Here is a 57,671-nt window from a genome sequence, read left to right on the forward strand (position 1 = left end):
CAGACATAAAGTCGCCCGCAATCGCCAGCCCGTTCTGGAAACCGGTAATATTACCACCCGCAGTGTAGTAATCATTACGGGAACGGACGCGTTTCGACGCCCAATAGGTGATATACAGCGTCAGCACCACGAAAATCAGGAACATGATAATCGCCTGCCAGTTGGTTGGCTGGCGCTGAACCTCGCCGGTAATGGCATCTGCGGCGTGTGCCGCAAAGGGAAATGTGGCGGCAAGCGCCGTCAGGACTCTCTTCATGATGCTTTTACCTCACGCAGTACCGCTTTATTAAGACGATCGAATTCGCCGTTCGCGCGCCAGACGTAGACGCCGGTTAGCACAAACGAAATCACAATCACGCCAATGCCAATCGGGATGCCCCGTGTGACGCTGGTGCCCTCATGCAACGGCGTACCCAGCCAGTGCGGGGCAAAGGCGATAAGCAGAATAAAGCCGACGTAGATAATCAGCATGATGATGGAAAGTAAGAAGGCAAACCGTTGCCGTTTATCAACGAGCTCCCTGTAGTGCGCACTATTCTCTATCTGCTGACAAATATCGTTATTCATCACAGAAATCTCCAGAAGTAAGGTTGGTTTGTTTTATCCCCTCTCCCCTATGGGGAGAGGGTTAGGGTGAGGGGAGGAAGGTGCGGTCTGATGCCCTCACCCCGCCTCTCTCCCACAGGGAGAGGGAGAAAAGATTACGAAGGCATTGCGATGGACTGCTTCTCTTCGAGCAGTTTTTCCACCACGCCCGGATCGGCGAGCGTTGAGGTATCACCAAGGTTGCTGGTGTCTCCTGCCGCAATTTTGCGCAAGATACGGCGCATAATTTTGCCGGAACGAGTTTTCGGCAGCGAGTCAGTCCAGTGCAGTACATCCGGCGTGGCAAGCGGGCCAATCTCTTTGCGGACCCAGTTGCGCACTTCGGCATACAGTTCTGGCGATGGCTCTTCACCGTGGTTCAGCGTCACGTAGGCGTAAATCGCCTGGCCTTTAATGTTATGCGGGATCCCCACAACGGCGGCTTCGGCAATCTTCGGATGCGATACCAGCGCGGATTCAATCTCCGCGGTGCCCAGACGGTGGCCGGAGACGTTCAGCACATCGTCCACACGTCCGGTGATCCAGTAATAGCCATCCTCGTCGCGACGCGCGCCGTCACCGCTGAAGTACATGTTTTTAAAGGTTGAGAAGTAGGTCTGCTCGAAGCGTTCGTGGTCGCCAAAGAGCGTACGTGCCTGGCCCGGCCAGGAATCGACGATCACCAGGTTGCCTTCGGTGGCACCATCCAGCGGATTGCCTTCGTTATCCACCAGCGCAGGCTGGACGCCGAAGAACGGTTGGGTCGCTGAACCGGCTTTTAAGCGGGTCGCACCTGGCATTGGGGTGATCATGAACCCACCGGTTTCGGTCTGCCACCAGGTGTCCATTACCGGGCATTTTTCGTTGCCGATCTTCTTCCAGTACCACTCCCAGGCTTCCGGGTTGATAGGCTCGCCGACGGAGCCGAGGATGCGCAGGGAAGAGCGGTCAGTACCTTCTATCGCTTTATCCCCTTCCGCCATCAGCGCACGGATCGCCGTTGGCGCGGTGTACAGAATGTTGACCTGGTGCTTATCGACCACCTGGCACATCCGCGCCGGGGTTGGCCAGTTTGGTACACCTTCAAACATCAGCGTTGTTGCACCGCAGGCCAGCGGGCCGTACAGCAGATAGCTGTGACCGGTGACCCAGCCCACGTCGGCGGTGCACCAGTAGATATCGCCCGGATGGTAGTCGAAAACGTATTTAAAGGTGGTGGCCGCATAGACCAGATAGCCACCGGTGGTGTGCAATACGCCTTTCGGTTTGCCGGTGGAGCCGGAGGTATAGAGGATAAACAGCGGATCTTCCGCGTTCATCTCTTGCGGTTGATGCTGGTCGCTTGCTTTTTCAATCAGGTCACTCCACCACAGGTCGCGCCCTTCATTCCAGTCGATCTTGCCACCGGTACGCTTAAGGACGATAACGTTGCTGACGGTTTTGACGTTCGGGTTTTTCAGCGCTTCGTCGACATTTTTCTTCAGAGGAATACCGCGCCCGGCGCGCACGCCTTCATCAGCGGTGATCACCAGTTTCGAACTCGAGTCGACAATACGCCCGGCAACCGCTTCCGGCGAGAACCCGCCAAAGATAACGGAATGGATCGCGCCGATGCGCGCGCAGGCCAGCATCGCCACCGCCGCTTCCGGCACCATCGGCATATAGATGGCGACCACATCGCCTTTTTTAATGCCCTGGTCCAGCAGCACGTTAGCGAAGCGGCACACGTCGCGGTGCAGCTCTTTATAAGAGATATGTTTGCTCTGAGAGGCGTCGTCGCCTTCCCAGATAATGGCCGTTTCGTTACCGCGTTCGGCAAGGTGGCGATCGAGGCAGTTCGCCGCAAGGTTTAGCGTGCCGTCTTCATACCATTTAATAGAAACGTTACCCGGCGCAAAGGAGGTGTTCTTCACCTTCTGGTAAGGTTTGATCCAGTCAAGAATATGGCCCTGCTCGCCCCAGAAAGCGTCAGGATCAGAGACAGATTGCTGATACTTCTCGTGGTACTGCTCCGGGTTGATCAGGCAACGGTCCGCAATGTTAGCGGGAATGTCGTGTTTGTGTATTTGGCTCATGGCTTTTTTTCTCCTTGTAAGATGTTAATAATATGTCGCAAAAACGTTAATAGTAGGGGCTTTACAAGCTTTGTTTATTATTTGGGCGGCAGATCACGCATTGTTTGAAGCGTATGAAAAATGAGCGAATGAAACTTTGAAGAAAAATAATTTACCGGACGGATTATTCACATTTGCGCATAAAAAATCGTTTTTATAACAAATGGTTATTTATAAGAATTATCGTAAACTCGCGTCATAACGGCTTTTCGTAGTGAAATGCGTTGTTCTTTAAGGCTTGCGCAACACACCGCGCAGATGATACTCATACGCCGCGTTAAAAAATCCCATAAACCAACGCAACACAATTCATACCCTTTCAGTATGTCTCCATATTCATGCAGTCTGCATGAATAGGGCGCTTCATTGAGGAAGTCAGTTTCTATGAAAAACGTTAAAGTCAGCCTGGCCTGGCAAATCCTGCTGGCCCTTGTGCTGGGTATCCTGCTGGGTAGCTATCTCCATTATCACAGCGACAGCCGCGAGTGGCTGATTGCGAACTTGCTCTCCCCGGCGGGCGATATCTTTATTCATTTGATCAAAATGATCGTGGTGCCAATTGTCATCTCGACGCTGGTGGTCGGTATTGCCGGAGTCGGTGATGCAAAACAGCTGGGCCGCATCGGTGCAAAAACCATTCTCTATTTCGAAGTGATCACGACGATTGCCATCATCCTTGGCATTACCCTGGCGAATGTCTTCCAGCCAGGTTCCGGGATCGATATGTCGCAACTTGCGACGGTGGATATTTCGAAATACCAAAGTACGACCGCTGAAGTGCAGAGCCATGCGCACGGCCTGATGGGCACCATCCTGTCGCTGGTGCCGACTAACATTGTGGCGTCGATGGCGAAGGGCGAGATGCTGCCAATCATCTTCTTCTCGGTGCTTTTTGGTCTGGGTCTTTCCTCTCTGCCTGCCACGCACCGTGAACCGCTGGTCACCGTGTTCCGCTCCATCTCTGAAACCATGTTTAAAGTGACCCACATGGTGATGCGTTACGCGCCGGTCGGGGTGTTTGCGCTTATCGCGGTAACCGTGGCGAACTTCGGTTTTGCCTCCCTGTGGCCGCTGGCGAAGCTGGTAATTCTGGTGCATTTCGCCATCCTGTTCTTCGCGCTGGTGGTACTGGGCATTGTGGCGCGCCTGTGTGGGCTGAGCATCTGGATCCTGATCCGCATTCTGAAAGATGAGCTGATTCTGGCGTACTCCACGGCCAGCTCTGAAAGCGTGCTGCCGCGTATTATTGAGAAGATGGAGGCCTATGGTGCCCCGGCTTCTATCACCAGCTTCGTGGTGCCAACCGGCTACTCCTTTAACCTGGACGGCTCGACGCTGTACCAGAGCATCGCAGCCATCTTTATTGCCCAGCTGTACGGCATTGATCTGTCGCTGTGGCAGGAAATTGTGCTGGTGCTGACGCTGATGGTGACCTCAAAAGGGATCGCGGGCGTGCCGGGTGTCTCCTTCGTGGTGCTGCTGGCGACGCTTGGCAGTGTCGGTATTCCGCTGGAAGGCCTGGCGTTTATCGCCGGTGTTGACCGTATCCTCGATATGGCGCGTACGGCGCTGAACGTGGTTGGAAACGCGCTGGCGGTGCTGGTTATTGCCAAGTGGGAACATAAGTTCGACCGTAAAAAAGCGCTGGCGTATGAACGCGAGGTGCTGGGTCGTTTTGATAAGACGGCTGACCAGTAACATCCTAAGCCCGGTGGCGCTGCGCTTACCGGGCCTACGGGTTTTGTAGGCCGGGTAAGGCGAAGCCGCCACCCGGCACGTTATTCTCCGCTCAACGCATCAAACTCTTCACATCCCGTATCAAACCCTTCCGTACAGCTCAGGTTCAACCAGTAGAGCGCCTTCTGTTTATTGGGCGTGATAAAGCCTTTCTCGCCCTGCTGGAACAGCATCCCTGCCCAGTATTCGGCATAGCCGGTGCGTGAAAGAGATGAGCTGCGCTTAAACCACGATGCCGCCAGAGCATCGTCCTGGGCCACTTCTACACCGTTGGCATAAATCAGACCCAGCAGCATTTGCGCATCTACCGCAGAGTCGTTGTCGATATCTTCGGTGGCCGTCTGCAGCAGTTTGATGGCCTGCGGGTAGTCTGTTTTGCCACCCTGGGTATTCACCAGAACGCGTGCCAGCATAATGGCGCCACGCTTGCTGCCCGCAATCGTGGCCTGCTCTGCCAGCGCTTTAGCCTGAGCGTAATCGCCCTGAGTAAAGTGGATCTGAGACAACAGGGCCATGGCATCGATGTCGCCCCCTTTTGCCGCTTTCTCTGCCCACATTGCCGCCTGCTTGCTGTCGCCGGAGCTGAACCAGGTGTCGGCGAGATAATACTGAGCGCGTGCATCGCCCGCCTCCGCCTGCGCTTTGTACTGGCTGCCAATCTCATCGGCATGGACGAACGACGTAAAAATTAATAACAACAGTAAAAATGGTTTCATGGATTCTTATCATCTGGGTACACGCCGCGCAGTATAATCGCGGCCATAGAATAAAAAAACGGGTGCGTTAAGACCTCAGCATCCTGCAAGCCGGGCGGAACTGTCATTCCGCCCGCAGAGGTTAGCCTGCAACGCAGGCTAATTTCGCCGCCACCTCCTGATGTTCACTCTTTATTGTCAGTTCGCATAACTTTCCGCGAGTAATAAAGGTAAAGATCACTATCGTCAGGCAGATAATAAAGACAATGCCTAACGCAGTTTTTAATGGCGTCATGCCTTTTACTCCTTGTCAAAAAAAGAATAAGAGGCTACTCTCAACCTGTAGGTTGTTGGGGGTAGCCTCGGGTAAATGAATATTTCCCGGGGCTTTCCACTTTCTGTCCCTCAACAATGCTCAAGACAGAAAGTCTTAAGCACCCGCCGCACATCTTATCCATCTGAATCAAAATGCAAAGATGTAATTCTTTTTCGTGCAATTTACATTATTTCTGCGAGCAGTTTTCCAGATTAATAATTGATATTTTTAATGAGTTAAGCGGAAATAAAAAGGGAGTGAATATTTCACTCCCTTTATTCATCAATTAAATAATATCATTATCCCATCGCACTTTCGCGCAAGCGGGCTTTCAGCTTGTTATATTCGTCGATCACATACTGTTCCGCAGCGTGCTGATCCGCAATCGGCTCCACGCGTACGGCGCAGTACTTATACTCCGGCGTTTTGGTTATCGGGCTTAAGTTCTCCGTCACCAGTTCGTTACAGGCGCCAATCCACCACTGGTAGGTCATGTACACCGCCCCTTTGTTGGGACGATCGCTGACCTGCGCACGGGTAATGATCCTGCCTTTACGCGAGTTCACCCATACCAGCGCTTCGTCTTCAATGCCAAGACGTTCAGCGTCGGCGGTGTTGATCTGCGCATAACCAGGTTCGTCCGCCAGCGCTGCCAGCGCCGCGCAGTTGCCGGTCATCGAACGGCAAGAGTAGTGGCCCACTTCACGCACGGTGGAGAGCACCATTGGATACTCATCGGTGAGTTTATCAATGGGGGCAACCCAGTCGCAGGTGAAGAACTGTGCCAGCCCATTTGGGGTGTCGAATTTCTCTTTAAAGAGATACGACGTGCCCTGGTCGGCCTCAGACTCATCCCGGCACGGCCACTGGATATACCCCAGTTCACCCATTTTTTCATAAGTTGCACCGTAGAAGTCCGGACACAGATGCCGCAACTCGTCCCAAATCTCCTGGGTGTTGTTGTAGTGCATCGGATAACCCATGCGGGTGGCAATTTCGCTGATGATCTGCCAGTCGGTTTTCAGATCCCACTTCGGCTCCACCGCTTTAAAGAAGCGCTGGAAGCCACGGTCTGCCGCCGTGTAAACTCCTTCATGCTCGCCCCAGGACGTTGACGGTAAAATCACATCCGCCGCTGCCGCGGTTTTGGTCATAAAGATGTCCTGAACAATCACCAGCTCCAGATCCTCAAACCCTTTACGCACTGCAGAGAGCTCGGCGTCGGTCTGGAGAGGATCTTCGCCCATGATGTAAGCCGCCCGCACTTCACCATGTGCCGCCCGGTGCGGCAGCTCGCTGATGCGATACCCGGTGTGCTCCGGCAAACTTTCCACGCCCCACGCTTTGGCAAACTTCGCGCGGTTTTCCGGGAACTTCACGTACTGATAGCCCGGATAGGTGTCCGGTAGCGCGCCCATATCGCAGGCACCCTGCACGTTGTTCTGACCGCGTACCGGGTTCACGCCGACGTGTGCCTTCCCAAGGTTGCCGGTCAGCATGGCGAGGCTGGTCAGGGAACGCACGGTTTCCACGCCCTGATAGAATTGGGTCACGCCCATGCCCCACAGAATGGCGGCGGTTTTCGCTCCGGCGTACATCCTTGCTGCCTGACGGATCTCCTGCGCGCTGACGCCGGTGATCGCTTCGACAGATTCTGGCGTATAGCCTTCGACAATTTTCCGATACTCTTCAAAACCTTCCGTACGGGTGGCGACAAACGCCTGGTCGTAGAGGTTCTCCTCAATAATGACGTGCCCCATGGCGTTCAACAGCGCGATGTTCGAGCCGTTTTTCAACGCGATGTGCATATCTGCAATACGAGCCGTTTCGATTTTGCGCGGATCGCAGACGATGATTTTCGCCCCGTTCTGTTTGGCGCGAATAACGTGGTTCGCGACAATCGGGTGAGAATCCGCCGGGTTATAGCCGAAGATAAAGACGAGATCGGTGTTGTCTATCTCGTTAATTGCATTACTCATTGCGCCGTTTCCGACCGACTGGTGCAGACCTGCAACCGATGGGCCGTGTCAGACGCGAGCGCAGCAGTCGACGTTATTGGTTCCAATAACGGCGCGCGCGAATTTTTGCATTACATAGTTGGTTTCGTTACCCGTCCCGCGTGATGACCCGGTGGTCTGGATCGCATCCGGGCCATATTTAGCCTTAATGGCGCTCAGGCGGGTGGCGACGTAGTCCAGCGCCTCGTTCCACGAGACGGCTTCCAGCTTGCCACCGCGTTCACGGCGGATCATGGGGGTTTTCAGGCGCGGGGTGAGGATTTGGGTATCGTTAATAAAATCCCAGCCGTAGTACCCTTTCAGGCACAGCGTGCCCTGGTTGGTTTTCCCCTGTGCGGCCTCCGCCCTGACGATTTTGCCGTTATCGACCACCAGGTGGATCTTGCAACCTGAGGCACAATAAGGGCAAACCGTGACGACTTTTTTCATCAGTCTGCTCCAGTTAATCATTTCGCAGCCATAATGCAGATTTTATGCCATGTTTTTAGTGTGGTTATCACTCGACTTTACGGGCGTTCTCCTGGCAAAACCCTGACGAAAAGCAGGCAATCGTCAAAATTGACGTGTCGAAAAGGCAGCGGATGTGACATGGGTTGTAATTCCGTCACGTAAAAATCCATTTGGCTGGAGCCGACGGCAGAATAGTTCAGACTTAACATAATCCCCTGACGGAAGCATGCGATGAAACCGGCGATTCTGGTGGTTGATGACGATACGGCAGTGTGCGAGCTGCTGCAGGATGTGCTCAGCGAGCACGTCTTTACGGTGCTCGTCTGCCATAACGGACAGGACGCACTGAACCGGGTTCATCAGGAACCGGGAATTGCCCTGGTCCTGCTGGACATGATGCTGCCGGATATCAACGGCCTGCAGGTCCTGCTGCAGTTGCAAAAGCAACGCCCGGATCTGCCGGTAGTGATGCTTACCGGGCTGGGGAGTGAGTCTGACGTGGTGGTAGGGCTGGAGATGGGTGCCGACGATTACATTGGCAAACCGTTTAATCCGCGTGTGGTGGTCGCCCGGGTTAAAGCCGTGCTCAGGCGTACCGGAGCGCTGGCGGCCGACACGCCCGCGCCACGAGTGGCGGGCATTGCTTTTAATGGCTGGACGCTGGATACCACCCGCTGCGAACTGATCGATCCGCAGCGTAACCCCGTACCGTTGACCCAGGGTGAATACGGCCTGCTGCTGGCGCTTACCCAGAACGCCCGCCGGGTACTGAGCCGCGAGCAGCTGCTTGAGCTGACCCACAGCGAAAGTGCCGATGTGTTTGACCGCACCATCGACGTGTTGATCATGCGCCTGCGCCGGAAAATCGAAGCCAATCCGCACCAGCCCGCATTAATCAAAACGATCCGCGGGCTGGGCTACGTCTTTGCCGCCGATGTCTGTCATCCCGATAGGGCGGCGTAAGTGCTTACGTTATGGCAGCGACAATAAGCGCGGCGAAAATCGCCGTGATGACCAGGTACTTCAGTGCGTAATAGAGCTTCCTATTGCGCTTCTTCAGACGCTGACCGCGTTCTCGCCCGGCGTGCACATATTTGAAGATACGGTTGATTCCCCCGGTGCGGTCGTTATCGTCATTGGGGGAGCTGGCCGCTGACATCAGCGTTGTCCCGACCCAGTGGTTAACCGCCTGCGCCCAGCGCCATTTCATCGGACGTTCGATATCGCAGAAGAGAATAATCCGCGTGTGATCCGATTTATTCTCCGCCCAGTGCACGTAAGTTTCATCAAAGATGACAGCCTCACCGTCACGCCAGCTGTGGCGCTGCTGGTCAACCTCTATAAAGCAGCGATCGTCATTTGGCGTGACCAGGCCTAAATGGTAACGAACCGAGCCGGCGTAGGGATCGCGATGCTTGCCGAGCTTCGCGCCCGCCGGGAGTTCGGCAAACATTGCCGCTTTCACGGACGGGATCTCACTCACCAGTTGTGTCGTAACGGGGCACAGGGTCTGAGCCGAGGGATGCGCATCGGCATACCATTTGAGGTAAAACCGTTTCCAGCCGCGTTTAAAGAAAGTGTTAAAACCGGCATCGTTATGATTTTGTGCCGCCTTAATATGATCCTGCAAACGCAGCGCCTCTTCGCGAATGACCTCCCAGTTTTCCGTCAGTTTATTTAATTCCGGAAAGCGCTCGGTTTCAAAAAAGGCCTGTCTGGCGGGCAGCGAAGAGAACGCCGTCATAAACATATTGATAGGCGCCATAAAGGTGGAGTGGTCGAAAAGTTGACGGGAAAGCGTCTGTTTTTCTTTGCCGCGCGAATGCGCATAAATAACACTGATAATAAATATAGCGATGATAATTGCTGCGAACATTTTTCCTTGTCCTCTGTATCTCTCATTTCGGAAAAGCGTGTGGGCAATATGTTGCCCACGCCGAATGTGCCAGACGCAGAGAGTGTAGTTCGGCTATGCAAAATTCATAGAACTGTAATCAAAAATCGCAATTTTTGTTAATTTAGGCGTTGCTCTCCTGAATAAAGCGCGTCAATTCCTCCAGCGTTTTTGCTCCATCAATGGCATTCGCGGCCAGCAGGCTTGCCCGGGCGCAGGCATGCGCCAGGTAAATACTCTCTGCCAGCGGCAGCGATTCATGACAGCCATATAAGAAACCGGCACAAAAGGCGTCGCCCGCGCCGACGCTGCCAATAATCTCCTCCTGAGTCAGCCTCCATGAGGGGATCCAGCGTCCTTCTTCGTTTGCGGCTTCTCCCCAGGCACCTTCCGGGCAGTGGATCACCACCCGCTGCCGGACGCCTGCCGCCCGCAGCTGCGCGGCGGCTTCAGCGATGTGGGCAACGTGTGGTGCGTCGTTGCCGTCGCGCATCTCAAGGCCGCTAAATTCTCCGGCTTCCAGTTCGTTAATGACCAGATAATCGAGATGACGCAGGGCAGGGAGGACCAGCGGCTGATAGCGCGGATCGCCCTTGCGGGAGACCAGATCAAGCGAGGTTTCATACCCCTGTTCGCGCATCTGCGCCAGCAGCCGTGCGCTGCGGGTGCCGTATTCGTCATCTGGCATATCCAGACTGTCGAGCAGCAGCAGGTAGCCGAGGTGGAAGATTTTCATTGTGCCGTCGAGACGGTCAAACGCGGGGAGATCCAGCAGGCGGTTGGCCCCGGGTGAGTGGAAAAAGGTGCGCTGTCCGCTGGGGTCGGTCATCACCTGCGACATGGAGGTTGGCGCAAAGGTGGTGCGCTGTACGCGCTGTCGATTGACGTGATACTGGTCGAGCATTGCCAGAATGTAGTCCCCGTCGCTGTCTTCGCCAATCAGCCCCACCGCCTGCAGCGGCAGGCCGACGTGCATTTTCGCCAGCGTCAGCAGGACGTTAAGCGGCGCGCCGCCGGTGGAACGCTCGCTGTGGGTAATTTCTGCCAGCCAGCCGCGTTCCGGCCATTGCACGATCTGGTGAACGTGATCCACCAGCATATTGCCCGCGGCGATGATCCCTTTGCGTTCCATTATGCCTGCCCCGCGCTGCCAAAGATGCGCATCTGTTCGGCAACCGTATCGGTAATCGCCTCTTCTATGCCCAGCAGCAGCTCGGCAAACTCATCGTACAGCGGCTGGCGGTTGGCCATACGCTGCTCAACGGCGGAAAGGGCGGCCTGGGACATGCCGGTATAGAAATTGATTTTATGAATACCAAGTTCAATGGCGCGACGAAAATCAGCATCGCTGATCCCGGAGCCGCCGTGCAGCACCAGTGGCAGCCCGGTCTGCTGGCGAATGGCGTCCAGACGGGGGAAATCGAGCTTTGGCTCGCCTTTATACTTGCCGTGCGCGTTGCCAATGGCGACGGCCAGCGCGTCAATGCCGGTTGAATCGACAAATTCCCGTGCCAGCTGCGGGTCGGTAAAGTACGCTTCATCCGCATGGCCGTAGAGCGCTCCGCCTTCATCGCCACCGACGGCACCTAACTCTGCCTCCACCGACACGCCCACCGCGTGACACATCTTCACCACTTCACGCGTCTGACGAATATTCTCCTCGTAGCTCAGTGTCGAGCCATCGAACATCACGGAGCTGAACCCTAAGCGCAGGGCGCGCACCACGGCGTCAAAGTGCAGGCCGTGGTCGAGGTTGAGTACCACGGGGATCGCGTGGCGGGCGGCTTCGAACTTAATCGCTTCGACAAGCGACTCCAGCGACACGTATTTAAAATGCACTTCGGCGATGTTGATGATAAAAGGCGAGCACTCCTGCTTCGCCGCGGCAAACAGGGCGCGCAGGAAGTGGGTGTCGAGAACGTTGAACGCGCCCAGCGCGTAGCGATGTTGCCTGGCGTGCGCAAGACCGTCGGCAAGAGAAATCAATGGCATCATTTACCCCTTATATCCGAAACAGGTTGTACTCGTTGCACAGTACCAGCACCGCCGGTTCGTCTTCTTCGATGTTGTTATAGCGGGCAACGGGCTGCAAAAAGTGGTTGTCGTGTTCATCGTCATTGACCGATGACACTTCGCCCACCAGCACGTCGCCAAAACCGCGTTCACCCCAGAAACTGTGGTACAGGCCGGGCGTCAGGCAGATGCTCTCCCCTGGTGTAAGGCGCAGCTGGCTGCCGGGGGCGTGGGTCTGCTGGCAACCGTCTATCGTGACGGTGACGTCCGTGTTTTCGGTCTCTGCCTGTGCACCGGCATTCCATAACTCAATAATGAGATTTCCACCGCCGCGGTTGATGATGTCCTCCCGTTTGCGCCAGTGAAAATGCATGGGCGTGAGCTGACCGTCGCGTACGTGCATGATTTTTTCGGCGTAGCATTTTTCATACGGCGTGCCGTTTGGTGAGCCGTTGCGCAGGGTAAACAGCGTGAGCCCCTGCGCGGCAAAGCTGCTGCCGCCAAAGGCCGTTACGTCCCAACCGAGCTTAAGGTCAAACACTTCTTGCCAGGCGGCCTGATCGAGCTGTTGCCATTTTGTGGGTGGGAAGCTGGCAAAAGGGGGGAGATGCACGTCGTGCATGGAGAAAAACTGCCGCGTGTGGCCGAGGATTTCGTTGATTTCGGAGCGTTTCATGGGGACTCCTTGTGTTTTTTGTCGGCCCAGTCCCCTCTCCCTGTGGGAGAGGGTTAGGGTGAGGGCATCGGGCCGCGCAATTGTTACTTAACCGTCCACCCCTTATACGTGCCGACGTTCTTTTTATCGATCATCGTCACCGGGATCAGCACAGGCTCTTTCGGTGCCGGTTTGCCCTGTAGAATGTCATAGCCGATCTCAACCGCTTTTGCCGCCATGACCTGCGGATCTTGTGCCGGCGTCGCCACAAACAGGGAGTTTTCCCGCTTCAGGGCTTCTTCGCCGTCCGGGCTACCGTCCACACCAACGATAAAGAACTCGTTGCGTTGCGCTTGTTTCGCCGCCAGATCGGCACCGATCGCGGTCGGATCGTTAATCGCGAAGACGCCATCGATCTTCGGATTGGCCGCCAGCAGCGAGGTCATGACTTCCAGACCCCCTTCACGGCTGCCCTTGGCGTTCTGGTTATCGGAGAGCACTTTGATATCCGGGTGTTTTTTGAACTCGGTCTGGCAACCTTCCACACGGTTCTGGACGGCAGAGACCGGCGGTCCGTTGATGATCACTACATTGCCTTTGCCGTTCAGGCGGTCGGTGATGTACTTACAGGCCATTTCGCCCGCCTGGGTGTTATCGGAGGTGATCGTCGCGTCTGCACCTTCTGCCGCCACGTCAACCGCGACCACCACGATCCCGGCCTCTTTCGCGCGTTTCACCGCCGGGCCGATCCCTTTAGAATCTGCGGCGTTGAGGATGATCATGTCCACTTTGGCGGCAATAAAGTTGTCGATCTGCGCCACCTGCTGGCCCAGATCGTACCCGCTGGAGACCAGCGTCACTTTGACGTTATCCCCCGCCAGCTTGCGCGCCTCCAGCTCGGCACCTTTGGTGATCTGCACGAAGAACGGGTTGGCCAGGTCACCCACCGTTACGCCGATGGACTTCAGATCTTTCGCCTGCGCAAACGGCGTTGCGGCAAGCAGCGCGCCAGCACAGAGCGCGGTCACTAAGGGCTTCAATCTCATGCTCTCTTCCTCACGTAGGGTATTGTTGTTATGCACTTTGATGGTGTCGGGTACGGTATTTGTCGATCAGCACCGCAATGATGATCACCGCCCCTTTGATCACCAGTTGCCAGAAGTAGGAGACGCCCATCAGCGTCATGCCGTTGTTGAGGGTGGCGATAATCAGCGCTCCCACCAGCGTGCCGGTGATCGTGCCGATCCCGCCAACGAAGCTGGTGCCGCCGAGGATCACCGCCGCAATCGCATCCAGCTCGTAACCCATGCCCAGGTTTCCGTTGGCGCTGTAGAGGCGCGACGCGCTCATCACACCGCCTAACCCGGAGAGCAGGCCGCTCATGCCATACACAAACAGCAACACCAGCCAGACTTTGATGCCCGTTAAGCGTGCCGCCTGCATGTTGCCGCCTACCGCATAGATGTGAACGCCAAGCGTAGTGCGACGCAGGATAAACCAGCACACCACAATCACCGCCAGGGCAATCACCACCAGCCACGGCACGGGGCCAAGATAGTTATTGCCTATCCACTCAAAATTGATGTTCGAGTTAATCACCGTCGTGCCATCGGCCAGCAGGTACGCTGCGCCCCGCAGTGCCGTGTAGGTGCCGAGGGTGACAATAAACGGCGGTAGTCCGGCAAAGGCCACCAGCGCGCCGTTGAACAACCCCAGCACCAGGCCGAGCATCAGCGCGGCGGGAATAGAGAGCCCGGCGAATTCCGGTATTAACGACACCACCATCGCGGCGACCGCCGTGGTACCCAGAATAGACCCGACGGAGAGGTCAATCCCCCCGGTCAGGATGATGAAGGTCATCCCTGCCGCCAGCACGATGTTGATCGACGCCTGTCGGGTAATGTTGAGCAGGTTGCTTTCGGTAAAGAAGTTAGGAGCGATAAAGCCAAAAACCGCCACGATCAGGATGAGAATGGGCAAAATGCCGACCGTTTGCATCAGATCGCTCATCAGCATTTTTTTGGCGGAGGCAGATTTTGCCACCTGCTGCGGATGGGTTGGAGTTGTCATAGTTGCACCGCCTGATGATGTGAGTCGTTCACGCCGGTTGCCAGCGTCATGATGTTTTCCTGAGAGATGTCGTGTCCGTGGAGCTCCCCGGCGATGCTGCCTTCACGCATGACATAGACGCGGTCGCTCATGCCCACCACTTCCGGCAGTTCGCTGGAGATCATCAAAATCGCCACGCCCTTGCGCGCCATCTGGTTCATGATGCGGTAGATTTCGCTTTTTGCGCCGACATCGACACCGCGCGTCGGTTCGTCGAGGATCAGAATACGCGGACCAATCGCCACCCAGCGGGAGATCAGCAATTTCTGCTGATTACCGCCTGACAGACCGCCCGCGCGGACCTGTGCGTGAGGCACGCGGATATTCAGCAGGGCGATGGCATCGTCAGAAATGGACTGCGCTTTTTTGCGGTTAAGCATGCCGAAGGTGGCGTCGCGCTCCAGCGTCGCCATGGTGATGTTCTCCTGCGCCGCCAGCTCCAGGAACAGCCCCTGCTCCTTGCGGTTCTCGGTAAGAAAACCGATCCCGTTTTCAATGGCCGCGCGCGGGGAGTGGATCACCACCGGCTCGCCGTCCACTTCAATCATTCCGCCCGTGGCTTTACGTACGCCAAAGATGAGCTGTGCCAGCTCGGAGCGACCGGCACCGACCAGCCCCGCCAGGCCGACGATTTCCCCTGAGCGCACCTGCAGGCTGCAGGGTTGGACTTTTTTACCGTCGGTGAGGTGATGCACGTTAAGACGCGGGTTGCCGAGCGGGATATCGCGCTCTTTGTTGAACAGATCGCTTAAGGGGCGACCCACCATCATTTTCACCAGCTCAGACGCGTTCAGTTTGTCGCGCGTCAGGCTACCGACGTATTGCCCGTCACGCAGGACGCTGACCCGGTCAGAGAGTTCGTACACTTCCGCCATGCGGTGGCTGATATAGATGATCGCCATCCCTTCATCCCGCAGGCGCAGGATCAGCTCAAACAGACGATGGGTTTCACGCGAGGAGAGGGCGGCAGTGGGTTCATCCATCACCAGAATGCGGCTGTTACGGTGCAGCGCGCGGGCGATTTCCACCTGCTGTTGTTCAGCGATAGTCAGCTTCATCACCAGGTCGGTGGCGTTGAAGTTTGCACCCAGACGGTCGATGACCGCCTGAGCCTGGGCGGCCATCTCTTTACGCTGCACCAGTCCGCCGCGCGAGAGTTCGCTGCCAAGAAAGATGTTTTCCGCAACCGTCAGGTTGGGGGCGAGTTGCATCTCCTGATAGATCAGGGTAATGCCTGCGGCCAGCGCATCCTTCGGGCCTTTAATGTGATACGGCTGACCGTCAATCAGGATCTCGCCGCTGGTCGCGGTGTAGGCGCCCGCGAGGATCTTCATCAGCGTGCTTTTTCCCGCGCCGTTTTCACCCATCAGCGCGTGGATCTCACCGGGAAAGACCGTCAAATCCACACCCTTGAGCGCGTGGAAGTTGCCAAACGTTTTGGCAATGCTGCGCATCTCCAGTACCGGGGTTCTGCTCATGGCGGATCTCCTGTGAAGGTTGATATCTGCACTTCATCACAGGTGCGTAAATGCAAAATGTCAGAAGCCGTTCATATTTGTCATAGTTATGAATAGCTAATCGCCGTCACATTTCTCTTTTCCCTCTGCCTGTGGGAGAGGGCAAGGGTGAGGGCACCCATTTGCAGAGGAGCCCAATCCCATGCCATCACGCTCGCCGTTCTTCGCCAGTGCCCGCGGTCGTCTGCTGATCTTTAATCTGTTGGTGGTGGCGGTGACGCTGATGGTCAGTGGTGTGGCGGTGCTGGGTTTTCGGCATGCCAGCCAGATCCAGGAACAGGTACAACAGCAGACGCTGGATGACATGACCGGCAGCATGAATCTCGCCCGCGATACCGCCAGCGTGGCAACCGCGGCGGTACGGCTTTCGCAGGTGGTGGGGGCGCTGGAATACAAAGGAGAGGCCGAGAGCCTGAAGCAGACCCAAATGGCGCTGCGGCACTCGCTGGAACAGCTCGCAGATGCGCCCTTAGCGCAGCAGGAGCCGGGGCTTGTGGCGCGCATTATTCGTCGCAGTAATGAGTTACAGCAAAGCGTGACGGGCATGCTGGAGCGCGGACAGCGGCGCCATCTGCAGCGTAACGCGCTGCTTAGCTCGCTGTATCAAAGCCAGAGCTATTTACGCCATCTGCAGGATATTAACCGTCGGTTTGGCAGCAACATCCCGGATGCGCAGCAGCTTGCGGAAATGGACAGGCTGATTCTCGCCGCCATCGATACCCCCTCACCGCGCGCCACCCTTCAGCAGCTGGACGCCGTTACCGCAACGTTGCCCCAGCGCGCCACGCAGCCCGTGGTGAATCTTGTTCTGCCCGATTTCAACGACGAGCTGCGCAGGCTTGCCCCGCTGTCAAAGCAGCTTGAGGAGAGCGACCTGGCGATAAGCTGGTATATGTTCCACATCAAGGCGCTGGTGGCGATATTAAATAGCGATATCAATCAGTACGTTGAGCAGGTGGCGGAGGCTTCCCGGCTGCGTACGGCCCAGAGTCATCAGGAGCTGCGGTCCATCAGCGTGTTTATCAGCATATTCGCCGTACTGGCGCTGATCATCACCGGCTGCGCCTGCTGGTATATCTACCGCAATCTGGGCTCCAACCTGACGGCGATCTCCCGGGCGATGTCGCGTCTTGCCCATGGCGAGCAGGACGTTTCGGTGCCCGCGCTGCAGCGGCGTGATGAGCTGGGAGAGCTGGCTCGCGCGTTTAACGTCTTTGCCCGCAATACCGCCTCGCTGGAGCACACTACCCGTCTACTGAAAGAGAAAACCTCCCAGATGGAGATCGACCGCATCGAGCGTCAGGGACTGGAGGAGGCGCTGCTGCACAGCCAGAAGATGAAGGCCGTTGGTCAACTAACGGGCGGGCTGGCACATGATTTCAACAACCTGCTGGCGGTGATAATCGGTAGCCTGGAGCTGACCGATCCCGACTCCAGTGATGCCACACGTATCGCCCGCGCGCTCAATGCCGCCGAGCGCGGTGCGTTGCTGACCCAGCGTCTGCTGGCTTTTTCCCGCAAGCAATCCCTGACTCCGCATGCGGTAGAGATGAAACCGCTGCTGGAGAATCTCAGAGAGCTGATGCGCCACTCCTTGCCCGCCACCCTGAGCCTGGAGATAGAGGCTCAATCCCCGGCCTGGCCGGCGTGGATAGACGTTGGCCAGCTCGAAAACGCCATTATCAACCTGGTGATGAACGCCCGCGACGCGATGGAGGGGCAGACGGGCGTGATTAAGATCCGCACATGGAATCAGCGCGTCACTCGCAGCGACGGACGCAGGCAGGATATGGTGGCGCTGGAGGTGATCGACCGAGGCAGCGGTATGACGCAGGAGGTCAAATCCCGGGTGTTCGAGCCGTTCTTCACCACCAAGCAGACCGGCAGTGGCAGTGGTTTAGGGCTGTCGATGGTGTACGGTTTTGTGCGTCAGTCCGGCGGCCGCGTCGAAATTGAAAGCGCGCCGGGACAAGGCACCACCGTGCGGCTCCATCTGCCGCGCTCAACGCTGCCCGTCGTCCCTGAAGATGAAACGCACTCTGCCACCGCATCCGCTGAAAACGAACGGCTGGTGCTGGTCCTGGAAGATGAGGCCGATGTTCGTCAGACCCTGTGCGAGCAACTGCATCAGCTTGGCTACCTGACCCTTGAAGCGGAAAGCGGTGAGCAGGCACTGAACATGCTGGCGGCCTCGCCGGATATCGGCATGTTTATCAGTGATCTGATGCTGCCGGGCAGCCTGAGCGGGGCGGAGGTGATTAACCACGTGCGCAGCCACTACCCGCAACTGCCGGTGTTGTTGATCAGCGGTCAGGATTTACGTCCGACGCACAACCCGCAGTTGCCGGATGTAGCGCTACTGCGCAAACCGTTTACCCGCGTACAGCTGGCGCAGGCGCTGCGGAAAATCAGCGCTTAAACAGCGAATTTAGGATTTCATCAAGAGCCTGAGTAAAGTCGGCGATGCTAATCTGCGCAAAATTTAGCGGATTAAGATATAAAGGGAATTATGCCGGTACTCACAAGAGGGGACTCACAAATGATCGTGATGCCTACAACGTACAGCCCGAATACGGTTGCCAGGTCATTTACGCTCGTAGATGAATTTGAACTCTCCGGTCGGGTGTTACATGTCATTTATGACAGCCAGACGCCCCGGGCTGCAATTATTGAAGCAGATATCGAAACCTTTGATGGCGTTCCCCGGCATCGGGTTGTTGCTGCTCTGGATTTACAGCATAAAGCCCATCTGGGAAAGGACATTATCGCAGTCGAACGATGCTGGGAAGATACTCGCGTTGTCCAGGTAGAAGGCATTTGTGTCGATCCTGCCGAACGAGACAAAGGGCTGGCGACTCGTCTCTATGAAGCGTTGGTCTTACATTGCGGCGTGACCTTAATCAGCGACTTCGAGCAATATGAGGGTGGAAAGATGCTCTGGCAGAAAATAGCCCGTGAATCCGACCAAATCGCTGTTTTTGTACTCGACACAGAGCAGGGAGCATTCTGGCCTTATGATGGCAGCAAGGTGATATATGACGGAGGATGTATTCCTGAAGACCGCATCTGGAGTCATTCTCCGGACCAAAAATGCTCCGGGATTGTGCTGGTCGCAGAGAATAAACAGCGAGTGCGTCAAATAATGGAAGCGTCGCCTCGCTAAAGAATTTGAGATTCCTCCGCTACCTCTCCCGTTTGCGGTTAATTACCGTAAGGCCAGTTCACCTGCGAGTCTGGCCTTATGAAACGTTACTCTACCGCTCTGTTATTTGGTCTGCTGTCACTCTCCAGCCAACTGGCGCATGCCGATGTGATTGATGATGCCATTGGCAACATTCAGCAGGCGATCAACGATGCCTATAACCCCGGCAGCAGCCGCAGCAACGATGATGACGATCGTTATGACGATGACCGTCGCATTGATAGCCGTCAGTATGACGACCGCCGTCGGCAGCTTGAAGACAGACGCCGCCGTTTAGACGAGCGTCAGCGCCAGTTAGATGACGACAGACGACGCCTGGAAGAGGATGAGCGGCGGTTAGAAGAGGATTACGATCGCGGTTAAGTGCGGCCTGTTGCCCTTACCTCAACCCTCTCCCACGGGAGAGGGAGAAAACCTAATCCAGCACCAACACCATGCCGTCATATCCCGCTTCGATGCCGTCCGGCAGCGGGTTATCCATCATCCACACGTCAAACTGATGGCTGATATGGGTCAGGATCACCTGCGGGCAGCCAATCACCTCGTTCAGTGCCACCACGGTGTTTAAATCGCAATGGTTGCGCGGCGTCTGTGGGCGCGGTTCATGGCTACAGTCGATGATCATCGCCTGTGGCTGGTTGTTGAGCAGAAATTTCACCGTTTTCTCCGGCAATCCGGCGGTATCAGAGAGCCACGCCACGCGGCTGTGGGCGGACTCCAGCAGATAACCAAAGGTGAGCTTCGAGTGGTTGAGCGGCAGCGGCGTCACCCGCAGGCCCTGCAGCTCAAACATCACAAACGGCTCCAGCATATGGCTGAAATCCAGAATGCCCGGGTGTTTGAAGAGATCGTCACATCCGGCTTCATCCGGCGGGCCGTAAACGGGGATCGTCGCGCCAACGCCCCAGCGCAGGGGAAACAGCCCCTGAACGTGATCCATATGGTAGTGGGTCAGCAAAAACTGCTGAAAGCTGCCGGCTGGCCAGTCGTCCATCAGGTGCGGAATACCCGCGTCCAGTAGCGTCACCGCATCATTGAATTTGACGGCCGCGCTACAGGGCCGACGACGATAATTCTCCTGCAGACGTGCCCGGCGGCATGCCGCGCAATCGCAGCCAAACACCGGGACCAGCTGGGCACTGCCGGTGCCCGTTAACGTGATGGTCAGACTCATCGTGCACCTCTACAACGGTTTGGTGAAACGAAAATGGCTCTGCGTATACCCTTCACGAACATAAAAACGGTGGGCGTCCAGCCGCCGGACGCTGGTGGAGAGCTCCGTCAGTTCCGCGCCCGCCTGCCGCGCGGTGTCCTCTGCCCATGCCAGCAGTTGGCTCCCCACTTTAAGACCACGCGCCTCGGGCATCACCACCAGCTCCTGGATTTCGCCGATCCATCTGGCGTGGTGCAGGTGAAACTGCATATGCAGGCCAATCATACCCACCACCTGTCCATTCAGCTCTGCCAGCTGATAACGCATATTGTGGTCCTGCAGATTGGCCAGATACCCGGCGTGGAACGCCTGATGATCAAATTCGGCCTGTTTTAACTCGCAGATCAGCGCGTAAACGATTTGCGCATCATCGGCGGTGGCGGGGCGAAGCGTGCAGTCAGGCATGCTGTTTCTCCTTCTGACGGATAAGCGATAAAACGTTATCGACTGACTGTAGCAAACTTCCGTCGTTGTTGAGGATGTGGCAATCCGCCGGGGTATAGCGCGCTGCGCGTTCGAGTCTCTGCGCGATCTCTTTTTCGCTTTCGCGTCCGCGGCTTTGCAGGCGGCTGCGCAGGACATCCGGCGAAACCTGCAGACAGACCGGCAGCAGCGCCGAGGCATACCGGGCGCGTGCCTGGGGAAGATGCGCACGAGAGCCGTTGACCAGCACGTCAAAACCCGCGTGCAGCCACAGGTCGATCTCAATGCCGATCCCGTAGTAGTAGCCGTTGGCGTGCCAGCTGAGCGCCAGCAGATTCTGCCCGGCGCGAGTGAAAAATTCCTGTTCGCTCAGGGCGATATGGTTTTCACTACCGGCATTCGCCGCCCGGGTAATATAGCGATGTGCGACCAGCAGCTGCGGGTGTTCCCGCTGCCGTAAGGCGGACAGCAGGCTGTCCTTCCCGGAGCCGGAGGGCCCCATTAACCAGATGACTCTTCCCATCAGAACACCCTTTTTCCCTGACGCCAGACGTGGTCGATATGGATGTGCTCGCCCTTACGGTGGGCCAGCACCAGATCCGCCCGTTTTCCTTCGGCTATCTCGCCCCGGTCGTGAAGATTAAGCGCGGATGCCGGGTTCTTCGTTACCAGGCGAATTGCCTGCGGCAACGTGAAGCAGTTGCTGTCGTCATTCGCGACGCGGAAGGCGGCGTCCAGCAGGCTGGCGGGGTAGTAGTCGGAAGAGAGGATATCCAGCAGGCCGAGCGAGGCGAGTTTGCTTGCCGCCACGTTGCCGGAATGCGAGCCGCCGCGCACGATGTTCGGTGCCCCCATCAGCACGTTCATGCCATGCGCGCGGGAGGCCTCTGCCGCCTCAAACGTGGTAGGAAATTCAGCGATCACGCTGCCAAGCTGGTGGGATTCGCGGACATGGTTGTGCGTGGCATCATCATGGCTGGCCAGCGCGATGTTACGGTCCCGGCACATTGCGGCAATCGAAACACGGTTCGGCTGTGACCACTGTGCCGCCAGCGCCAGCTGCTCTTCCTCGTAGCGCGCCATCTCCACATCGTTAAGAGAATATTTGCCCTGGTAATACTCGCGGTATTTTTCGAGGCTGGCGAACTGGCGCTGCCCCGGCGAGTGGTCCATCAACGAGACCAGCGACACTGGCTCGCGGTCTACCAGCTTTTCAAACAGCGGCAGGGTGGTGTGATGCGGCAACTCGCAGCGCAGGTGCAGGCGATGTTCGGCGCGGTTAAGACCGCGCTTTTGCGTCTCTTCCACGGCGTTGATCATCTTTTCCAGATTCTCCAGCCGATCGCCGCCGTCGCGTACGTCACCAATCGCCACCGCATCCAGCACGGTGGTGATGCCGCTGGCAACCATCAGCGCGTCGTGGCTGCTCATCGCCGAATGGGCGGGCCAGTCCACCTTCGGCCGTGGGGTGAAGAATTTATCCAGATTATCGGTGTGCAGCTCAATCAGCCCTGGCAGCAGCCAGCCGCCTTCGCCGTCCATCGCTTCGGGCAAATGGCTTCGGGTTTCGGCATACGCGCGGATCGCGCCGTCGCGGATCTCAATCGAGCCGTCGATGACCTCATTTTCCAGCACCAGCTTGACGTTATTGATAATCATACGCTTGTCCCCATCGGGTGCAGCCTGTCCGCCACGCGGTTGCGAACGCTCTCGTCGTGGAAGATCCCGACGATCGCCGCGCCGCGCGCTTTGGCCTGTTCGATCAGTTCCACCACTGCCGCGCTGTTTTTGCTGTCGAGCGAAGCGGTGGGTTCATCAAGAAGTAAAATCGGGTAGTCGACGATAAATCCGCGAGCGATATTCACGCGCTGCTGTTCGCCGCCGGAAAAGGTCGACGGGGCAAGATGCCAGAGGCGTTCCGGGACGTTGAGGCGCGTCAGCAGGCTGGCGGCTTTGGCGGCGCAGGTTTCGCGCGGCACGCCGAGATCCAGCAGCGGCTGCATTACCACATCCAGAGCGGAGATCCGCGGGATCACCCGCAGAAACTGGCTCACCCAGCCGATCGTCGAGCGGCGGACTTCCAACACCTTACGCGCGGGGGCCTGAACCAGGTCGACCCATTCATCGGCATGGCGAATATGAATGTGCCCCTCGTCCGGCAGATAGTTGGCGTACAGGGAGCGCAGCAGGGTGGATTTTCCGCTGCCGGAGTGGCCGTGCAGCACCACGCATTCGCCGCTGTTCACCTTCAGAGAGGCATTTTGCAGCACCGGCAGACGCACGCCGTTTTGCTGGTGGAGCACAAAGGTTTTACTTACGTTTTCTACGTGGATCATTTTGGCCTCGTGGCGTTTTCTTGCCGGGTGGCGCTTCGCTTACCCGGCCTACAAGGTACGGCGTTCGTTTTGCCGGGTGGCGCCCTCAATTCTGCAATACGGATGACACCAGCAGCTGGGTGTAAGGATGGAGCGGATCGTCGAGCACGCGGTCGGTTAACCCACTTTCCACCACCTGACCCTGCTTCATTACCAGCAGACGGTCTGCCAGCAGGCGAGCGACGCCCAGATCATGGGTGACAATCACCACCGCCAGGTTCAGCTCCACCACCAGACCGCGCAGCAGGTCGAGCAGGCGCGCCTGCACGGAGACGTCCAGCCCACCGGTGGGTTCATCCATAAACACCAGCTTCGGGTGGGTGACCAGGTTACGGGCGATCTGCAGGCGCTGCTGCATGCCGCCGGAGAAGGTGGTGGGCAAATCGTCGATGCGCGAGGCGGGGATCTCCACATCGGTCAGCCAGCGCTGTGCGGTTTCCCGGATGTTGCCGTAGTGCCGCGCGCCGGTCGCCATCAGCCGTTCGCCGATATTGCCTCCCGCCGAGACCTGACGACGCAGTCCGTCCAGCGGATGCTGATGTACCACGCCCCATTCGGTGCGCAGCAGGCGGCGGCGTTCAGCCTCGCTCATGCCATAGAGGGAGGCGCCCTCATACAAAATCTCGCCGTTCTGCGGGGCCAGGCGAGCGGAGATGGACTTCAGCAGGGTGGTTTTACCCGAGCCGGATTCACCGACAATCCCCAGCACCTCGCCCGGCCACAGCTCGAAAGAGACGTCGCTGAAGCCTTTGCCCGGCGCGTAAAGGTGGGTCAGGTTGTTCACTGAAAGCAGCGGTTTCATTGGCTGTTCGCCTCGCTCTGTTGGCGGCAGTAATCGGTGTCGGAGCAGACAAACATCCGTTTGCCCGTGTCATCCAGCACCACTTCATCCAGATAGCTGTGCTTCGAGCCGCAGATGGCGCACGGCTCGTCCCACTCCTGCACCGTGAACGGGTGGTCATCGAAATCGAGACTCTCCACGCGGGTGTAGGGCGGGACGGCGTAGATGCGCTTTTCGCGCCCGGCACCGAACAGCTGCAGGGCAGGCATCATGTCCATTTTCGGGTTGTCGAATTTCGGGATCGGCGACGGATCCATCACGTAGCGCCCGTTGACCTTCACCGGGTAGGCGTAGGTGGTGGCGATATGGCCGAAGCGGGCGATATCTTCATACAGCTTCACCTGCATCACCCCGTACTCTTCCAGGGCGTGCATGGTGCGGGTTTCGGTTTCGCGCGGCTCGATAAAGCGCAGCGGCTCCGGGATCGGCACCTGGAAAATCAAAATCTGATCTTCAGTGAGCGGCGTTTCGGGAATGCGGTGGCGGGTCTGGATAAGCGTCGCATCTTCGGTTTTTTCGGTGGTGTTGACGCCCGTCACGCGCTTAAAGAAGTTGCGAATCGACACGGCGTTGGTGGTGTCGTCGGCTCCCTGGTCGATGACCTTCAGCACGTCTGACTCACCGATGACGCTGGCGGTAAGCTGAATGCCACCGGTGCCCCAGCCGTAAGGCATCGGCATTTCTCGACCACCAAACGGCACCTGATAGCCGGGGATAGCGACCGCTTTCAGGATGGCGCGGCGGATCATGCGTTTGGTTTGCTCGTCCAGATAAGCAAAGTTGTAGCCGCTTAGGTTAGCCATTTTCACGCTCCCGTTGCAGACGTTTCAGCAGTTCCAGTTCGGCCTGGAAGTCAACGTAATGCGGCAGCTTGAGGTGCGAAACAAAGCCCGCCGCCTCGACGTTATCCGCGTGGGCCAGCACAAACTCTTCGTCCTGTGCCGGGCCGGAAATCTGTTCGCCGTAGTCCGGCGCCTGCAGGGCGCGGTCAACCAGCGCCATCGCCATGGCTTTACGCTCGCTCATGCCAAAGACCAACCCGTAACCACGGGTAAAGTGTGGGGTGTCGTCGTCAGGTGCGACAAAACCATTCACCATTTCACACTCGGTCATTAGCAGTTCACCGACGTTCACAGCAAAACCCAGCTCTTCGGGGATGATTTCGACGTCGAGATAGCCGCTGCGGATCTCCGCCGCAAACGGGTGGTTACGCCCGTAGCCGCGCTGCGTTGAATAGGCCAGCGCCAGCAGATAGCCTTCGTCCCCGCGCATCAGCTGCTGCAGGCGAGACGAGCGTGAACAGGGGTAAACGGGAGGCGTGCGGGTGATGTCGTCGGGTTGTGCTCCGGTCTCTTCTTCAGCCTTTGCCAGACCCTGCTTCGCCAGCAGGCTAAAGACGTGCGGAGACGCTTCCTGCCCGGTCTCCGTGGTGCTGAGCGGCGGCGTTTCGCCGTTCGCCAGCAGGGTGAAATCCAGCAGGCGGTGGGTGTAGTCGTACGTAGGGCCAAGGAGCTGGCCGCCGGGAATATCTTTATAAACGGCGGAAATTCGCCGCTCCAGGCGCATTTCTGCCGTATTGACCGGCTCGCTCACCGCCAGGCGGGGAACGGTGGTGCGCCAGGCGCGCAGCAAAAAGATGGCTTCGACGTTGTCGCCGCTGGCCTGCTTCAGCGCCAGCGCTGCCAGCTCGCGGTCGGCGACGCCGCCTTCGGTCATCACCCGATCCACCGCCAGGTTCAACTGCTGCTCAATCTGGGCGACGCTCAGCTCGGGAAGCTGTTCATCACCCCGTCGTCTGTGCGCCTGTAGCGCATGGGCGGCGGCGATGGCCTTCTCGCCCCCTTTGACGGCAACGTACATCAGCACACCTCCACGTGGGTGGTTCGCGGGATCGCCAGCAGGCGCTCGCCGCAGGTCAGGATCAGGTCAATGCCCAGCGGGAACGGATGCGGGCGTTCGGTCAGCTCATGAATAATGCACTCCGGCAGCTGTGGCGCGACCATGCGTTCGTCGGCAATCCCCGCCCCGGTCAGGCGCAGCATGCGACCACCGCTCAGGCTGGCGACCTGCAGGAGCAGCGTGGCGCTGGTCTCCGGTGCTACCGCGCTGCCTTCACTCAGGGCATTGAGCTGCTCATGGCTGATTTGCTCATCGGCAACGGCAAACACCGCCTGACGGGGCTGCTCAACCAGCGGGGCGTTAGTGTGAAAACGCAGATTCTGGCTGGCGATGTCATTGGATAACGTCCCCGAAAGCCACACCGGGGTATCGTTGTCGGCGAGGGTCAGCAGTACGCTGGTGGTCGCCAGGTTCAGCGGCAGCCAGCCCTGGGAGAGCTGATGCAGGGAGACAATCACGCCAGGCTCGCTCATGGCTTTCAGCAGGCGACGAAAACTGTGTTGGGCATCCTGGACAGCCAGGGTAAAAGCGGGTTGAAGCGTCATGCGTTATCTCCGCGAACAAGCGTAAAGAAGTCGACCCGGCTGGTATTGACTTGCGCCTGACGTGCGGCAGTGCGCGCGGCGAGGTCGGCTTCCAGCGGGGCAATCAGGGTTTCCATCAGGGTCTGGAAATGGGGTTGTTCCTGCAGCAGGGCGTCGATCACCGCGCAGCGCTCGGCGTGCGGTTTATCGCGACCGAGCACGTAGCTGTAACCCAGCGTGCCGCTGCTCAGACGAATGACCGCGCGGGTGAGGGCGGCATCACCGGCGAAAAAGCGCTCCCCGGTACCGCCCATTCTTGCCTGGATCTGTACCAGGCCAATTTCCGGCGCGCGGAGCGTTTCATAGTCTGGCGTCAGGTTAAGCGCGTTCATGCGGCTCGCCAGTGCAGCAGGCTGGCTATGGGCCAGGGCGCGCATCCAGCGCTGACGGGTGGAGGTGTCGAAATGCATTCAGTGCTCCATGGTGAATTCAATCATGTCGGCGCGGGTCAGGCTGACGGAGTACTCCGTTGCGTTGATCTCGCCGTCACGGTGGTTGAGGGTGCGCACGCAGAGCAGCGGAGCCATGTTGGGGATCTCCAGCACCTTGCTCTCTTTCGCCTGCGCGCGGCGGGCGCTGATACGCGTCTGGGTACGTTTGAGCACAAGACCCGTGGCGTCCTGCAAAAAGTCATGCAGTGAACCGCTGGAGAAGTGTTGCAGCACCGGCCAGAGGCTCAGGTCGCTGAAGTAGTGATCTATCTGGCAGACTGCCACGCCATTGACCCGGCGCAGGGTGCGCAGATGCACAACGTTGTCGCCCTCCTGAATACCCAGCGCATCGGCTACATGGCTGGAGGCCGGACGCAGCACGGAGAGCATTTTTTCGCTGGTGGGATGGCTTCCCTGGTCGAGCAGGTTCTGACTAAAGCGCGCCTGGGCATTGAGCGGGTAGTCGAACGGGCGCATCAGCACCAGCACGCCGACGCCCTGACGGCGCTGTACCCATCCGCGCTCAACCAGCTGATCGATGGCGCGGCGCAGGGTGTGGCGATTCACTTCATAGCGGTCGGCAAGCTGCTGTTCGGCTGGCAGGTAGTCTCCGCAGCGATAATGGGTGCGCAGCTCCACTTCGAGCTTTGCTGCAATCTCTTGCCAGCGGGTAGGGTAACTGGTCGGATGTCTGGATAAGTGCATACCAATCAAAGCCTCGCTTCTCAGATGAAGTGCTTACGCAAACGTTGAGAGAGGAAATCCAGCAGGCTGACGGTGATGATGATGAGTACCATCAGGGCGCAGGTTTGCTGGAACTGGAAACCGCGGATCGCCTCCCACAGGGTGACGCCAATGCCCCCTGCGCCGACCATGCCGACGACGGTGGCGGAACGGACGTTAGATTCGAAGCGGTAGAGCGAATAGGAGATCAGCAGCGGCATGACCTGGGGCAGCACGCCGTAAAGGATCTCTTCAATTTTGTTGGCGCCGGTGGCGCGAATACCTTCGACCGGGCCGGGTTCAATGGCTTCCACGGCTTCGGAAAGCAGCTTGGAGAGCACGCCGGTGGTGTGGATGAACAGCGCCATCACCCCCGCGAACGGCCCCAGACCCACGGCGACCACGAACAGCATCGCGAACACCATTTCGTTAATGGCGCGGCAGGCGTCCATCAGGCGGCGCATCGGCTGATAAATCCACCACGGAACGATGTTTTCCGCGCTCATCAGGCCAAACGGAATGGAGAGGATGACGGCCAGGGCGGTCCCCCAGACGGCGATTTGCAGGGTGACAGCCATTTCGCCGAGATAGTCCTGCCACTGGCTAAAATCGGGCGGGAAGAAGTCGGCAGCGAAGGTGGCCATGTTACCGGCGTCTTTAAACAGCAGCAGCGGATCCATCTCCGCGCCCTTCCAGGAGATAACCAGCACCGCCAGCAGGATGGCCCAGCTAAATAGCGAGAACCAGCTGCGTTTCGGCGGTGGGAGGGTGATGGTTTGCATGTTGACTCCTTTGTGTTTAGTTCCCTCTCCCACCGGGAGAGGATTAGGGTGAGGGGAAAATGTGCGCGCTGATGCCCTCACCCCGGCCCTCTCCCACAGGGAGAGGGAGAAAAGCGTTACTGCACCGCTTTATTCACACTGGTCATTGCACCAAGCGCGGCGGTCAGGCGGTCCAGGTCTTCCAGCTGGGCCTGAATAGCTGCCACTTTGCTGGTCTTCTCCTCGTCCTTAAGCCCCTTGTTGTCCTTCACGCCCTGCATCTCTTTAAACAGCGCCAGCTGGCGAATCGGGACCAGCTGCAGGTCGCTCGACGGGCGGAACGGTGCCCAGCCCAGACGCGTCAGCACGGCTTTCTCTTCCGGCGTTTTGCCGTAGGTCATAAAGAAGTCGTACACCTTGTCCTTGGTGCCTTCAGAAAGGTTTTTGCGCCAGACAATCGGGTCACCCGGGATGAGAGGGGATTTCCAGATCACCTTCAGCTCTTTCAGCTTGTCCGGTGCGGAGGTCTTCAGCTTGTCGAGGTTTTCGGTGTTGTTGGTGGCGACGTCCACCTGCTTGTTGGCCACGGCCAGAGCGTTGGTTTCATGGCTGGCATTGACGGTGCGTTTGAAATCGCTGGCAGAGGCATTATTTTTGGCGAAGACGTAATAGCCCGGCACCAGGAAGCCTGAAGTGGAGTTTGGATCGCCGTTGCCGAAGGTCAGTTCTTTGCGTTTGGCGAGCATATCGTTGAGGTTATTGATCGGGCTGTCTTTGTTGACGATCAGCACGCTCCAGTAACCCGGAGAGCCATCTGCAGCAACGGTCTGGGCAAAGACCTGGCCGTTTGCACGATCCACCGCTTCCATGGCGGAGAGGTTGCCATACCAGGCGATGTCCACTTTGTTAAAGCGCATCCCCTGGATGATGCCCGCGTAGTCCGGGGCGAAGAAGGCGTTTACTTTGATCCCCAGTTTGGTTTCCATATCTTTCAGGAAGGGTTCCCACTGAGGCTTCAGGTTCTGCTGTGATTCCGTCGAAATAATGCCAAAGTTCAGCGCTTTTTCCTGCTCCTCGGCGTACGCAGGGCTTAACAGGGTGCTGATGCTGAACATGCTGGTGAAAGCCAGCGCGGCAACCGTTTTATAGCTCATTTCCATTCCTCGTAGTGGGGACGTTATGCAGCCTTCGCGTTCTCTTCGACACGGTTAATGCTGCGGTAGAGATGGTCAAAACGTTCGTTATCAAACTGGTGGCTTGCGCCATCAAAGAACACATGTCCCTGACGCAGGGCGACAATGCGCTCGCAGTAGCGCAGGGCGTAATCCACCTGATGCAGCGTCACCACCACGGTGATGCCGTCGTTCTGGTTAATGTCATGCAGGGTTTCCATCACGATGCGGGCGGATTCCGGATCCAGCGAGGCGATGGGCTCGTCGGCAAGGATGATTTTCGCTTTCTGCATCAGGGCACGGGCGATGGCCACGCGCTGCTGTTGTCCACCGGAGAGGGTGGAGACGCGCTGATGGGCGAAGTGCGCCATGCCTACGCGGGTGAGTGCCCGCAACGCCTCTTGCTTCTGTAACGGGGAGAACCAGCGCAGACAGGTGCGCCAGAATGGGGTGCTGCCGAGCGCGCCAATCAGCACGTTCTCCAGCACCGTCAGTCGATTTACCAGATTAAATTGCTGGAAGATGCAGCCTGTCTGCGCGCGGCTTTTGCGGATATCCCGCGCCAGTCGCCCTGCGCGCTGTACGGTGTTGCCCAGCAGTTCGACGTGGCTTTCCGGGATGCTATCGCCGGTAATCAGGCCGCTTAAGTGACGCAATAGGGTGGATTTACCTGAACCGGATGGCCCCAGCAGCGCTACCATGTCGCCCTGCTGGACGGTCAGATCAACGGCATGCAGAGCCTTGTTGTGATGAAAGGTCTTGCTCAGTTTCTCTACGCGGATGACGGTTTGCATATGCTGGGCCTCACAATAAATGTGGCCTCATGCTGGCGCATCAATATGACATTTGGGTTAAGTGCAGGTTGCGGGAGTTTGAAGAGTTGAAGTGAAAACGATGACAATCTTTCCAGGCCCGGTCAGCGCAGCGCCACCCGGGGTTGTTGCCGGATGCGCTGCGCTTATCCGGCCTACGAACTTTGTTGCTGCTTAACGACGTTAATCATCCACGGCACGCCGTATTTGTCGGTGACCTTACCGAAACCGTGCGCCCAGAAGGTCTCCTGCCAGGCCATTTCAATATTTCCGCCATCCGCGAGATTGTCGAACCAGCGTTTGCCTTCATTGACATCCTGTGTGTCGAGAACCAGCGTGAATCCGGCATACTGCGCCTTACTGCCCGGCGGCAGGCCATCGCTCATCATGATATCGCTGCCCGCAATGCGAACGTTGGAGTGGGCTATAGCGGAGTCCGGGAACTGCATGCCAGACGGGCAGCCTTCTTCGCTGCTCTCGCTTTTTGGCATTTCGCCGAAGGTGATTTTATAGAGGAGTTCTGCGCCGACGGCCTGCTGATAAAAGGCGGTTGCCTCTGCGCAGTTGCCGGCGAAAGAGATGTAGGGACTTAACGGCATAATCTTTACCTCACGTAAGAAAAGCCCATTAAGTGTAGTGGGTGTGTGCCCGGTAAGCGAAGCGCCACCGGGCGGGCAAATCAGTTCTTTTTCACAAACTCAGATTTCAGTTTCATTGGACCAAAACCGTCAATTTTGCAGTCGATATTATGATCGCCTTCAACCAGACGGATATTCTTCACTTTGGTCCCGATCTTCAGCATGGAAGAGCTGCCTTTAACCTTCAGGTCTTTGACGACGGTGACGCTGTCGCCATCTGCCAGCAGGTTACCGTTAGCATCTTTTACAATCAGCACGTCAGCATCCTGTGACGGCTCTGCGTCGTTCCATTCGTGGGCGCATTCCGGGCAGATGAACATGCCATTATCTTCATAGGTGTATTCAGAATTGCATTTCGGGCAGTGTGGAAGTTGCATCGGGGGTATCCTCAAAAAAGTGCTTAACACGCTGGAAAGTGCCAGCAAAATGACGGCAGAGCGCCGAAAAAGAGGGCAAGTATAACGCAAATCCACACGATTGTCGGTGATATTGTTTAATAAAAAAAAACCGAAAAGCGTGTTGCGGGTGACACTTTCTGTCAGTCGGTTAAGCGATGCTAACGCCATTAACGTGTTGGGAAGAATTGACACTGAATATATCGAATATTTTATTGCGGCAAATTGCTACGTTCCGCCATTTCGGATAAGGTGAAGCGACACATTGTTATTTATCGCCGGTTTTCGTCGTCGTACATCTGTTATGACGCTGAACCATTCCCTCTCTTTTTAGGTGGGTAAATAATGATGATATATCCTGAAGTTTCTTAAAAATGGGCTACGCTTTTTATCTTTTGACTATCAGGTCAGGAGAAAAGCTTTTCACGCCATGCAAGGATAGCGATTTATTTCTGATTGTCTTCAATCAGTTATATTTCGGTGAACATGTTTTCCACACGTGATCATATAAGCCGAAAAACATAATTAAAACCCGGTGGCTTAATAAAAGTAATAAATTTGCGTTAAGGAAAGGCTTTTATCATGCACACACAGACAATTTTTGAATTAAGCCAGGAAGCAGAACGGTTGCTACAACTCGCCCTGCAAAACCTTGATACCTTGAAATCAATGCCGATAGCGATGCTGGAGAGTACCGCGACGGCCATTACGGGTGAAAAGAACAACGTTTTACCTTTGCATTTTAGCGCGCGTGGTGTCGAAGCACAGCAGGCGATGCTGAATAGTGAATTGCGCAAAATAACCCGTCTGGAAATGGTGCTGGCTATTGTTGGAACCATGAAGGCGGGGAAATCGACCACCATTAATGCGATTGTGGGCACCGAAGTATTGCCCAACCGCAACCGTCCGATGACGGCGCTCCCGACCCTTATTCGTCATACGCCGGGCCAGAAAGAGCCGGTACTGCATTTTACGCATGTCTCTCCCATTGATGATCTGATCCAACTGCTACAGAAAAAGCTCTGCGATGACGATCGCGGCAAGCTGGCGCAGCGTCTGGAAATCGATAAAGACATGAATACGCTGCTGGAGAGAATTGAAAGAGGCGAGGCTTTCGAGAAACACCACCTTGGGGCGCAGCCGATATTTCATTGTCTGAAAAGCCTGAACGACCTGGTGAGGCTCTCTCAGGCGCTGGATGTGGCCTTCCCATTCTCTGAGTACGCGGCGATAGAACATATACCGGTGATTGAGGTGGAGTTTGTGCATCTTGCGGGTCTGGATGCGCACCTGGGGCAGCTGACGCTGCTGGACACGCCTGGGCCAAATGAAGCCGGGCAGCCCCATCTGCAAAAAATGCTCACCGAACAGTTGTCCCGCGCCTCCGCGGTGCTGGCGGTGATGGACTATACCCAGCTCAAATCGATTTCTGATGAAGAGGTTCGTCAGGCCATTTCGGTAGCGGGAAAATCGGTGCCTTTGTATGCGCTGGTGAATAAATTCGACCAGAAGGATCGCAACAGCGACGATGAAGAGCAGGTCAGGGCGATGATCTCCGGGACCTTAATGAAAGGGAACATCTCTCCGGGACAAATTTACCCTGTTTCGTCGATGTGGGCCTATCTGGCAAACCGCGCCCGCTATGAGATGGCGAACCATGGGCAGCTACCGGATCACCAGGAACAGCGCTGGGTACAGGACTTTGCCGAGGCCGCGCTGGGGCGTCGCTGGCGTACGGCGGACCTGGACGATATCGAACATATTCGCCATGCGGCTGATTTGCTGTGGGAAGATTCGTTATTTGAACAACCTATCCGCAAACTGATTTACGCCGCCTATGCCAATGCGTCGTTATTTGCGCTGCGTTCGGCGTCGCATAAGCTGCTCAACTATGCCCAAAATGCCAGAGAGTATCTCGATTTTCGCTATCAGGCCCTGACGGTGGCCTTTGAATCGCTGGAGCTGAATATTACGCGTCTTGAAGAGGATATGGCTCTGTTGCAGACACGGCAGCGCGTGGCCAGCGAAGAAGTCAAACACGAAGTGGAGCAGGCCCTCCACGCCACTGACGATTTTATGGCGTTGCAGAAAGGAGCCCTTCAGCAGGCGATTGGTCATATCTTCAACAGCCACACGCTACTTGATTTGGCAGGTATTGATCCGCTGAATCATCGGCAGGATGCACCGGAGGCGCTGACGCAGCTGGTGCTGGATGATGAAAGGCAGGCGCAAACGGTACTGAACAGCATCCGCTCCGCCTGCGAGCAGGTCATGCTGGACGCACAGACGAAAATCAGCCGGGAGCTGGCGCTTCGCTTCGATCAACTGGAGTCTACGCTGGCGCGTTCGCTGAATGAGGCGATGCGGCCCATTGAGCTGCGTATTAAAGAGCAGCTCAGCCATGCCGGTTTCCGGGCGCGGATCAGTTTCCCGGCATTTCAGGCAAATCAGCTGAACTTCAATACGCGGGCGCTGTTTACTGATGCCATCGCGGAGGATACCCGTCCGGCAGGCCAGCCATCGGCTGCGGGAAGTGTACGGGAAACGGTGTCGCGCTGGCTGAACAATCCTGGCTGGGGCTGGGAAGATTATGTGGCGACGCGCACGCGATACGTTATTGATATTGCGCAGCTGCATGACAAGTTTATGCAGCATATTGATCAGTTTTGTGAACAAATCCGTAAAGCTTTAACCGCGCAGGTCGATGTCTCTGTTACGGCGGGTATGGCAACGTTCTTTGCAGAATTTTCGTTATGCCTTGCCGGGTTACAGGAAAGCTTGCGTGATAGCCTCGCAGTCCGTCAGCAAAATGAGCATTCGACCCGATCGCTCAGCCAGCTGTTGAAACAAAGTATCACGACTGCGACGTGGATTCAGGAAGATACCCGACTGTTACGCGATGATATTCAAACTCTTTTCGCGGCAGAGCAACCATGACAACACAGCTACTGGACGGTCCCGGGCGGACGCTGGAGTGTATCCATCCTAAATTTATGGTCGATCTGGTCCAGGGGGTAGACGCGCCGCGTCATACCCATCTGGGGCCGCAACAGCTGCAGTTTCGTGAGCGTTTGACGCAGGAGATCATGACGCACACCCGGCTGCGACCGTGGGCAATGGCGGGAATGCTCAACGAAAATGCGGCTCTGCGCCTGGGGCTGGCGGAAAAGCTGGCCGGCATGCTGGATCCGGGGCATCTCGCGCTGACGCGTATGGCCGATAAACTGGTTGCCCTGCGCCAGCAAACCTCTCTGCGTACGCAGCCATCGCCGGGCCTGGTTCAGCAGTACGCTGAACTCTCTTCCCATTTTCTTCAACGCGCAGCCTATAAAGAAAAGGCGTTGTCCCAGCGTGGGTTAACGGTGCAGGCGGGCGATCATAGCGAGCAGATTTTTACCCGCTGGCGGGCCGGACACTATGATGGCTGGTCGCTGGCCGGGCGTTGCTACATTGTGCTGGAAGAGCTGCGCTGGGGAGCATTTGGCGATGCCTGTCGTCTGGCGAATGCGGACGTGGCGGCAATGCTCAAGGATAACCTGCGCAGCATGGCGGCAAATTATCTGGCGCAGGGGATCAATGCTTCTCCCACTACCCGCCATTTTTATCACCAGTGGCTCACAACCCCCTCTACGCCGGGGAGCATCGATCATAAAGATATGCTGGGCTGGCTGGGGGACTGGTGCCAGGCGGACAGCCACCCGGTGAGCTGGTCAGTAACTCAAAACTGGCAAACGGTCGCGCTGGGTATGCCGAGACTCTGTTCGGCAAAGCGGCTGGTGGATGGGATGGTGGAAGAAATTTTTGGTTGAACCCCTCACCCGGTGGGGAGAGGGGCCGGTCTTATGCGGTGCGTTAATGATGAAGCTCTACCGCTTTCGGTTCTGTATCCGGCTCGGGGAGATTGCCGAAGCGCTTCGCATACAGGGCCGTGATGATGGGCACCAGAATGGCGGTGACGATCACGCTGGCGGCAACCAGCGCCGTTGCCGAGGCCGCAACCGGTTCGAAAGCCGGGTTAATCTGGGCAATGATCACCGGATTCGCCACGGCGGCCCCGGCGGCTGAAGAGGCGGCTACACCTGCCGTTCCGTTTCCTCCGCCAATTACGCGATCGGCAATGATCAGCGGAATGCCGGTGATAATGATAACAGCCACGCCAAGGACAATACCCAGCAGACCGGTATCGAGGATCACCTTCAGGTTAATGGTATTCCCCAGCGCGAAGCCGAAGAACGGGATCAGCACCGGCGTGGCTTTGCTGAAGAAATCGCGCAGATCGTGGTCCAGATTCCCCAGCGCAAAACCGATCAGGAAAGGCAGGATCGCGCCGACAAAGTGGTGTGGTTCAAACGAGGCCAGCCCCGCCGAGCCCAGAATCAACATCGTCATCAGCGGACCGGACTCCAGAGACATCAGCACAAAGGCGCCAGACTCCTCTTTTGTGCCGTACTGGTTCATCAGGCTGGCATAGAGCCCACCGTTAGTCATATCCATCGCGGAGACAATGGCCAGAACGGATAATCCGGCGAAGAATCCGGTCTGAATGCCATTCTCCGGAATGAACAGTGCACAGACCATTGCCACAACCCAGGCAACCGCAATTTTCGTTATAACCAGCGTTCCGGATTTACGTAATACGGTACCCGTTGCCCGCAGGTTAATAGATGCTCCAATACAAAAGAACCAGACGGCCAGAATGGGCACGGTTCCCGTAATCATTCCTTTTGTGAAACCACCAAAATAAGCACCGGTATCAGGTGCCAGGGTATTCAGAATGGCGCCAAGCACCAGAGGAACCAGCATCATCCCGCCGGGGATGCGTTCTATTGTGGCTTTAATCTTCATGTACAACCCTCACATCGTGTCCCGCGTGGCGGACGGAATGCTATCGAAAATAAAATCAACAAATTCAGTTAATTGAAAGGATGCTTAGCCTGGCGCTTCGTTATCCTTTCAGGGAAATTAATCGCGCGCTCTTGATTCATGCCGCTCAAAAGCCCGCTGGACGTTGCGTTCGGATTTATCATGCGATCATTGGAATGATGATTCAATGAAAATAAAACAGTGTTTTAGTTATCTCTATCACATATTCGGCGTAAATATTCGAACCGCGTTTTAATATTTAAAATTTATGTAAATCTGATGTGACGCAGTATGGTTTTGATAATTGTTGTTCAGGCGATAATAACGTGCGTGAGCATGTTCTTTTTTGGTGGATAAGAAAGAGCTGATGGGCGGAAATTGACAAATATTGAACTCAGTTGACGATACGGAAAAATATATGTGAAGTTGATCACAAATATAAACGCTGGTAGGGTAAAAAGGTCATTAACTGCCCAGACAGGCGTCAACAGGTTCGGTTGTATCGACGTAAAACGTCAATGTAAGTAAACCTGCTACGCTTGAATAAGGCGATTCGCATGGAGCGGATCCCCGTTTCACGGTTCACCAGATGGCCGGTGAAATGGACAGGGCTGAGTCAACGAGGAAAGCTATGCTTAGAAGGAAAAAGATTAAACCCATCACGCTTCGCGACGTCACCATCATCGATGATGCAAAACTGCGTAAAGCGATCACTGCCGCCTCGCTCGGTAATGCGATGGAATGGTTCGATTTTGGTGTCTACGGCTTCGTGGCCTATGCGTTAGGTAAAGTGTTCTTCCCCGGCGCCGACCCCAGCCTGCAGATGATTGCCGCGCTGGGTACGTTCTCGGTTCCCTTCCTCATTCGCCCGCTGGGTGGTCTGTTCTTCGGTATGCTTGGTGATAAATATGGTCGTCAGAAGATCCTGGCCATCACCATTGTCATTATGTCGATCAGTACATTCTGTATCGGCCTGATCCCGTCTTATGCTTCGATTGGCATCTGGGCGCCAATATTGCTGCTGCTCTGTAAGATGGCTCAGGGATTCTCCGTAGGGGGAGAATATACCGGTGCCTCGATCTTCGTTGCAGAGTACTCCCCGGACCGTAAACGTGGCTTTATGGGAAGCTGGCTGGACTTTGGTTCCATTGCCGGGTTCGTCATGGGGGCGGGCGTGGTGGTGCTGATTTCAACCGTGGTTGGTGAGGCGAACTTCCTTGAATGGGGCTGGCGTATTCCGTTCTTCCTCGCGCTGCCGCTGGGGATCATTGGCCTGTATCTGCGTCATGCGCTTGAAGAGACGCCTGCGTTCCAGCAGCACGTTGATAAGCTTGAGCAGGGTGACCGCGAAGGTCTGCAGGATGGCCCGAAAGTCTCCTTTAAAGAGATCGCGACCAAACACTGGCGCAGCCTGCTGGTCTGTATCGGCCTGGTGATCTCCACGAACGTGACTTACTACATGCTGCTGACCTACATGCCGAGCTATCTGTCGCATAACCTGCACTACTCGGAAGACCACGGTGTGCTGATCATTATCGCCATCATGGTGGGTATGCTGTTTGTGCAACCGATTATGGGGCTGTTGAGTGACCGCTTTGGCCGTCGACCGTTCATTATTCTGGGTAGCGTTGCGCTGTTTGCCCTTGCTATTCCGGCATTCATTCTGATTAACAGCAATGTGCTGGGCCTGATTTTTGCCGGCTTGCTGATGCTGGCGGTGATCCTCAACTGCTTCATCGGGGTGATGGCCTCTACACTACCGGCCATGTTCCCGACGCATATTCGCTACAGTGCGCTGGCGGCGGCCTTTAACATCTCGGTTCTGATTGCCGGTCTGACGCCGACGCTTGCCGCCTCTCTGGTGGAAAGCACGCAAAACCTGATGATGCCCGCTTATTACCTGATGGTTATCGCGGTGATTGGTTTGATTACGGGTATTACCATGAAGGAGACGGCGAACCGTCCTCTGAAAGGGGCGACGCCTGCGGCATCGGATATTCAGGAAGCGAAAGAGATCCTGCGCGAGCACTACGATAACGTCGAGCAGAAGATTGAAGATATTGACGCAGAGATTGAAGAACTGCAGAAGAAACGCTCCCGACTGGTGGACCAACATCCACGCATCAACGAGTAATCAAAAAACCCGCCGCTGGCGGGTTTTCTTTTATTAGCATCCTGCTGCGATGTAATCGCCATTGGCGCTGATGGGGATCACCGTCAGGAACAGGATGGTCGCAAACAGGATCAGAACAATCCCGCCAGCAATCTTGACCGCCGGAACCAGCCACTTCAGCGAGGTGTCGCCACCGAACCAGGCGACCGTGCGCTCCCGGGCGTAACGCACGGCCAGCGATAGCCCCATAATCGACAGCGCGGTTCCCAGCGACATGGTCATTACCGCGGCCATTCCCCAGGTGACGATGCCCAGCGCATTCGAAAACATCAGGATCATAATGGCCCCACTGCACGGACGCGCGCCGATCGCCAGAATTACACCCAGACGGGTTTTCCAGTCACCCTGCGCAAGGTCTGCCCCTACGCCGTGATGGCCGCAGCCACAATGTTCATCATGCTGGTGAAGGGGCGTGATGGCGGAGATTGCCATCCTGCGCGGGCGCAGGCTTTTCAGCGCCTGGTAAATGATAAACGCGCCGAATGCGCCAATGAGGACCGCGCTTATCTTCTCGACATACCAGCGGCTGGTACTGATATCCCCGGACGCCAGGTTAAACCCCACCGCCAGAATAAAGACAAACAGAATGGCGCTGACGCCCTGCAGCATACTGCCAAAAAAAGGAACGACCCGGGCAGCCAGTTCGCTCTCTTTATTTGTACTGAGATAGGTAGTGACAATGAATTTGCCGTGCCCCGGCCCGATAGCGTGAAGTACGCCATAGAAGAACGCGCCGGTTAATAGCCATAAGCCACCGCTGTACTGATGGTTATTAAGCTGCAACAGGTACATCACCAGATAACGGTGCAGGGTGATTTGCGTAGCAAGACACCACTGGATGAAAGACCCCCAGTGTGCGTGCAGAGTGAAGCCCGCAATAAGGAGTAGCAGCGTCATGAGGCCAGCGCCAGGAATGCGCCAGTCTCGGGTGAGGCGTTGTGTGATCATGGATATTGTCTGTCAGGGAAAATATTTGCCAATAGTATAGATGATTATCCCCCTCAATCCGTGGGTTCTTATGAAGCTTACGCGTTGTATTGTGGATAAGTCTGTGTGTAAAAGGGTATAAAGCGGGGTTTTGCTGGGGAATGCAGCAGTCAGTCATTTTTCTGTCATTTAGCGGTTGCGGCCTGCGGAGAACTCCCTATAATGCGCCTCCATCGACACGGCGGATGTGAATCACTTCACAAACAACCCGGTCGGTTGAAGAGAAAAAATTCTGAAAATCAGGGTTGACTCTGAAAGAGGAAAGCGTAATATACGCCACCTCGCGACAGAGCGCTGAAGCGCGTCGCAACTGCTCTTTAACAATTTATCAGACAATCTGTGTGGGCACTCAAAGTGACATGGATTCTTAATGTCTTCGGACAATAAATGAATACCAAGTCTCAACGAGTGAACACGTAATTCATTACGAAGTTTAATTCATTGAGCATCAAACTTTTAAATTGAAGAGTTTGATCATGGCTCAGATTGAACGCTGGCGGCAGGCCTAACACATGCAAGTCGAACGGTAGCACAGAGAGCTTGCTCTCGGGTGACGAGTGGCGGACGGGTGAGTAATGTCTGGGAAACTGCCTGATGGAGGGGGATAACTACTGGAAACGGTAGCTAATACCGCATAATGTCGCAAGACCAAAGAGGGGGACCTTCGGGCCTCTTGCCATCAGATGTGCCCAGATGGGATTAGCTAGTAGGTGGGGTAACGGCTCACCTAGGCGACGATCCCTAGCTGGTCTGAGAGGATGACCAGCCACACTGGAACTGAGACACGGTCCAGACTCCTACGGGAGGCAGCAGTGGGGAATATTGCACAATGGGCGCAAGCCTGATGCAGCCATGCCGCGTGTATGAAGAAGGCCTTCGGGTTGTAAAGTACTTTCAGCGGGGAGGAAGGTGTTGTGGTTAATAACCGCAGCAATTGACGTTACCCGCAGAAGAAGCACCGGCTAACTCCGTGCCAGCAGCCGCGGTAATACGGAGGGTGCAAGCGTTAATCGGAATTACTGGGCGTAAAGCGCACGCAGGCGGTCTGTCAAGTCGGATGTGAAATCCCCGGGCTCAACCTGGGAACTGCATTCGAAACTGGCAGGCTGGAGTCTTGTAGAGGGGGGTAGAATTCCAGGTGTAGCGGTGAAATGCGTAGAGATCTGGAGGAATACCGGTGGCGAAGGCGGCCCCCTGGACAAAGACTGACGCTCAGGTGCGAAAGCGTGGGGAGCAAACAGGATTAGATACCCTGGTAGTCCACGCCGTAAACGATGTCGATTTGGAGGTTGTGCCCTTGAGGCGTGGCTTCCGGAGCTAACGCGTTAAATCGACCGCCTGGGGAGTACGGCCGCAAGGTTAAAACTCAAATGAATTGACGGGGGCCCGCACAAGCGGTGGAGCATGTGGTTTAATTCGATGCAACGCGAAGAACCTTACCTGGTCTTGACATCCACAGAACTTTCCAGAGATGGATTGGTGCCTTCGGGAACTGTGAGACAGGTGCTGCATGGCTGTCGTCAGCTCGTGTTGTGAAATGTTGGGTTAAGTCCCGCAACGAGCGCAACCCTTATCCTTTGTTGCCAGCGGTTAGGCCGGGAACTCAAAGGAGACTGCCAGTGATAAACTGGAGGAAGGTGGGGATGACGTCAAGTCATCATGGCCCTTACGACCAGGGCTACACACGTGCTACAATGGCGCATACAAAGAGAAGCGACCTCGCGAGAGCAAGCGGACCTCATAAAGTGCGTCGTAGTCCGGATTGGAGTCTGCAACTCGACTCCATGAAGTCGGAATCGCTAGTAATCGTAGATCAGAATGCTACGGTGAATACGTTCCCGGGCCTTGTACACACCGCCCGTCACACCATGGGAGTGGGTTGCAAAAGAAGTAGGTAGCTTAACCTTCGGGAGGGCGCTTACCACTTTGTGATTCATGACTGGGGTGAAGTCGTAACAAGGTAACCGTAGGGGAACCTGCGGTTGGATCACCTCCTTACCTTAAAGAACCTGCCTTTGCAGTGCTCACACAGATTGTCTGATGAAAAGTAAATAGCAAGGCGTCTTGCGATTGAGACTGTACGTCCCCTTCGTCTAGAGGCCCAGGACACCGCCCTTTCACGGCGGTAACAGGGGTTCGAATCCCCTAGGGGACGCCACTTGCTGGTTCGTGAGTGAAAGTCACCTGCCGTCATATCTCAAAACTGACTTGCGAGTCATGTTTGAGATATTTGCTCTTTAAAAATCTGGATCAAGCTGAAAATTGAAACGACACATCTTTAATGGTGTGTTCGAGTCTCTCAAATTTTCGCAATCAGAAGTGAAACATCTTCGGGTTGTGAGGTTAAGCGACTAAGCGTACACGGTGGATGCCCTGGCAGTCAGAGGCGATGAAGGACGTGCTAATCTGCGAAAAGCGCCGGCGAGGTGATATGAACCCTTGACCCGGCGATGTCCGAATGGGGAAACCCAGTGTGATTCGTCACACTATCGTTAACTGAATACATAGGTTAACGAGGCGAACCGGGGGAACTGAAACATCTAAGTACCCCGAGGAAAAGAAATCAACCGAGATTCCCCCAGTAGCGGCGAGCGAACGGGGAGCAGCCCAGAGTCTGAATCAGCTTGTGTGTTAGTGGAAGCGTCTGGAAAGTCGCACGGTACAGGGTGAAAGTCCCGTACACGAAAATGCACAGGCTGTGAACTCGAAGAGTAGGGCGGGACACGTGGTATCCTGTCTGAATATGGGGGGACCATCCTCCAAGGCTAAATACTCCTGACTGACCGATAGTGAACCAGTACCGTGAGGGAAAGGCGAAAAGAACCCCGGCGAGGGGAGTGAAAAAGAACCTGAAACCGTGTACGTACAAGCAGTGGGAGCACCTTCGGGTGTGACTGCGTACCTTTTGTATAATGGGTCAGCGACTTATATTCTGTAGCAAGGTTAACCGTATAGGGGAGCCGAAGGGAAACCGAGTCTTAACTGGGCGTTAAGTTGCAGGGTATAGACCCGAAACCCGGTGATCTAGCCATGGGCAGGTTGAAGGTTGGGTAACACTAACTGGAGGACCGAACCGACTAATGTTGAAAAATTAGCGGATGACCTGTGGCTGGGGGTGAAAGGCCAATCAAACCGGGAGATAGCTGGTTCTCCCCGAAAGCTATTTAGGTAGCGCCTCGTGAACTCATCTTCGGGGGTAGAGCACTGTTTCGGCTAGGGGGCCATCCCGGCTTACCAACCCGATGCAAACTACGAATACCGAAGAATGTTATCACGGGAGACACACGGCGGGTGCTAACGTCCGTCGTGAAGAGGGAAACAACCCAGACCGCCAGCTAAGGTCCCAAAGTCATGGTTAAGTGGGAAACGATGTGGGAAGGCCCAGACAGCCAGGATGTTGGCTTAGAAGCAGCCATCATTTAAAGAAAGCGTAATAGCTCACTGGTCGAGTCGGCCTGCGCGGAAGATGTAACGGGGCTAAACCATGCACCGAAGCTGCGGCAGCGACGCTTATGCGTTGTTGGGTAGGGGAGCGTTCTGTAAGCCGTTGAAGGTGGCCTGTGAGGGTTGCTGGAGGTATCAGAAGTGCGAATGCTGACATAAGTAACGATAAAGCGGGTGAAAAGCCCGCTCGCCGGAAGACCAAGGGTTCCTGTCCAACGTTAATCGGGGCAGGGTGAGTCGACCCCTAAGGCGAGGCCGAAAGGCGTAGTCGATGGGAAACAGGTTAATATTCCTGTACTTGGTGTTACTGCGAAGGGGGGACGGAGAAGGCTATGTTAGCCGGGCGACGGTTGTCCCGGTTTAAGCATGTAGGCGGAGGTTCCAGGTAAATCCGGTACCTTTTAACGCTGAGGTGTGATGACGAGGCACTACGGTGCTGAAGTAACAAATGCCCTGCTTCCAGGAAAAGCCTCTAAGCATCAGGTAACACGAAATCGTACCCCAAACCGACACAGGTGGTCAGGTAGAGAATACCAAGGCGCTTGAGAGAACTCGGGTGAAGGAACTAGGCAAAATGGTGCCGTAACTTCGGGAGAAGGCACGCTGATATGTAGGTGAAGCCCCTGCGGGTGGAGCTGAAATCAGTCGAAGATACCAGCTGGCTGCAACTGTTTATTAAAAACACAGCACTGTGCAAACACGAAAGTGGACGTATACGGTGTGACGCCTGCCCGGTGCCGGAAGGTTAATTGATGGGGTTAGCGGTAACGCGAAGCTCTTGATCGAAGCCCCGGTAAACGGCGGCCGTAACTATAACGGTCCTAAGGTAGCGAAATTCCTTGTCGGGTAAGTTCCGACCTGCACGAATGGCGTAATGATGGCCAGGCTGTCTCCACCCGAGACTCAGTGAAATTGAACTCGCTGTGAAGATGCAGTGTACCCGCGGCAAGACGGAAAGACCCCGTGAACCTTTACTATAGCTTGACACTGAACACTGGTCCTTGATGTGTAGGATAGGTGGGAGGCTTTGAAGCGTGGACGCCAGTCTGCGTGGAGCCGTCCTTGAAATACCACCCTTTAATGGCTGGTGTTCTAACGTAGACCCGTAATCCGGGTTGCGGACAGTGTCTGGTGGGTAGTTTGACTGGGGCGGTCTCCTCCCAAAGAGTAACGGAGGAGCACGAAGGTTAGCTAATCCTGGTCGGACATCAGGAGGTTAGTGCAATGGCATAAGCTAGCTTGACTGCGAGAGTGACGGCTCGAGCAGGTGCGAAAGCAGGTCATAGTGATCCGGTGGTTCTGAATGGAAGGGCCATCGCTCAACGGATAAAAGGTACTCCGGGGATAACAGGCTGATACCGCCCAAGAGTTCATATCGACGGCGGTGTTTGGCACCTCGATGTCGGCTCATCACATCCTGGGGCTGAAGTAGGTCCCAAGGGTATGGCTGTTCGCCATTTAAAGTGGTACGCGAGCTGGGTTTAGAACGTCGTGAGACAGTTCGGTCCCTATCTGCCGTGGGCGCTGGAGAATTGAGGGGGGCTGCTCCTAGTACGAGAGGACCGGAGTGGACGCATCACTGGTGTTCGGGTTGTCATGCCAATGGCACTGCCCGGTAGCTAAATGCGGAAGAGATAAGTGCTGAAAGCATCTAAGCACGAAACTTGCCCCGAGATGAGTTCTCCCTGAGACTTAAAGTCTCCTGAAGGAACGTTGAAGACGACGACGTTGATAGGTCGGGTGTGTAAGCGCAGCGATGCGTTGAGCTAACCGATACTAATGAACCGTGAGGCTTAACCTTACAACGCCGAAGGTGTTTTGGCGAAGAGACAGATTTTCAGCCTGATACAGATAACAGAATTTGCCTGGCGGCTTTAGCGCGGTGGTCCCACCTGACCCCATGCCGAACTCAGAAGTGAAACGCCGTAGCGCCGATGGTAGTGTGGGGTCTCCCCATGTGAGAGTAGGGAACTGCCAGGCATCAAATAAGAAGAACCCCGTACCGTAAGGTGCGGGGTTTTTTGCTTTTGTTTTTCTCCCTCACTCTCACCCTCTCCCTGCGGGTGACTGCATCCGACAGCACAGTTTCTCCCCATGATTAAACAAATTCACATTTCCCTCTACGAAATTTCTTAATTTCCCATTTTTTTTATATTTATATATGTGGTAAAAGCATCATAAATTTCAGATTATTCATGCCACTCTGCGAGATATAAAACCCTGTTTTTTGAGCCTTACGAGTTAATAATGCGTATCTATCCCACATTAAATGTATTGCTTTGTGATGAAATTGTGATTTGGTAGCATTTGAATTAGTTCGAAGAAACGATGGGAATTAATATTAGGCGAGTTTCATTATTCGCATATCGTTTTAAGAACTAAACCAAGAGTTAATTTCACTCGCGTATATCATTTTTGTAGCGTGACGACTCTTTATTTCTCAGGATATTGGTAAAAACAGGATATTTTATGAAACTGAATAAAGTTGCTATGGCTGTTGCTTTGACCGCAGCTCTGAGTTCAATGTCTGCATTCGCTGATACGACGAATGGCCAGATTGAATTCCAGGGCGAACTGGTGAATACCGCATGTGGTCTGGCGCCAGGCTCAAGCCCGGTAAGCGTTGATTTTGGCCAAATTCCAGTTTCTGCACTGGCTAATGGTGCGCGCGCCGGAAACGTACATCAGAACATTGAACTGCAGCACTGTGACACCACCGTTGCACAAACAGCTGAGGTAACGTACTCCCCAACCAGCGTAAACCCAACGGATGCGTCTCTGGCTGCCTTCACTTCTGGTACTGCGTCGGGTGCCGGTATTGGCCTGCGTGACAGCGCCAGCCAGGACGTCGTCTGGGGTAACGCAACCACGCCTGTTCAGTTGGTTGATGGCACCAACACCATTCCGTTCGTGGCATATGTGAAAGCAGAAAGCGCAAGTGCGACCGTAACGGCGGGTTCCTTCCAGTCAACGGTTAACTTCGAGATTGCTTATCAGTAATCCGCAGAGCAACTTCAGTGCGGGAATTATCCCGCACTGTTAAAGAACGAAAATAAAATGGATTTTTAATGCCGCTTTATTTCACTGTCATCGCGATGGAACGATTTACGCGAAAGTCATGACGGCATTTCTCCATATTTTAATTGTAGGCATTAACAAAATAATTATAACGCGGTGGAACGCTGGACGCTTTTAATGGATTTGTTCAGGACGGGGATCATGTCAGTAAAATTAAAAACGAATCTTACAATTATTGCTCTCCTGGTGATGAATTGCTGCTATGCAGCAACGGCGCGCGGAGAAGAGCGCGTTGAGTTTAATACTGATGTTCTGGATGCTTCAGATCGTACCCGTATTGATCTGTCACGTTTTGCGACAGATAACTATGTCACACCTGGTGATTATCTGCTGGATATCCGTATTAACGGCCAGTCGGTAGGCCAGGAGAAAATCCGTTATGTGGAATCGCCTGAAGGCAATCGTACGCTGCCGTGTATCAGCGGCGACCTGCTGGACAAACTGGCGCTGAAAGAAGACGCACGTTCACAGATCGCTCAAATCTATGAAAACTGCTATTCCCTGCAGCGTTTGTCGGGCGCGAAATTAAGCAACTATGCCGGCGTGCTTGATATCACCGTGCCGCAGGCATGGATGAAGTACAACGATCCTGACTGGACGCCGCCTGAACGTTGGGATGAAGGTATTGCTGGCCTGATTTTTGACTACAGCATTAACGGGCAGCTGACTCGTCAGTTCAGTGACAATAAAAACTACAGCGCGATATCAGGTTACGGTCAGGCGGGAGCTAACATCGGCGGCTGGCGCATACGCGGTGAATATCAGACCAGCTACTACAGCCAGCACCATCAATCCAGTTTTGACTGGAACCAGATCTACGCCTACCGGCCTTTGCCGATGATGGCGGCAAAACTGACGCTGGGGGAGATTTACCTGAACTCGCAGGTTTTCGATACGCTGCGATTTACCGGGATTAACCTCGCCAGCGATGAGCGGATGCTGCCGCCTGCGCTGCAGGGCTATGCGCCTGAAATCCACGGTATTGCTCGCTCGAATGCCAAAGTGACCGTCAGTCAGAGCGGGCGCGTCATCTATGAAACTACCGTCCCCGCCGGACCGTTCAATATTCAGGATTTACGCAGTTCAGTGCGCGGTACGCTCGATGTACGCGTTGAGGAGCAGGATGGCTCGGTATCGCTGTTCCAGGTGAATACCGCCAGTATTCCGTATCTCACGCGTCCGGGCTATGTGCGTTACAACCTCTCTGGTGGCACGCCGTCCCGCTATAACCACTCGCTAAAGGGACCGACGTTCCTGTCTGGCGATTTCTCCTGGGGGATCAGCAACGCGTGGTCGCTGTACGGTGGCCTGCAGTCATCGGGTGAAGCCTACACTGCAGCTTCTCTGGGTATAGGTCGCGATCTGAACGCGTTAGGGGCGATCTCTCTGGATGCCACAGAGTCGTGGAGCCGTGAGCCTGACGGCAAACGCCTGAAAGGTACCTCATATAAGTTGAGCTACGCGAAAACCTTCGACGAATACAACAGCTCAATTACGTTCGCGGGGTACCGCTTCTCACAGGAAGACTTCCGCACGATGGCGCAATACCTTGATGAGCGTTATCAGAGTTATGACCATGTCGGACGCGAGAAACAGCTCTACACCATTACCGGGAGTAAAACCTTCTGGGCCGGTGAGGCGGGTAAAGCGACGACCGTCTTTCTTACCTGGACCCACCAAAACTACTGGAATCAGCGCAGCCAGGATCGATACGGCATGTCCGTGGGGCGAGCCTTCCGCGTTGGCGATATCAACGGCATCACCGCCAATCTTTCTGCTTACCGTACCGATTATAAAGGGCGTAAGGATGACTCAATTTCCCTCTCGCTGTCTGTGCCGATTGGGGATAACAAATGGGCGGGTCTGGACGTCCAGACCAACAACGGTAAAACCAGTCCAATGGCGTCATACACCGACAACAGCGACTTCAACAATCTGTGGCGCGTTCGCGCGGGTGCCAGTCAGAACAGTAACGCCAGCGTTGACGGCTATTACCTGCACCGTTCGCAGTGGGCGGAAATTAATACCAACGCAAGCTACCAGCAAAATGAGTTTATGGCGTTAAGCACCACTCTGCGCGGCGGCTTTACGGCGACCCGGCACGGTGCGGCGATGCATAACAGTGGCGCAACAATGAACACGGCGCGGGTCATGGTCGATACCAACGGCATTGGCGGCGTCCCACTCAATGGTGAAAAGTCCCGGACTAACCGCTTCGGTATTGCCGTTGTACCGGATGTAGTGAGTTACAACAGCTTTGATACCCGCGTAGATGTCGACGCCATGGATGGCGATATCGAACCGGCCAGAGCCATCAGTACCAGCACCCTGACTGAAGGGGCCATCGGCTATCAGGCTTTTGGGATGGCGAAAGGGATGAAAATGATGGGCACGTTGCGCCTCGTTGATAACAGCGTCCCTCCTTTTGGGGCAGAAATTTACAACGCCGATGGCGTAAGCGTCGCCATGGTGCTGGAGGACGGAAAGGCATGGCTTGCGGGCATAAACGCCAATGAAACCCTGAATGTTATGTGGGGGGGCAAACAGCAGTGCAAAGTAACCGTCCCGCCTGGAGAGAACAACGGACGTTCGGACATGCTTCTGCCGTGCCGTTAATCCTTTAGTAAGCATTATCTCACTGTAATGAAAGGCTAAAAATGAGCAAGAACAGACATAGCAGATATCTTACGGCGGCGTGTGCGCTTAGCCTGGTGGCGGGCTACGCGCAGGCAGGCGTCTCCCTGGATCGGACGCGCATCATCATTACGGAGAAAGAGTCTTCGTCCAGCGCCAATTTGTCCAATACCAGCCCGGATATCCCCTTCCTGGCCCAGTCGTGGGTGGAGGATGAAAAGGGCAATAAGATCGCCTCTCCGCTGATTGTACTCCCGCCGTTACAGCGAATTAATGGGGGGCAGAAAGGGATCGCGCGGGTCACTAAAACGGCTGGCATCGAAAAACTGCCGAAGGACAGAGAGAGCCTGTTCTACCTCAACGTCAGGGAAATTCCGCCAAAACCGGAAAAACCCAACACGCTTCAGCTGGCAATGCAATCACGCATCAAGTTGTTTTATCGCCCTGAAGCGGTGATCCCGAAGACAAAGGGGGAAGTTTGGCAGGATCGGGTGGTGTTCCAGAAAAGCGGCAGCGAAATGACCGTGCAGAATCCTACGCCTTACTACGTGACGATCCTCAGCCTGACCAAAGGAGACGGGGTGAAGATCACCCGTTTCCCGGGGATCATGGTTGCGCCTAAATCGAGCCAGACGTTTGCGGTAACGGACGCCGGTGTCAGTCAGTTTTCTATGAAGTTTGTGAATGACTATGGCGGGCATCCGGAGCTGAAATTCCGTTGTGATGGCAATATCTGTAAGGCGTTACCCCCTGCCCAGCAGGGTTAACAAGGAAGGAGCCTGACAATGCAACATCCTTATCCTTATGCCGCTCTTCTCGCGATGTGCGCGCTCGGATTTTCCGGGGCGGCACGATCCGTGGTGGACGGTGAAATTAAGGCGGTAAATGGCACCTATGAATACCTGATCAACATTAACAATCATGATATTACCAGCAATCAGGTCGGTGCTGTCGTTATCGACGAATTTGATCTGGCAGGGATGTTTCAGGGCCGCGCGTACTGCGCGCAGCCGATGATAAGCCAGCCGGTCTATTACACGTCGCAGGCAACGTTAACCCAATCAGGAATGACGGCGGGTTACCTCAAGCTGAATGACTACATGGACGTCAAAATCGAGATCTACATCGGCGGTAATCTACAGCAGTACAAAACCGTACCCTTCGATAACGTCTCCAATAATGTCAATCAGAACTACTGCAACCCCCCCAGCACCATACTGGACAACCAGTTTGCTTCCGGTGCGAAGGGGAAAGTGACCTTTATGATCACCAAGCCCATTATCAATGGGGTCAACTTGCAGGGGGCAGAAATCGCAACACTTTATGGACGACTGGGGCCGGGTGCAATGGGCCAAACGCCACTGTCGCGCGTCACCATCGCTTCAGGCGTCATCACCGTACCGGATAAATGCATCGTGAATCAGGGGACGCCCATCGTCGTTGACTTCGGCAACATTCCGGGGACGGGCAGTCGGCTGGATGGCATCAATTACAGTCAAAACGTACCGATTCACGTCAAGTGCCAGGGCGGCAGTTTTTCCCAAGGAGAGCTGAATATCAAGCTGGGGATCCAGCAAGCTAATCCAGCGTTCAGTGACGGTAAATACCTGAGTACGCAGGGAGCCGTCGACCGGTCTGAATTGGGGATCGCGCTGCGTGATAGCAAGGGTAATCCTGTGGTGCCAAACACGTTCTATAACGTGCCGGGATTTTCCCACAACGAAGGTGACTGGAACCTGATCGCCGCGCCGGTGGCCAAAAACACTACCTCGGTTATTCCCGAAGGCGAGTTCCATGCGTCGGCGACGGTTGTGGCTGAATTCCAGTAAGGAGGGAATATGCATCGCATGATAATCATCCTCACCTGTTATCTCACGGTATTCGCTGCGGCACCCGCCTGGGCGCTGGGAGAGTTGATCGGTGGCGATCTTAGCTTTAAAGGCGTCGTCATGGCTTACCCGTGCAGTATTGCGCCAGAGTCGGGTCGGATCCTGGTGGATTTTGGTGAGATATCAACAAAGTCATTGTATATAAACGGAAAAACGACACCGGTTCCGTTCGCGATTAAATTGCAGGACTGTAATCCGAACGTCTTTAACGCGGTGACGGTAACGTTCAGCGGCATCGCCAACGCCAATATGGCGGACCGGCTGGCCATCAACGCAACAGCGCCGGGTAATGCGGGCGGGGTAGGGATTGGATTGCTGGAGGAGGATGATACTCCCGTGCGCCTGAATGTCGCCACCCGTCCCACTCTCATCAACGACACCCTGTTACGGCTAAGCTTCCAGGCTTTTGTTGAAGCGGAACCCGATGCCGTGGCAAGCGGAACGTTAACTACCGGGCCATTTACCGCCACTGCACATTATACGTTGGATTATCAGTAGCGGCGTTAACCGGGAGCTGCGGCATGAGATATCAGTTCTTTCTTTACGATAAAAATATTTTTTATTCGCAAGGAATTAAAATGGTTATTACCAGTTTACTCGCAGAACAAGCGGACGTTTTATATTCCTTAACGGATGATTACGATCAGCTCCTTGTTCAATTACAGCGTCAGGTTAATGACGAGGGTTGCATGTGGATCCTCTGTGATTTAGACAGCCTGCCGCGAGAGCGGCTTCACACGCTGCAATTAATGAAAGAGTTCTATCAGCAGGAAAATAAAAACCTGATTATTCTCTTAAGCAAACATAATATGCCTCTTTTTTTTGCGCTGTATTCGCTTTTGCCCACCGCGCACTGGTTGCTCAAAACTGAAAATATGGAGAGCATCACGCCTTTTTTTCAGCGTCTGTTGGATAAAACACGTCAGGGATGTTGCTTTAGTGCATCGCTGGTCAACTATACGAAAAAAAAACTTTATGACCGGAGCGTGGATCCCACGATTTCCGGGAGTGAGTGGTGGTTGATGGAAGAGCTATTTAAGGGGAAATCCCTGTCGCAAATATCAGACGAAGTAAACGTCGACATTCGTCGCTTGAGCTATATCAAACGCCATTTAATGAAGAGGTTGAATATCAAAAGCAATATCGCTTTATTCTCTGCGTTTCGCGGCATTATGCCCTGAATCCGTGAGCCACATTTTCGGTAGAACACATTACCGATTTAACAGTGCAACATATTGCACGCCATTAACCCGAAGTAAGGAGAACGGAAATGAAAAAACTGACCGCATTTGAAGCCGCGAGGATTGTGGGGGGAACCTGCAAGACGTGTGAAATCACGTATCAAAACGTCACCGTTGGTGGCGTCACCTCCTGTAAGCAGATCACAACCTGTACAGATAAGCATGGCTGTACGACCACAATGAGAGATGCTGATTCCAGCAAATGCGGTGGGATCCCTAACCGCTATTAACATCGACACTGCCTGGGGGCTGAACACCCTCAGGCTCTTATTTTCCACTGAGAGAATACGATAGTGACTACCTGTATGCGCAAAACCGCGATCGGTTATTCGATCTTTCTGATTATGGTTTCCGTTTTGATTACGGTACTTTGTTACCATATTTTTGTTTTTAAAACTTTTACGAGAGATGATTCGCAGACGCAGGCATTTCGCGAGGTCAGCCCCGACATGCAGGCGAACAGTCCGATTAAAAATGAGCGCAGTATTATCGAAGTCATGTCTTATGGTTGTCATTATTGTGCGGCAAACGAAGAGAACCTCGCGGAATTTAGCCGTACTCTGCCGCCAGACAGCACATTTACCTCTATTCATATTGCTGACGAGGATAATGGTCTTGCAGCCTATGCACCGCTTTTTGCGACGCTGGAAGCGATGGGGATAGAAAAGCAGATTCGCGACAGTGCGTATAACGCCATTATCACGCGCAACGTCGATTTGACGGATGAAAAAAAGCTGAATGGTTGGTTAGTCAAAAATAATATTGATGTCGTCAAGTTTAATACGTTCAGGCTAAGCAATGCGGTAAAAGAACGTCTCAGCGAAATGGCGGCCATTACTGCTTACTATGATATCAACGCCACCCCGATGTTTATTATTAATAAACGCTATGTTGTTGCTCAGGATCGCGAGTTCCCGGCGTTTGCGCAGCGCATTCGGGAATTGCTCGAAGAGGATAAATAATCCCGTGGTCAGATTATTCATAATCTGGAGCGTGTTGAGTTTTAAAAACAGCACGGGAAAGATTGAAGACATTCATCAAAGGCTTACTCAGTGCGGTGTTTTTTTTCTGAGGAAAATTGTGCGCGTCGTGCCTCTCCCTGTGACGCTGACCGTGGCGAAGGGACTGTGCGCAACGCGACTGTTCGGGCGTGCGTTTCGCTTGCGTAACGCGGTGGCGAATGAAAACGTTCGTTGCCTGACCGGGCAAAAAATCCGCCTGAACGTGGCCTGGCTGACAGTACGGCGACGCCTGCTGGAAGAGGCCGCCACCTGGGCGCAAAACCCGGCGCTGCTTCAGCAAATGCGTACTTGCGCAGCGGAACTCAATGCGGTGGTTACACCGCTGTACCAGCAAAATGCACCCTACATACTGGCGCCGCTCCATACGGTGTCTGACGTGCTCGCTGCCATCATTGGTGCCAGCGTCACGCCGGGGAAAGCCAGTGTGGTGGTCTCGTCCAGCGCGGAGCTTTACAGCGCTCCCGCCCGTGCATTCGGCGGCGTAGCACTTGACTACTGTTCAATCCACCAGGAAAACAAAACGCTTGCCAGCAACCTGATGGATCTCATCACCGATGTCGCCGCCGGGCAGCGGAACATGATTATTTTCCCCGATATCACACCAGACTATACCTCGCAGGCTGAAGGGATGCTGGTGGCGAAACAGCCGTGTCGTTTATTTGGTCGCAGCGCCAGGTTGCACGGTGGTCTGGTGCGTCTTTCCGGGGCGATAGCTGCGCAGGTCGTGTTTTATCACCTGAGCTATGACAACCGCCTGCGTATTCACATTCATCCGCCGGTGAGCAGCCAGCATGTCGCCAGCGCGCTGCCCGACATCATTGAATCTACCCTGCGAGCGTCCCCGCAGGAGTGGCTCCTGTGGCACAGCCATTCTCTCTACTTTATTAATCACTCACGATAACAATGAAAAACACGATCCCGAATCTGATCTTTCAGGAAGAGACCAACGAATGCGGACTGGCGTGTGTAGCAATGCTGGCACAAACACAGGGACAGACGATCTCACTGGAAACGCTGCGCGACATTTTTCCAGCCTCCGACCACGGTACGTCGCTGGACACGCTGATGGCCATTCTGGCGCGGTTGGGCATTGCGACGGCCCCTGTGCTGTTTGAGCATCACGAACTCAGTGAACTCCCGCTGCCAGCCATTTTGCACTACGGCGCGAGCCACTATGTCCTGCTGGCCTGGCGTAAAGGCAACCACGTCTGCGTGATGAACCCGGCGATTGGCGAGCAGTGGCTGCCTTTTGCCGCGCTTAAGCAGGAGATCAGCGGCTATGCCCTGATAGTGGAGCCAGAGCAGAGGCTGGCTGCAGATCCCGCGCTGGCGCGACCGACAGCGGGACAGAGCATGCCTCGGGTGATGAGCATGAAGGAGACGGCAGATGTGCCGGGCATATATCGGCTGATGCTGTTGACCTTCATGGTGTCATTAACGCTGTTTCTGATGCCCACGATGGTGAGTAGTGCCATCAATAAAGCTTTCTCCAGCGTTGAGAGCAGCGGCTTCCCGTACGGCTGGTTTATTCTGGCCTTTGTGGTCTCTTCGCTGATGGCGCTGGGGGTTCGGGCGATCGCCGAACGCTACATTAAACGCTTTGTGCTGATCCACAGCGGTGTCGGCTTTTCTCGCCTGCTTCAAAACCCCCTCCGTTTTTTTGAAAAACGCGCGCCGGGGGAGATCTTCAGCCGCTTCACGGCCTGGCAGATGGGCCTGCTGCAGAAGATCGAACTGGATAATGGTCTGCGTTCCGATTGGGTGATCGGTGCGATCGCGCTGGCGATCATGTTCTGGATCGCGCCCATCCTGGCGGCGATCTCCGCCATTGGCGTGACGGTGATGGGGATCATCAGCGTCTGGGCCGTGATCCGCGATCGCTGGTTTACCCAGCAGCTACAGCTGAAAAGCGCTGCGCTGAATGATTTTTTCATGGAGACCCTTCAGGGCATATTGACTGTCAAAACCGCCGGGCTGGAAGGGCAGCGTCAGGCGCAGTTTGCCGCCTTAAGCCGCGAGCTCTACACATGCCTACAGCGCCAGAAGGTCTATCAACAGGTGAAAGAAGGGCTCTATCAGCTATGCGGTAGCCTGGAGATGGTGGCGTTTATGCTGGTGGTACTGCCGATGGTCCATGGCAAGCAGATCTCGCTGGGCGATTTTTTTGCCTACAGCTTCCTGCGGCAAATCTTCACGTCCTACGTCACGCGGATCTTCTACGCCATCATCCAGAAAACGCAGCTGCACGTGATCGACACCCGCGCACATGCCCTCTTTGCTCCAGGAGGAGAACGCGCGCCCGCGCCGCTGATCGCGGTACCGACAGCGGATACAACGCCTGCTTTGGCCTTTGAGGCGCTTGGCTACGGGTATGACCCCGCTGTGCCCGTCCTTTCATCCGTCTCATTATCGCTGCCGGCGGGTGAGCAGATCGCGATAGTCGGGGAGTCGGGGGCCGGTAAAAGTACCTTACTTCGGCTGATCGCCGGGCTGTTTTCGCCTCAGGCAGGAGGATGTTATGCCGCCGGTCGCGCGCTGCCTGCCGCGCATCTGGCGCAGTATGTCTGTTTGCAAAGCCAGGAGGACATTCTTTTTAACGCCTCGGTGCGTGAAAACATCACCTTATTCGACGCGCACTACCGCGAGCGTGACCGCGGACGGGTTGAGGCCCTGCTTGATGCTCTCATGCTGGGTGACGTGGTGCGTGCATTGCCGGGTGGGCTGGATGCTCTGATCCGCGAAAGCCACGCGGCGCTCTCTCTCGGCCAGCGTCAGCGCCTGTTGCTGGCGCGCGCGTTGTACAGCTCACGTCCGGTGTTATTGCTCGATGAGCCGACGGCCAATCTTGATGACGAAACCGCGGCAATCGTCATGGCAACGGTTCACGCCCACTGCCGCAGGGCCGGTAAGTCGTTGATTGTTGTCACGCATAGCGAGCAGGTTTTATCGGGCTTTCAGCAGGTTTACCACCTGGTCGACGGCAGGCTCAGCCTGCGGGAAGGGAGCGATGAAGCATAAATCTCGCTGGGTGATGCTGGGCTGCGGTCTGGCGTTTGCCGCCGCGATGGCGGGCGTCTGGGTGTCTATGGCCTCGCCCTCACCGCATACGCGTTTACCCGTGGACACTATCGGCACCGGCGACATCGAAAAGGTGGTGCTGGTGACGGGGATCCTGAAGCCAGCGGTACAGGTTAACGTCGGTGCGCAGGTCAACGGACAGCTGCGGAAATTGTATGTTCGCCAGGGAGAGCGCGTGAAGAAAGGGCAACTGCTGGCAGAAATCGACCCGACGTTACAGGAATCGGAACTCAGGAATACAAAGGCGCAGCTTGCCAGCGCCCGAGCGCAAAAGCGCTCTGCGCAGGCAATGTTGCTGCGCTACCGCCAGGAGCTGGACCGACAGCGTCTGATGCAGCGTGACGGCTCGGGGGTGCGCAGTGAGTTTGAGCAGGCCAGATCGCAATACGCTGTGCAGGTGGAGCAGATAGCGGTGAGCGAGGCGCAGATTGCACAGGCTGAAATGGCGGTGAAAACGGCGCAGGCCAACCTCAGCTATACCCGCATTGTCGCGCCCGTCGACGGCGAGGTGCTGGGTATTGTGACCCGTGAAGGTCAGACCATCGTTTCTTCGCAAACGGCGCCGACCATCCTGGTGTTGGCGGATCTCGATACGATGCAGGTGCAAACGCGTATTTCAGAAGCGGACGTCCAAAAAATTCATCCCGGCCAGCCGCTCAGTTTTTATGTCATCGCCAATCCGGATAAACGCTACGCCAGTACCATGGGCTATGTGCAGCCTGCGCCGCAGGACGCGATGGAGGCGTCCGGTGAGAGAGGTATGGGCGGGAACGCGCAGGCGATGGCAGTCTACTACACCGGCACGTTCGAAGTGCCTAACGCCGGGCGTGAGCTCAAAACATCCATGACGGCACAGGTATTTATTCAGATCGCCAGGGCCAGCAATGTCCTGCGTGTTCCGGTTGCCGCACTGGGCCAGGCGCTGGATGCCGATCGTTACACCATCACCACCGTTAAAGATGGAAATACGCAGTCCCGCACGATCCGCATTGGCATTCAAGATCGGCAGTACGCCGAAGTGCTGGAAGGGCTGCAGGCGGGCGAACAGGTGGTGCTGGCGCAAGAGACGGAGCGAGGATAGCGGATGGAGCCGATTATCGTATTACGGCGGGTGTGCAGACGATTCCACGCGGGCACTCAAACGTTAGCGGTGCTGAGTGATATTTCACTGACCTTTCATCGCGGTGAAATGGTGGCGATTGTGGGGGCATCCGGCTCGGGTAAGTCCACGCTGATGAACATCATTGGCTGCCTGGACAAGCCCACGTCCGGAGAAGTCCTGATCAACGGCACGCCCGTGCATAACGCGGATAGCCTCTACCTTGCCGATCTGCGCAGCCGTTACCTGGGATTCATTTTTCAGCGCTATCACCTGATGCCGTATCTGACCGCAGAAGAAAACATTGCCATTCCCGCGCTGTACACCGCAATGTCGGAACAGGAGCGTACCGCCCGTGTGCAGAGGTTAGCTGTTCAGCTCGGGCTGGAAAACCGTCTCCAGCACCGTCCAGCGGAGCTGTCGGGTGGACAACAGCAGCGGGTGAGCATTTGTCGGGCATTGATCAACGGTGCACACATTATCCTGGCAGACGAACCTACCGGCGCGCTCGACAGTACCCGCGGTAAGGCTCTGATGGGCGTGCTGCATCAGCTGCATGCGTCGGGGCACACGGTGATTATCGTTACCCAT

Annotated in this window: 51 protein-coding genes, 1 tRNA gene and 3 rRNA genes (2 of these 55 cut by a window edge); 24 read left to right on the top strand and 31 right to left on the bottom strand. The window is 55.6% G+C overall.

Annotated features, from left to right (window positions below; translation table 11 throughout):
* The 3 genes from actP to acs form a co-directional block, all read right to left on the bottom strand.
* Positions 1–256 carry the beginning of a cation/acetate symporter ActP gene (gene actP, locus ACQG22_RS01610; protein WP_369706745.1) on the bottom strand. The gene continues 1,394 nt to the left of window position 1, outside the view, so the window shows 256 of its 1,650 coding nt (coding positions 1–256); the start codon lies at positions 254–256; the stop codon falls past the left edge of the window.
* Positions 253–567, bottom strand: coding sequence for a DUF485 domain-containing protein (locus ACQG22_RS01615; protein ID WP_013095080.1), 315 nt, complete (start codon positions 565–567; stop codon positions 253–255). Before ACQG22_RS01615 ends, actP begins: the two co-directional genes overlap by 4 nt.
* 134 nt (positions 568–701) lie before the next feature.
* Positions 702–2,660, bottom strand: a complete 1,959-nt coding sequence (gene acs / locus ACQG22_RS01620; protein WP_047351900.1) for an acetate--CoA ligase — start codon at positions 2,658–2,660, stop codon at positions 702–704.
* A gap of 423 nt (positions 2,661–3,083) precedes the next feature.
* Between acs and gltP the strand changes: the two genes are divergently transcribed.
* Entirely contained in the window at positions 3,084–4,397 is a 1,314-nt protein-coding gene (gene gltP, locus ACQG22_RS01625; protein ID WP_013095082.1) for a glutamate/aspartate:proton symporter GltP, read from the top strand.
* Positions 4,398–4,477: 80 nt separating this feature from the next.
* Here the strand turns inward: gltP and ACQG22_RS01630 are convergent, their stop codons facing one another.
* From ACQG22_RS01630 to fdhF, 3 genes are all read right to left on the bottom strand, one after another.
* Complete coding sequence (locus tag ACQG22_RS01630) at positions 4,478–5,152, bottom strand: tetratricopeptide repeat protein (RefSeq protein WP_038980834.1); 675 nt, start codon at positions 5,150–5,152, stop codon at positions 4,478–4,480.
* Positions 5,153–5,273: 121 nt separating this feature from the next.
* Positions 5,274–5,426 (bottom strand): Hok/Gef family protein, encoded by a 153-nt coding sequence (locus ACQG22_RS01635; protein WP_013095084.1) that lies wholly within the window; start codon positions 5,424–5,426, stop codon positions 5,274–5,276.
* Positions 5,427–5,746: 320 nt separating this feature from the next.
* Entirely contained in the window at positions 5,747–7,894 is a 2,148-nt protein-coding gene (fdhF, locus tag ACQG22_RS01640) for a formate dehydrogenase subunit alpha (RefSeq protein WP_077681898.1), read from the bottom strand.
* A gap of 252 nt (positions 7,895–8,146) precedes the next feature.
* On the opposite strand from fdhF, the gene ACQG22_RS01645 reads away from it, so the two are divergent.
* Entirely contained in the window at positions 8,147–8,878 is a 732-nt protein-coding gene (locus tag ACQG22_RS01645; protein WP_013095088.1) for a response regulator, read from the top strand.
* A gap of 4 nt (positions 8,879–8,882) precedes the next feature.
* Here the strand turns inward: ACQG22_RS01645 and lpxO are convergent, their stop codons facing one another.
* The 7 genes from lpxO to ACQG22_RS01680 form a co-directional block, all read right to left on the bottom strand.
* The gene (gene lpxO / locus ACQG22_RS01650; RefSeq protein ID WP_040023656.1) at positions 8,883–9,791 is read right to left on the bottom strand and encodes a lipid A hydroxylase LpxO; all 909 of its coding nucleotides are present in this window, start codon (positions 9,789–9,791) and stop codon (positions 8,883–8,885) included.
* A 142-nt stretch (positions 9,792–9,933) separates the two neighbouring features.
* On the bottom strand, positions 9,934–10,941 hold the full coding sequence (locus tag ACQG22_RS01655; protein WP_020684557.1) for a carbohydrate kinase family protein: 1,008 nt from the start codon (positions 10,939–10,941) through the stop codon (positions 9,934–9,936).
* Positions 10,941–11,801: a ketose 1,6-bisphosphate aldolase gene (locus ACQG22_RS01660; RefSeq protein ID WP_048970957.1), complete on the bottom strand. Its 861-nt coding sequence runs from the start codon at positions 11,799–11,801 to the stop codon at positions 10,941–10,943. The genes ACQG22_RS01655 and ACQG22_RS01660 overlap by 1 nt, the downstream gene beginning before the upstream one ends.
* A 10-nt stretch (positions 11,802–11,811) precedes the next feature.
* Complete coding sequence (locus ACQG22_RS01665; RefSeq protein ID WP_020684559.1) at positions 11,812–12,498, bottom strand: D-lyxose/D-mannose family sugar isomerase; 687 nt, start codon at positions 12,496–12,498, stop codon at positions 11,812–11,814.
* 83 nt (positions 12,499–12,581) lie between these two features.
* A complete protein-coding gene (locus ACQG22_RS01670) occupies positions 12,582–13,523 on the bottom strand; it encodes an ABC transporter substrate-binding protein (RefSeq protein ID WP_013095094.1) in 942 nt (313 codons plus the stop codon).
* A 28-nt stretch (positions 13,524–13,551) separates the two neighbouring features.
* Positions 13,552–14,547: an ABC transporter permease subunit gene (locus ACQG22_RS01675; protein WP_013095095.1), complete on the bottom strand. Its 996-nt coding sequence runs from the start codon at positions 14,545–14,547 to the stop codon at positions 13,552–13,554.
* A complete protein-coding gene (locus ACQG22_RS01680; protein ID WP_038418478.1) occupies positions 14,544–16,064 on the bottom strand; it encodes a sugar ABC transporter ATP-binding protein in 1,521 nt (506 codons plus the stop codon). The genes ACQG22_RS01675 and ACQG22_RS01680 overlap by 4 nt, the downstream gene beginning before the upstream one ends.
* A 181-nt stretch (positions 16,065–16,245) precedes the next feature.
* On the opposite strand from ACQG22_RS01680, the gene ACQG22_RS01685 reads away from it, so the two are divergent.
* From ACQG22_RS01685 to yjdP, 3 genes are all read left to right on the top strand, one after another.
* Positions 16,246–18,522 (top strand): ATP-binding protein, encoded by a 2,277-nt coding sequence (locus ACQG22_RS01685; RefSeq protein WP_336340732.1) that lies wholly within the window; start codon positions 16,246–16,248, stop codon positions 18,520–18,522.
* Between the two features lie 120 nt (positions 18,523–18,642).
* A complete protein-coding gene (locus tag ACQG22_RS01690) occupies positions 18,643–19,266 on the top strand; it encodes a GNAT family N-acetyltransferase (RefSeq protein WP_013095098.1) in 624 nt (207 codons plus the stop codon).
* A 78-nt stretch (positions 19,267–19,344) separates the two neighbouring features.
* A complete protein-coding gene (yjdP, locus tag ACQG22_RS01695) occupies positions 19,345–19,668 on the top strand; it encodes a DDRRRQL repeat protein YjdP (protein ID WP_013095099.1) in 324 nt (107 codons plus the stop codon).
* 52 nt (positions 19,669–19,720) lie between these two features.
* On the opposite strand, the gene phnP is transcribed toward yjdP, so the two are convergent.
* The 16 genes from phnP to ACQG22_RS01775 all read right to left on the bottom strand — a co-directional run bounded on the left by phnP (position 19,721) and on the right by ACQG22_RS01775 (position 31,554).
* The gene (gene phnP / locus ACQG22_RS01700; protein WP_013095100.1) at positions 19,721–20,479 is read right to left on the bottom strand and encodes a phosphonate metabolism protein PhnP; all 759 of its coding nucleotides are present in this window, start codon (positions 20,477–20,479) and stop codon (positions 19,721–19,723) included.
* A 9-nt stretch (positions 20,480–20,488) separates the two neighbouring features.
* The gene (gene phnO / locus ACQG22_RS01705) at positions 20,489–20,923 is read right to left on the bottom strand and encodes an aminoalkylphosphonate N-acetyltransferase (RefSeq protein ID WP_013095101.1); all 435 of its coding nucleotides are present in this window, start codon (positions 20,921–20,923) and stop codon (positions 20,489–20,491) included.
* Positions 20,916–21,467, bottom strand: a complete 552-nt coding sequence (gene phnN / locus ACQG22_RS01710; RefSeq protein ID WP_086528220.1) for a ribose 1,5-bisphosphokinase — start codon at positions 21,465–21,467, stop codon at positions 20,916–20,918. Before phnN ends, phnO begins: the two co-directional genes overlap by 8 nt.
* Positions 21,464–22,600 (bottom strand): alpha-D-ribose 1-methylphosphonate 5-triphosphate diphosphatase, encoded by a 1,137-nt coding sequence (phnM, locus tag ACQG22_RS01715; protein WP_062729273.1) that lies wholly within the window; start codon positions 22,598–22,600, stop codon positions 21,464–21,466. Before phnM ends, phnN begins: the two co-directional genes overlap by 4 nt.
* A complete protein-coding gene (phnL, locus tag ACQG22_RS01720; protein WP_040023663.1) occupies positions 22,597–23,277 on the bottom strand; it encodes a phosphonate C-P lyase system protein PhnL in 681 nt (226 codons plus the stop codon). The genes phnM and phnL overlap by 4 nt, the downstream gene beginning before the upstream one ends.
* A gap of 85 nt (positions 23,278–23,362) precedes the next feature.
* Entirely contained in the window at positions 23,363–24,118 is a 756-nt protein-coding gene (gene phnK / locus ACQG22_RS01725; RefSeq protein ID WP_013095105.1) for a phosphonate C-P lyase system protein PhnK, read from the bottom strand.
* The gene (gene phnJ, locus ACQG22_RS01730; protein WP_013095106.1) at positions 24,115–24,960 is read right to left on the bottom strand and encodes an alpha-D-ribose 1-methylphosphonate 5-phosphate C-P-lyase PhnJ; all 846 of its coding nucleotides are present in this window, start codon (positions 24,958–24,960) and stop codon (positions 24,115–24,117) included. The genes phnK and phnJ overlap by 4 nt, the downstream gene beginning before the upstream one ends.
* Complete coding sequence (locus ACQG22_RS01735) at positions 24,953–26,017, bottom strand: carbon-phosphorus lyase complex subunit PhnI (RefSeq protein WP_038980855.1); 1,065 nt, start codon at positions 26,015–26,017, stop codon at positions 24,953–24,955. The genes phnJ and ACQG22_RS01735 overlap by 8 nt, the downstream gene beginning before the upstream one ends.
* On the bottom strand, positions 26,017–26,601 hold the full coding sequence (phnH, locus tag ACQG22_RS01740; protein WP_013095108.1) for a phosphonate C-P lyase system protein PhnH: 585 nt from the start codon (positions 26,599–26,601) through the stop codon (positions 26,017–26,019). The genes ACQG22_RS01735 and phnH overlap by 1 nt, the downstream gene beginning before the upstream one ends.
* Entirely contained in the window at positions 26,598–27,050 is a 453-nt protein-coding gene (phnG, locus tag ACQG22_RS01745) for a phosphonate C-P lyase system protein PhnG (RefSeq protein WP_014830324.1), read from the bottom strand. The genes phnH and phnG overlap by 4 nt, the downstream gene beginning before the upstream one ends.
* Positions 27,051–27,776 carry a phosphonate metabolism transcriptional regulator PhnF gene (phnF, locus tag ACQG22_RS01750; protein WP_108454057.1) on the bottom strand — a complete coding sequence of 242 codons (726 nt, stop codon included), beginning with the start codon at positions 27,774–27,776 and terminating at the stop codon, positions 27,051–27,053.
* A 20-nt stretch (positions 27,777–27,796) separates the two neighbouring features.
* A complete protein-coding gene (phnE, locus tag ACQG22_RS01755) occupies positions 27,797–28,576 on the bottom strand; it encodes a phosphonate ABC transporter, permease protein PhnE (protein ID WP_013095111.1) in 780 nt (259 codons plus the stop codon).
* A gap of 116 nt (positions 28,577–28,692) precedes the next feature.
* Complete coding sequence (gene phnD / locus ACQG22_RS01760) at positions 28,693–29,709, bottom strand: phosphonate ABC transporter substrate-binding protein (protein ID WP_038980858.1); 1,017 nt, start codon at positions 29,707–29,709, stop codon at positions 28,693–28,695.
* 23 nt (positions 29,710–29,732) lie between these two features.
* On the bottom strand, positions 29,733–30,521 hold the full coding sequence (gene phnC, locus ACQG22_RS01765; protein WP_013095113.1) for a phosphonate ABC transporter ATP-binding protein: 789 nt from the start codon (positions 30,519–30,521) through the stop codon (positions 29,733–29,735).
* A gap of 173 nt (positions 30,522–30,694) precedes the next feature.
* On the bottom strand, positions 30,695–31,138 hold the full coding sequence (gene yjdN, locus ACQG22_RS01770; protein ID WP_023621457.1) for a VOC family metalloprotein YjdN: 444 nt from the start codon (positions 31,136–31,138) through the stop codon (positions 30,695–30,697).
* A gap of 80 nt (positions 31,139–31,218) precedes the next feature.
* Entirely contained in the window at positions 31,219–31,554 is a 336-nt protein-coding gene (locus ACQG22_RS01775) for a zinc ribbon domain-containing protein YjdM (protein ID WP_013095115.1), read from the bottom strand.
* Positions 31,555–32,154: 600 nt separating this feature from the next.
* Between ACQG22_RS01775 and crfC the strand changes: the two genes are divergently transcribed.
* A complete protein-coding gene (gene crfC / locus ACQG22_RS01780; protein ID WP_013095116.1) occupies positions 32,155–34,509 on the top strand; it encodes a clamp-binding protein CrfC in 2,355 nt (784 codons plus the stop codon).
* Positions 34,506–35,381: a diguanylate cyclase regulator RdcB family protein gene (locus ACQG22_RS01785; RefSeq protein WP_029882903.1), complete on the top strand. Its 876-nt coding sequence runs from the start codon at positions 34,506–34,508 to the stop codon at positions 35,379–35,381. Before crfC ends, ACQG22_RS01785 begins: the two co-directional genes overlap by 4 nt.
* A gap of 43 nt (positions 35,382–35,424) precedes the next feature.
* Here the strand turns inward: ACQG22_RS01785 and kdgT are convergent, their stop codons facing one another.
* Positions 35,425–36,417: a 2-keto-3-deoxygluconate transporter gene (gene kdgT / locus ACQG22_RS01790; protein WP_013095118.1), complete on the bottom strand. Its 993-nt coding sequence runs from the start codon at positions 36,415–36,417 to the stop codon at positions 35,425–35,427.
* Between the two features lie 649 nt (positions 36,418–37,066).
* Here kdgT and proP point away from each other — a divergent pair.
* On the top strand, positions 37,067–38,569 hold the full coding sequence (gene proP / locus ACQG22_RS01795) for a glycine betaine/L-proline transporter ProP (RefSeq protein WP_013095119.1): 1,503 nt from the start codon (positions 37,067–37,069) through the stop codon (positions 38,567–38,569).
* A gap of 33 nt (positions 38,570–38,602) precedes the next feature.
* Here the strand turns inward: proP and ACQG22_RS01800 are convergent, their stop codons facing one another.
* Positions 38,603–39,556, bottom strand: coding sequence for a nickel/cobalt transporter (locus tag ACQG22_RS01800; protein WP_336340731.1), 954 nt, complete (start codon positions 39,554–39,556; stop codon positions 38,603–38,605).
* Between the two features lie 497 nt (positions 39,557–40,053).
* On the opposite strand from ACQG22_RS01800, the gene ACQG22_RS01805 reads away from it, so the two are divergent.
* The 16 genes from ACQG22_RS01805 to ACQG22_RS01880 form a co-directional block, all read left to right on the top strand.
* Positions 40,054–41,593: ribosomal RNA gene (locus tag ACQG22_RS01805) — 16S ribosomal RNA — on the top strand.
* 84 nt (positions 41,594–41,677) lie between these two features.
* A tRNA-Glu gene (locus tag ACQG22_RS01810) sits at positions 41,678–41,753 on the top strand.
* A 183-nt stretch (positions 41,754–41,936) separates the two neighbouring features.
* Positions 41,937–44,840, top strand: a 23S ribosomal RNA gene (locus ACQG22_RS01815).
* A gap of 63 nt (positions 44,841–44,903) precedes the next feature.
* Positions 44,904–45,019 (top strand): 5S ribosomal RNA (gene rrf / locus ACQG22_RS01820).
* The 16S, 23S and 5S rRNA genes sit together here with 1 tRNA gene alongside, the layout of an rRNA operon.
* A gap of 489 nt (positions 45,020–45,508) precedes the next feature.
* A complete protein-coding gene (locus ACQG22_RS01825; RefSeq protein WP_013095121.1) occupies positions 45,509–46,039 on the top strand; it encodes a fimbrial protein in 531 nt (176 codons plus the stop codon).
* Positions 46,040–46,258: 219 nt separating this feature from the next.
* Complete coding sequence (locus tag ACQG22_RS01830) at positions 46,259–48,733, top strand: fimbria/pilus outer membrane usher protein (RefSeq protein WP_369706806.1); 2,475 nt, start codon at positions 46,259–46,261, stop codon at positions 48,731–48,733.
* 41 nt (positions 48,734–48,774) lie between these two features.
* Positions 48,775–49,518 carry a fimbrial biogenesis chaperone gene (locus ACQG22_RS01835; protein WP_353798088.1) on the top strand — a complete coding sequence of 248 codons (744 nt, stop codon included), beginning with the start codon at positions 48,775–48,777 and terminating at the stop codon, positions 49,516–49,518.
* Positions 49,519–49,536: 18 nt separating this feature from the next.
* On the top strand, positions 49,537–50,580 hold the full coding sequence (locus tag ACQG22_RS01840) for a fimbrial protein (RefSeq protein WP_095453767.1): 1,044 nt from the start codon (positions 49,537–49,539) through the stop codon (positions 50,578–50,580).
* 9 nt (positions 50,581–50,589) lie between these two features.
* Positions 50,590–51,138 (top strand): fimbrial protein, encoded by a 549-nt coding sequence (locus ACQG22_RS01845; RefSeq protein ID WP_369706805.1) that lies wholly within the window; start codon positions 50,590–50,592, stop codon positions 51,136–51,138.
* Between the two features lie 23 nt (positions 51,139–51,161).
* Positions 51,162–51,821, top strand: a complete 660-nt coding sequence (locus ACQG22_RS01850) for a DNA-binding response regulator (RefSeq protein ID WP_369706804.1) — start codon at positions 51,162–51,164, stop codon at positions 51,819–51,821.
* Positions 51,822–51,910: 89 nt separating this feature from the next.
* On the top strand, positions 51,911–52,111 hold the full coding sequence (locus ACQG22_RS01855) for a DUF4762 family protein (RefSeq protein ID WP_013095127.1): 201 nt from the start codon (positions 51,911–51,913) through the stop codon (positions 52,109–52,111).
* A gap of 75 nt (positions 52,112–52,186) precedes the next feature.
* Positions 52,187–52,843: a DsbA family protein gene (locus tag ACQG22_RS01860; RefSeq protein WP_369706803.1), complete on the top strand. Its 657-nt coding sequence runs from the start codon at positions 52,187–52,189 to the stop codon at positions 52,841–52,843.
* A 4-nt stretch (positions 52,844–52,847) separates the two neighbouring features.
* Complete coding sequence (locus tag ACQG22_RS01865) at positions 52,848–53,804, top strand: ABC transporter (protein WP_213382685.1); 957 nt, start codon at positions 52,848–52,850, stop codon at positions 53,802–53,804.
* A 2-nt stretch (positions 53,805–53,806) separates the two neighbouring features.
* Positions 53,807–55,921: a peptidase domain-containing ABC transporter gene (locus ACQG22_RS01870; RefSeq protein ID WP_261658659.1), complete on the top strand. Its 2,115-nt coding sequence runs from the start codon at positions 53,807–53,809 to the stop codon at positions 55,919–55,921.
* Positions 55,911–57,062, top strand: coding sequence for an efflux RND transporter periplasmic adaptor subunit (locus tag ACQG22_RS01875; RefSeq protein WP_369706802.1), 1,152 nt, complete (start codon positions 55,911–55,913; stop codon positions 57,060–57,062). The genes ACQG22_RS01870 and ACQG22_RS01875 overlap by 11 nt, the downstream gene beginning before the upstream one ends.
* Before the next feature lie 3 nt (positions 57,063–57,065).
* Positions 57,066–57,671: the 5' end (the start) of an ABC transporter permease gene (locus ACQG22_RS01880; protein ID WP_369706801.1), read on the top strand. Its footprint extends 1,326 nt past the window's final position; only the first 606 of its 1,932 coding nucleotides appear in the window; the start codon lies at positions 57,066–57,068; its stop codon lies beyond the right edge, outside the window.

It is taken from the genome of Enterobacter cloacae complex sp. 309I3 (assembly GCF_050031595.1).
Taxonomy (GTDB): domain Bacteria; phylum Pseudomonadota; class Gammaproteobacteria; order Enterobacterales; family Enterobacteriaceae; genus Enterobacter; species Enterobacter cloacae.

Coding starts and splice junctions, on each gene's coding strand:
- ACQG22_RS01775 (WP_013095115.1), bottom strand. CDS start 31,554: ATGCAACTTCCACACTGCCCGAAATGCAATTCTGAATACACCTATGAA.
- ACQG22_RS01850 (WP_369706804.1), top strand. CDS start 51,162: ATGAGATATCAGTTCTTTCTTTACGATAAAAATATTTTTTATTCGCAA.
- ACQG22_RS01615 (WP_013095080.1), bottom strand. CDS start 567: ATGAATAACGATATTTGTCAGCAGATAGAGAATAGTGCGCACTACAGG.
- ACQG22_RS01680 (WP_038418478.1), bottom strand. CDS start 16,064: ATGAGCAGAACCCCGGTACTGGAGATGCGCAGCATTGCCAAAACGTTT.
- ACQG22_RS01835 (WP_353798088.1), top strand. CDS start 48,775: ATGAGCAAGAACAGACATAGCAGATATCTTACGGCGGCGTGTGCGCTT.
- ACQG22_RS01670 (WP_013095094.1), bottom strand. CDS start 13,523: ATGAGATTGAAGCCCTTAGTGACCGCGCTCTGTGCTGGCGCGCTGCTT.
- lpxO (WP_040023656.1), bottom strand. CDS start 9,791: ATGTTCGCAGCAATTATCATCGCTATATTTATTATCAGTGTTATTTAT.
- ACQG22_RS01860 (WP_369706803.1), top strand. CDS start 52,187: ATGCGCAAAACCGCGATCGGTTATTCGATCTTTCTGATTATGGTTTCC.
- ACQG22_RS01685 (WP_336340732.1), top strand. CDS start 16,246: ATGCCATCACGCTCGCCGTTCTTCGCCAGTGCCCGCGGTCGTCTGCTG.
- ACQG22_RS01825 (WP_013095121.1), top strand. CDS start 45,509: ATGAAACTGAATAAAGTTGCTATGGCTGTTGCTTTGACCGCAGCTCTG.
- ACQG22_RS01840 (WP_095453767.1), top strand. CDS start 49,537: ATGCAACATCCTTATCCTTATGCCGCTCTTCTCGCGATGTGCGCGCTC.
- ACQG22_RS01845 (WP_369706805.1), top strand. CDS start 50,590: ATGCATCGCATGATAATCATCCTCACCTGTTATCTCACGGTATTCGCT.
- phnO (WP_013095101.1), bottom strand. CDS start 20,923: ATGCCTGACTGCACGCTTCGCCCCGCCACCGCCGATGATGCGCAAATC.
- ACQG22_RS01635 (WP_013095084.1), bottom strand. CDS start 5,426: ATGACGCCATTAAAAACTGCGTTAGGCATTGTCTTTATTATCTGCCTG.
- phnG (WP_014830324.1), bottom strand. CDS start 27,050: ATGCATTTCGACACCTCCACCCGTCAGCGCTGGATGCGCGCCCTGGCC.
- ACQG22_RS01630 (WP_038980834.1), bottom strand. CDS start 5,152: ATGAAACCATTTTTACTGTTGTTATTAATTTTTACGTCGTTCGTCCAT.
- acs (WP_047351900.1), bottom strand. CDS start 2,660: ATGAGCCAAATACACAAACACGACATTCCCGCTAACATTGCGGACCGT.
- phnL (WP_040023663.1), bottom strand. CDS start 23,277: ATGATCCACGTAGAAAACGTAAGTAAAACCTTTGTGCTCCACCAGCAA.
- kdgT (WP_013095118.1), bottom strand. CDS start 36,417: ATGAAGATTAAAGCCACAATAGAACGCATCCCCGGCGGGATGATGCTG.
- ACQG22_RS01645 (WP_013095088.1), top strand. CDS start 8,147: ATGAAACCGGCGATTCTGGTGGTTGATGACGATACGGCAGTGTGCGAG.
- ACQG22_RS01830 (WP_369706806.1), top strand. CDS start 46,259: ATGTCAGTAAAATTAAAAACGAATCTTACAATTATTGCTCTCCTGGTG.
- ACQG22_RS01665 (WP_020684559.1), bottom strand. CDS start 12,498: ATGAAACGCTCCGAAATCAACGAAATCCTCGGCCACACGCGGCAGTTT.
- ACQG22_RS01855 (WP_013095127.1), top strand. CDS start 51,911: ATGAAAAAACTGACCGCATTTGAAGCCGCGAGGATTGTGGGGGGAACC.
- proP (WP_013095119.1), top strand. CDS start 37,067: ATGCTTAGAAGGAAAAAGATTAAACCCATCACGCTTCGCGACGTCACC.
- ACQG22_RS01875 (WP_369706802.1), top strand. CDS start 55,911: ATGAAGCATAAATCTCGCTGGGTGATGCTGGGCTGCGGTCTGGCGTTT.
- yjdP (WP_013095099.1), top strand. CDS start 19,345: ATGAAACGTTACTCTACCGCTCTGTTATTTGGTCTGCTGTCACTCTCC.
- phnP (WP_013095100.1), bottom strand. CDS start 20,479: ATGAGTCTGACCATCACGTTAACGGGCACCGGCAGTGCCCAGCTGGTC.
- phnJ (WP_013095106.1), bottom strand. CDS start 24,960: ATGGCTAACCTAAGCGGCTACAACTTTGCTTATCTGGACGAGCAAACC.
- ACQG22_RS01870 (WP_261658659.1), top strand. CDS start 53,807: ATGAAAAACACGATCCCGAATCTGATCTTTCAGGAAGAGACCAACGAA.
- ACQG22_RS01655 (WP_020684557.1), bottom strand. CDS start 10,941: ATGGAACGCAAAGGGATCATCGCCGCGGGCAATATGCTGGTGGATCAC.
- crfC (WP_013095116.1), top strand. CDS start 32,155: ATGCACACACAGACAATTTTTGAATTAAGCCAGGAAGCAGAACGGTTG.
- phnF (WP_108454057.1), bottom strand. CDS start 27,776: ATGCACTTATCCAGACATCCGACCAGTTACCCTACCCGCTGGCAAGAG.
- ACQG22_RS01675 (WP_013095095.1), bottom strand. CDS start 14,547: ATGACAACTCCAACCCATCCGCAGCAGGTGGCAAAATCTGCCTCCGCC.
- phnH (WP_013095108.1), bottom strand. CDS start 26,601: ATGACGCTTCAACCCGCTTTTACCCTGGCTGTCCAGGATGCCCAACAC.
- yjdN (WP_023621457.1), bottom strand. CDS start 31,138: ATGCCGTTAAGTCCCTACATCTCTTTCGCCGGCAACTGCGCAGAGGCA.
- ACQG22_RS01800 (WP_336340731.1), bottom strand. CDS start 39,556: ATGATCACACAACGCCTCACCCGAGACTGGCGCATTCCTGGCGCTGGC.
- ACQG22_RS01785 (WP_029882903.1), top strand. CDS start 34,506: ATGACAACACAGCTACTGGACGGTCCCGGGCGGACGCTGGAGTGTATC.
- phnE (WP_013095111.1), bottom strand. CDS start 28,576: ATGCAAACCATCACCCTCCCACCGCCGAAACGCAGCTGGTTCTCGCTA.
- phnM (WP_062729273.1), bottom strand. CDS start 22,600: ATGATTATCAATAACGTCAAGCTGGTGCTGGAAAATGAGGTCATCGAC.
- ACQG22_RS01735 (WP_038980855.1), bottom strand. CDS start 26,017: ATGTACGTTGCCGTCAAAGGGGGCGAGAAGGCCATCGCCGCCGCCCAT.
- ACQG22_RS01690 (WP_013095098.1), top strand. CDS start 18,643: ATGATCGTGATGCCTACAACGTACAGCCCGAATACGGTTGCCAGGTCA.
- gltP (WP_013095082.1), top strand. CDS start 3,084: ATGAAAAACGTTAAAGTCAGCCTGGCCTGGCAAATCCTGCTGGCCCTT.
- phnD (WP_038980858.1), bottom strand. CDS start 29,709: ATGAGCTATAAAACGGTTGCCGCGCTGGCTTTCACCAGCATGTTCAGC.
- phnC (WP_013095113.1), bottom strand. CDS start 30,521: ATGCAAACCGTCATCCGCGTAGAGAAACTGAGCAAGACCTTTCATCAC.
- phnK (WP_013095105.1), bottom strand. CDS start 24,118: ATGAAACCGCTGCTTTCAGTGAACAACCTGACCCACCTTTACGCGCCG.
- ACQG22_RS01660 (WP_048970957.1), bottom strand. CDS start 11,801: ATGCCATTGATTTCTCTTGCCGACGGTCTTGCGCACGCCAGGCAACAT.